Below are 57,671 nucleotides of genomic sequence, written 5' to 3' on the forward strand. Positions count from 1 at the left end.
GGTCTTTTGGCTGTTAAATACTCAAATAACTTTCCTGTTAAAATACCTTCGTTATTTAATACATTCGGAATTAACAATAATAAAACCTGAGATTTTTTTTGATATTCGATTGCTTTATGATGTGGTAAATATCCTAAAAATTTTGTGTTTTTTGATAAATTAAAGCATTGTATATCTTGTTTTACATCATCTACAATATCACCAATAAAATTAATTTGTAAATCGTTTTTAAAACTTGAATCTTGTAAACTAAGCTTTTCTAAAACTTTAAACAATACGGTTGGATTACTTTGTTTAGGCAATAGACCAATGTAAGAAATTGTAAATTTTTTATCTAATCTTATGATATTTTTAGTCACAACTTCATCATCGAAACCATTGGTAATAACCTCTACTCTTTTGGCTGTTTTTAAAAACTCCTTTTTTAAGGTGTCACTAACAGTTAATATACAATCAGCATTTTTTAAAACTGATTTTTCTAATTTTATATTTTTATTTTTTGCAAAAGACAACTGATTAAAATCTTTATTATAATATAAGTTAGACCAAGGATCACGAAAATCTGCAACCCATTTTAGATTGTTTTTTTGATGTAATTTTTGTGCTATTAAATGCATGCTATGTGGCGGACCCGTAGAAATTATTACATCGATTTTATAAGAATCGATAATTTTCTGCAAATATTTAACCGATGGATTCACCCAAAAAACTTTAGGATCTGGAATAAAAAAATTACCTCTTATAAAAGACAAAAAACCGCCTTTACTAACATTAGAAACTCCTTTTTTTTGCTGATTATTTTTTTTCCAAAATAATAAATCTGTAGGTTCCCAAATTGGTTGTTTTAAAACCTTTATATTTTTAGGAATTTCATTTATCAAAGTTTTATCTTCTTTCGGATACTTTGGATTGTCAACTGTATACACTATGGGTTCAATATCAAAATTCTGTAAATATTTTACAAATTTTAACCAACGTTGCACGCCAGAACCACCTGCTGGTGGCCAATAATATGTAATTATTAGAACTTTCAATCGTGTAAATTGTTATACAGGTTCAGTAGCTTTTTAGAAGTTTCTTCCCAACAAAATTCGTTTACAATAAAATTCTTACCGTTTTTACCTAAATTATTTCTAAGCGAAGTGTCTTTATATAATAATTGAATTTTAATTGCGAAATCTGCGCTATTTTTTTGTTCGTGTACTAAACCAGCATTTGCTTTTTCTATCAATTTTTTCTGAGCAATCGCATTGCTAACCAAAAGAGGCTTAGCAAAACTCATGTATTGAAAAATCTTATTTGCATAAGCAACATCATGTTGTAAATTTCTATGCAAAGGCGATATACAAACTGCACTTGCCAAAATATAAGATTGAAAGAGAGAAACATCTTGCCAACCTTCAAAATCTACATATTTTTCTAGATTTAAGTCTTCGACTTGTTTTCTTAGTATTGTATCGGTAGTATTTTTACCCACAATTACCAACTTAATTTCTGGTATAGATTTTTTTAACCCATTTATAGCAGTAATCGCTGTTTGTAACCCCCTTCTAAGGTGCGTATCACCCAAATAAAGAATCACAAAATTGTTTTTGTATTTATCTATAATAGATTTTTTTAATGTATAATTTTCGAAAAAAGATTTTCTAATTGTATTTGGTACAAGTACCAATTTATCTTTGTGTTTTGGTAATCTTTGTGCTAAAGTTTCTAAAAATTCTGGAGATACAGAAATTACCTTATCTGCTTTTGCAATAAACTCTTCTTCTTTAACTTTCCATTTTTTTGGCGATATAATATACTTTCCTGGAAACTTCTGTAAATGAGGATATAGTTTCATCACCTCTGGCATATTATCATGTAAATCTAAAACTACAGGTAATTTTTTGTTTTTGTTAGATTTAAAAACAGCTTCTGCAATTCTTATATCGTGAATATGAATTACTTCAATTTGATTATCTGCAATAAATTTTGATATTTTCCTTTTCATTAGTAAAGTATATAACGGAATCGTATAAGCCAATGCAGATAATTTATACTCTAGTTTATTAGAGTTAAAACGTCTTACTTTTATACCGTTTATTACTTCTGATGTTTTTTGATTTGTATAATTTAAACAAAATAAAAAAACTTCATGCCCGTCGTTTACCAAAGAAATGGCTTCATTTTCTACTCTCGGATCCGGAGGAAAAGAAGCATCGAGAATCATTCCTATTTTCATGCTTCTTTACGTTTCTTCTTCTCGTCATAAAAAAACCATCCGGCAGAAACAACAAATAATAAAGCATAAGAAATCAACGAAAATATTTTACCTTCTTTAATTACTTTTGGTTCAAATTTAAATGAAATATCATGGTTTCCTGCAGGAATCTCCATTCCTCTTAAAACATAATTCACATTGTAATACGGTACTAATTCTCCGTCTAAATATGCATTCCAACCATCTTCATAATAAATTTCAGAAAAAACTGCAAATTGCGGTTTCGTAGAATTTGATTTATATTTTAAATTGGTTACATCGTTACTAATCAATTTAATTATTGCAGTAGAATCTCTCTCAACAAATAAGTTTTCTTTCAGTTTATTAAAATTATCTTCTAAAATTACAGCTGTATTTTTAGTATTTAAAGAATCTAAAGCTTGTATTTCTTCATTTGCATTGCTTACAGAAATTAACTTTTCTACAAACCAAACATTACCGTTTGCTTCTGTATTTTGTTGTGCTTGTACGTTACCTTTATTATCTGGTACAATAAAGTACTTGGTATTTAACATATTTAAAACTTGCATGTTATTTTTTGCAATTTGATAATCAAATAATTCTTGATAACGACCAAGTTTAGCGGCGTGATAACCACCAATAGAATTATGAAAGTATGATGTGCTTCCATCATTCATAGGATCTACAGAAAAATTTGCAACTCTAAAATAAGATGTGTCATTTAAAATTGCTTTATCAGCACTCGAAGCTACAAATGGTTTTTCTATTTTTCTTGAGGATTTAAAATCGTCTGCATTTACATAATTAAGATTTACAGATAACAAATCGAAAAGAATTAAGACTGTTATTGCAATAACCGCAAAAGGTATTTTAATTTTCTTCTTTAAAGTAAACCATAAAATAGCCCCAGAAATTAAAACTAAAATTAAAGATCTAACTGTATCTGAAAATAACATTGCTTTTCTGTCTGCAATTACTGCGTCCAAAAAGCCAGGAACTTCGCTATATTGTTGCGCATCTCTTAAGCCTTCGAACGTTCCGAAAATATGCGCAAAAGCAAAACCAACAATTATTAAGCCTCCAAATACAATAATCGCCTTCTTTAACGCAGCTTGTTTTTCCTTTAATTCTATGGTTTTAGAAAACAATTCTTTTAAACCTAAAACGCCTAAAATTGGTACACATAATTCTGCAATTACTTGTATTGATGAAACTGCTCTAAATTTATTATAAAGTGGTACATAATCGATAAAAAAGTTAGTAATCACCTCAAAATTTCTACCCCAACTTAAAATAATAGAAAAGATTGTTGCAACAACTAACCATTCTTTTATTCTTCCTTTTACTAAAAATAATCCTAAGAAAAACAGAAAAAACACAACAACACCAATATACGCAGGTGCTTCTACAATTGGTTGATCTCCCCAATACGTTAAAACTTGTTTAGAATATTCTTTTGCAGTTTTTTTATCCGTTTTTTCTTCAATAAACTCATAAAAATTAGAATTTTCTCCTAATTCTTCTACAGTTCCACCGCCCATAAAACGCGGTACAAATAAATTAAAAGTTTCTAATTTTGAGTAACTATATTGAGTTATATAAGATTTATCTAAACCTTCTGTGGCCTTTTTTGTAGAACCATCTAAATTAATTGTTAATTCTGATTTTCCTCTTGTACTGTGTTCAGAATATTCTTTCATTGCCATTAATCTTGGTGCGTTTGCTCCTATTCCTAAAACTACAGCTGCAACAATTACTGCTGCTTGTTTTATAAACAATTGCACCTTACGTTCTTTAATCGCATTAATTAATTCTACTAAACCAAGAATTAATAAACAGAAACCCAAATAGTAGGTCATTTGAATATGGTTAGCATAAATTTCTAAAGCCATTGCCAAACCTGTAACTATAAAACCTAGCACAAATTTTCTATTAAAAATCCAAATAACACCCGCTAAAACTAAAGGCATATATGCAATTGCATGGGCTTTTGCATTGTGTCCTGCACCAAATATTATAATTAAATAAGTAGAAAAACCAAAAGATAAAGCACCCAAAATTGCCAATCGCCACTTAACTTTTAAAGCCATCATCAAGACAAAAAAGCTTAAAAAATACAAAAATGTATAATCTGCAGGTCTTGGTAAAAACCTAAGTAATTTATCTACACTTCTTACAATATCATTTGGGTAATAAGCACTTACAGGGTAAGCAGGCATTCCGCTAAAAGAAGCATCCGTCCAATAAGGTTCTTCATTTTTATCTGCTCTATAATCATTAATGTCTTTCACCATTCCTCTAAATTGAGTAATGTCTGATTGATTTAATTTTTGACCTTTTAAAACAGGATGAAAATATATTAAAGAAGCAATTACAAATACAAGAATTGCTACTAAATAAGGAAAAATTTTGTTAAGTTTCAATTTAAAAATTGTTTTAGATTGCTATTTATTTTGAAGCTGTTTTAATTTAATCGATTTCTTCAAAATCTACATATTCACCAACAGACTTTTTACTTTCCTTTTGGCTTCCTGGTTTTTTATCTATAATTGTTTCACCTTCTTTTACCGAAGGCTTTTGTGCTTGTCTATGTTGACCACCAAATTGTTCTTCTGCTTTCTTTTGAATAGTTTCCGCAGCTTTTTTCATTAAAAAAGGCGCAAAAAGTCTTGCTAAGAATTTAAACGCATAATAAAATAAGAAAATAAAAAAGAGTGTTTTAAGTAAACCCATTTATAAATTTAATTTAAAAAATATATCAAAAATAACAATTTGAGTACAATTGAGACGTTATGAATCTATAAAAGTTTCTTAAACCTAAAAAAGTAGTGTTTACCTTTATAAAACAGCTTTTTTGTTCTATGTTTGTGAAGCATGTTAGATTTAAAATGTAAACCCTATTCTTTTTCTATGAATGTAAATAAATTTCAGCTATTTATTGTTGTCTTTTTTAGTTGTATTGCTTCTATTTTTGCGCAATATACAGATGTTATCAATTCTAATAAACCTGGTTTTTCTGAAAGTCCTTATAGTGTTGGTACAGGAGTTTACCAGTTTGAAAGCAATATTTTTTATAGAAATACAAGTATAGAACCTACATTTTCAAGACCAGAATCTTTGGGTTTAGATTTTATGTTTAGAACGAGTTTTCTTTTCGAAAAACTAGAATTAAACACACAATTAACTTACCAAAGAGATAAAGTAGCTTTTAAAAATATTTTTACATCGAGTTATGACGTTTCTGGTTTTAGTAGAATTACCGTTGGGGCAAAATACTTAGTTTATCAACAAGAATACGAAGATAAATCTAAAGAAGTAAGAAGCTGGAAAAGAAGACATGCTTTCGATACAAAAAGACTAATACCTTCTGTTGCCGTTTACCTTGGTATGAACACCGATTTTGTAAACGAAATTCATAAAACGGGTAGTATTACACCAAAAGTAGGAATTCTTTTACAACATAATCTTACACAAGATTTTAATGTAATTACCAATGTTTTTTACGACAATATTGGTTCAGATTTTTCTGAGTTTTCTTACATTATAACAGCTACTCAAAATTTTAGCGACCAATGGTCTGCATTTATAGAAAATCAAACTATATTTCAAGAATACCAAAACAATACCAATTTAGGTTTAGGTTTGGCTTATTTATACAGTAGAAATTTACAGTTCAATACATCTGCAAGATTGCTTTTTGAAGGTCAATCGAAAGGTTATTACGCTAGTTTAGGTGTTTCTTATAGAATTAACAGACATAGAGACTCTTTTATAGAATTAGATGATAATGGCAAAGAAGTTAAAGACACACCAATATCTCGTTATAATAAAAAACAAAATAGTTTTTTTAACAGGTTTTTAAACATCTTTAAAAAGAAAGATAAAAAAAATAGAACAAGACCAACTAGAACTAGAAAAGCAACCTCAAAGAAAAAAAGTGGTGACTTCTTAGGTATCTTCGGAAAGAAAAAAAGGAAAACCACCAAAAAAGAAACTGAAATTGAAAAATTAGAAAGAGAAATAAAAGAGCTAGAAAAGGAAATGAAAAAAGATGAAAAGAAAAAGAACAAAAACGACAACAATTAGACGCTACTTTTTACGATGATTACCTTAAAAAAAATAACTACCAAAAAGGAAATGAAACAGTTTGTAACATTTCCTTTTTCATTATACAAAAACAATAAATATTGGGTACCGCCAATAATTAAAGATGAAGTAGATAATTTTGACCCTAAAAAAAATCCTGTTTTTGAGAATGCGGATGCTCAATTTTTTGTAGCAATTAAAAACGGAAAAATTGTTGGTAGAATAGTCGCAATAATTAATTGGTTTGAAATTGAAAAACAACAAATAAAAAAAATGCGTTTTGGTTGGTTCGATGTAATTGATGACATCGAAGTTACTAAAGTTCTATTAGCAAAAGTTAAAGAAATTGGTTTAGAAAATAATTTAGAATATATAGAAGGTCCTGTAGGATTTAACAACTTAGACAAAACGGGTGTTTTAGTTGATGGTTTTGATCATATTGGCACAATGATTACATGGTACAATCATCCGTATTACAAAGATCATTTAGAAAAACTTGGTTTTATTAAGGAAAAAGAATATTTAGAAAATAAATTTAAATTCGATAAAGTAGATAAGGTTTATTTTGATAGAATTAGCAATATTATTAAAAGGCGTTTTAAGTTAAAAGCATTAGACTTTACAAAAACCAAAGACATAATGCCTTATGTTGATGAAATGTTTGATGTTTTTGATAAATCGTACTCTAAACTTTCTTCTTTTGTTCCTATTTCTGATGCTCAAATTGCTTTTTTTAAGAAAAAATATATTTCTTTTATAAATCCAGAATATATTAAGTTTGTTGTTGATGAAAATGAAAAAGTTATCGCTTTCGCCATCGTTATGCCCTCTTTTTCTGAAGCATTACAAAAAGCAAGAGGTAAATTATTTCCTTTTGGTATATTTCATCTTTTAAAAGCCAGAAAACATGCTAAAGACGTTACTTTCTATTTAATTGGTGTACATCCAGATTATCAAAATAAAGGTGTGCATGCAATTATTTTTGACCAATATGCTAAAACATTTGCACCATTAGGAATAGATAATTGTATTCGAACCCCTGAGTTAGAAGATAATGAAGCAATTAAAAAATTATGGGAAAATTTTGATCCTGTAACTCATAAACGAAGAAGAACTTACAAAAAAAGTATTGTTTAATAATTCTGATAAAATCTAACACATGCAATTATTTTATAATTCAGAAATTTCTACAGAAACAAAACAAATAACTTTCGATAAAATTGAAAGCAAACACATTGTGCGTGTTTTAAGAAAAAAAGAAGGTGATATTCTTAAAATAACAAATGGTAAAGGCTTTTTATTTGATGTAGAAATTATTTTAGCGAGCGATAAAAAATGTTTAGCTTCTGTTACTTCTTATACAGAAAAACAAAAGCCTTGGCAGTACTATTTGCACATTGCAATTGCGCCTACAAAAAATAACGACCGAATAGAATGGTTTCTAGAAAAAGCAACCGAAATTGGTATAGATGAAATTACACCTATTATTTGTTCTAATTCGGAAAGAAGGGTTGTAAAGTTAGAAAGATTTGAAAAAATTATTCAGTCTGCCATGAAACAATCTTTAAAATTTACATTACCAAAATTAAATAAACCCGTAAAATTTAATGATTTTATCAGTCAAAATTTTGATGGCAAAACGTGTATTGCACATTGCGAAGAGCAGGATAAAAATCTATTAAAGTCTGTAATAAACCCCTCTGAAAAGTCAGTTATACTTATAGGTCCCGAAGGAGATTTTTCTTCAGAAGAAATAAAGAAAGCATTAAAAAATAAATTTACACCAATTTCTTTAGGAGACAGTAGATTACGAACAGAAACAGCAGCTTTAGTTGCTGTAAATACTATATCTATTATCAATCAATAAGTTTTTTCTTATATTGCTTTAAAATTTCCTAAAATATTTTATGAAGCAATTTCTAACAATTACGTTTACCTTTTTACTAAGCATAATTTACGCACAAGATGTTGCTATTTTGAAATACAATGGTGGCGGAGATTGGTACTCGAACCCTACAGCAGTACCTAATCTAATTGCTTTTACTAACGCTAACATTAACACCAAAATTTCTAAAAATCCGCAATCTGTTGCGGTTAGTAGCGAAGATATTTTTAATTTCCCTATTCTTTTTATGACAGGTCATGGTAATGTTTTCTTTTCTGAAGATGATGCCGAAAACTTAAGAAATTACTTAATTTCTGGTGGCTTTTTACATATTTCTGATAATTATGGTTTAGACAAATTCATTCGTAAAGAAATGAAAAAAGTTTTTCCAAAATTAGAATTTAAAGAAATACCTAGTACTCATAAAATTTACAATCAGACCTTTAAATTCCCAAACGGAATTCCGAAAATTCATGAGCATGATAAAAAATCTGCGCAAGGTTTTGGTATTTTTTTCGAAGGAAGGCTTGTAGTTTTTTACGATTATGAAACAGATTTAAGCGACGGTTGGGAAGATCAAATAATACACAACAATCCGAAAAGTGTAAGAGAAAAAGCTTTGAAAATGGGCGCCAACATTATCGAGTTTGCGTTTAGCAATTAACCTTTTCTCTCTAAAATTAATCAATAAAAATTTTTAAAAATGAACAATCAAATAGATATCGATGCTATTAAAATAAATTTTGATTCTAGTGGTTTGTGGGTTTTAAACATTGCTATTGGTATTATAATGTTTGGTGTAGCATTGGGTATTTCTATTGATGATTTTAAGCGCTTGCTTAAAAACCCTAAAATACTTTTTGTCGGTGTTTTATCTCAGTTTATATTACTACCGGCTTTTACTTTTTTAATTATATTAATTTTAAAACCACACCCTAGTTTTGCTCTCGGAATGATGATGATTGCTGCTTGCCCTGGCGGAAACGTTTCTAACTTCTTTAGTAAAATGGCTGGCGGAAATGCCGCTTTATCTGTTAGTTTAACTGCTTTTGCAACGCTAATTTGTATTTTTATGACACCTTTTAATCTTCAGTTTTGGGGTAGTTTATATGAACCTACAAATACTATTTTAGAAACTGTTGCTTTAGATTGGGTCGATTTATTAAAATTGGTTTCTTTAATTTTAGGAATTCCGTTATTTTTTGGAATGTTAATCAAACATTACCATTCAGAAATGGCTCAAAAAATAGAAAATGTATTAAAACCTTTATCGATGCTTGTATTTATCGCTTTGATATTTATAGCGTTCTCTCAGAATTTAGAGATATTTTTAAATCATATTCATCATGTTTTATTTTTGGTAATTTTTCATAATATTTTCGCTTATTTTTTAGGATTTTATACTGCTAAAAGTTTTAAATTGAATAAAAAGGATACCAAAACTATTGCTATGGAAACCGGAATTCAAAATGGCGGATTGGGTTTATTATTAATTTTTGGTTTTTTTGACGGTTTAGGCGGAATGGCTCTTTTGGCTGCTTTTTGGGGAATTTGGGACGTGTTTTCTGGAATTCTACTTGCAACTTATTGGGGAAGAAATTCTAAAAAAGAAACTTTAAATACATAATTTATGCTTCAAAAAATTTGGTTTGCACTTGTATGGACATATGTAAAACTTGGGTTATTTTTTTACAGTAAGAAGATTATAGTTAAAGGCACAGAAAACATTCCTAAAAAAGGGGCAGTTCTGTTTGCTGTAAATCATCCTAACGGATTGGTAGATCCTTTATACGTTACCACAACCCACAACAGAAGAAACCATTATTTGGTAAGAGCCGCTACATTTAAAAACCCAATTGTAAAGAAAATTTTAGAATCTTTATACTTAATGCCCATTTATCGAATTCGAGACGGAATTAAACAACTCGCAAACAATCAGCAAATTTTTGATAAATGCCACAGAATTTTCGAAAAAGGAGAAACTTTAATGATTTTTCCGGAAGGAAGTCATGATAAAAAGAGATCCATTAGACCTTTAAGTAAAGGCTTTACTAGAATTGTTTTTGGCGCATTAGAGAAACATAAAGATTTAGATATTATTGTTATTCCAGTTGGCTTAACATATCAACATCCGTCAGATTATCCGGCTAAAATTATTATCAATTATGGCAAACCTATAAAAACAAGAGCTATTTATGATACTAATTTACCTGCAAAAGCTATTAATGTTTTAAAAGCAAATGTAACCGAACAATTACAAAAACTTACTGTTCATATTCCGGATGATGACAATTATGAAACAGTTTTACAAAAACTAAATAATGCACAAGTTGATTTTACTGAAGTAGATAAGGTAAATTCTATGATTCAAAAAGACAGTTTCCCAGAACAAAAAACTCCGAAAAAGAATTATGTGAAATCGCTTTATTATTTAATCTTTTTAAATAGTTTGATTCCTGTTTTTATCTGGAAAAAAGTTTTTAAATTAATTAAAGAAGTAGAGTTTATAGACACTTTTAGATTTAGTATAAATCTTTTAACTTTTACAATCTTTTATTCTTTACAAGCTTTGTTAATAGGTTTGTTTTTTGGGAATGACGTGGCTTTATTTTATATTACATTTTCTGTATTTCTTGTTTTTGTATATACAAAACTAGCGCCAACAAATACAAAAAAGTTTTTAAATCTGTAAAAAGTTGGCTTAAAAGTTTAGCCCTGATTGCAGCAATTGTTTGAGCTCTTTTTTAGAGCAGTTTCGATTATAAATTTTGAAGAATGAAAAAATTGTAATTCGAACAAACTAAAAAAATCGAGTGCGGAAAGCAGGAAATAGCTTCTAATTAATAATTGCGTCTTGAATTACTTGCTGAATTTTGGTTCTCATATTACTTCTTATCAAACCTCTATTATCCATATTTGGGTATACTCTATTTGATAAAAACACATAAACCAAACCGCTTTTTGGATCTGCCCAAGTGTAAGTTCCTGTAAAACCAGAATGCCCAAAACTTTCATCGGAAACACAACCACAAGTTGCCTTAACTTTAGGGTTAAGTTGTGGCTTATCAAACCCTAAACCTCTTCTAACCTTTTCTTTAGAAAAATATCTATGATTAAATTTGTCTACAGTTTCTGATTTTAAATAACGTTTGCCACCATAAAAACCTTTCTGTAAATACATTTGCATTATTTTACCAACATCGTTTGCGTTGGCAAATAAACCTGCATGACCACCAACACCACCCAACATTGCAGCACCCATATCGTGCACATAACCTTGCAGTAATTGATTTCTGTAGTACGTATCAATTTCTGTTGGTACAATTTCATTTCTATGAAACTTTTTTAGGGGTAAATAAGTAGTTCTGTCTGCCCCTAAAGATTGATAAAATTCTTGATCTACCAGTTTCTCTAGAGGTTTATCATATTTTAATTCTAGAGCTTCTTTAAAAATATAATATCCTAAATCGCTGTATTTGTAACCAACTCGCTCTCTTTGGTCTGCTTCTTTTATATATTTGTAAATACTGTCTTTATAATTCTGATTGATAAATAAATTTTCTGCAACTTTAATATTAAAGTTATTAGATTTCTTTTTTCTGTAAAATGTTGGTAAATTTTTATGAGTAATACTGTCTTGCGTTGCTGTATAAAAAGGAATCCAAGCTTTTAATCTACCAAAATGAGATAAGACTTCTTTTACTGTCACTTTCTCTTTATTTGAATTAGAAAAACTAGGCAAAATATCTCTTAAACTTGCCGATAAGGGTATTTTTTCTTCCTCTTCGGCTTTCATAATTAATGGCAATGAAGCTAATATTTTTGTTAACGAAGCTAAATCGTAAATATCAGAATTTTTAACAGGTACTTTCTTATCGTGTGTATGGTAACCGTAACTTTTTTCTAATACTACTTTGCCGTTTCTAGCCACAAATACCTGTAAACCCGGTGCCATTTTTTGGTTAATAATTGTATCAGCCATTTTATCGATAGCTGCCAATTTTATAGAAGACATGCCTGCTGCTTCTGGTATTGTATACTCAAATCTACTTAAATTTGTACTTGCCAAACCAAAACCTTCTTTAAATTCTGTACCTATAGAAACAGGCAATTTACCTTTTGCTGTAATTGCACCAAACAATATTTGTGCAGATATTTCTTGAGAAATTTTACTATTTTGATACGAAACAATTAAGCCTTCGATATTTGCAAAGCTTTTAATTTGTAATAAACTATACGGACTCGCAAAAACATCTAAAACAACCGATTTTTCTCTTGCAATTTCTTGCAACCAAACCAATTCTTTGTTCGTAAACTTATAACTTTTCCAAGGATGCTGGTTAGATTTATGAAACCCAATAATAACATAATTATATGGTTTCAATTTTGTTATCAGTCCGTCTAAGTTTTTATCAGCAATAACATCTACTTTTGTATAATTTTTTAGCATGTCTACGTAAGCAGTATTATCTGCATCTCCTAATTTTACATACGCTATTTTTTGTTTTTCTAAATCTCTAATAGGTAAATTTCCATTTATGTTTTTTAATAAAGTAATCGAGTTTTTAACCAATTCTCTGTGTAACAATTTATCTTCTACTCTATTTAAATCTTGTTCTATATTTTCTACTTCAACAGGCTTGTAGTTGTGCAAACCTGCCCAATATTTAGATTTTAATATTTTTCTTACAGAAAAATTTAATCGTTCTTCTGTTAACGTTTTTGTTTCTAAAGCCTTTTTAATTAAGGCAACAGAACCTGGTACATCTTGCGGTATCAACAACAAATCGTTACCAGCTTGTATTGCTGCCAAATCTATTTGTGCAGAAGTAGCGTAATTAGTAGCTCCTTTCATGTTTAAACCATCTGTAATTATTAACCCCTGAAAGCCTAATTTTTCTTGCAATAAATTTGTGACAACATTTTTAGAAAGTGATGTTGGCAAAGTTGCATTTGGCTCTAAACTTGGTATATTTAAATGCGCAGTCATTACGCTTGCCAAACCAACATCAAATGTTTTTTTGTACGGATACAATTCTATAGAATCTAAACGCGCTGCATCAAAATTTAAAACAGGTAAAGTATGATGAGAATCTGCTGCGGTGTCACCATGACCCGGAAAATGTTTTCCGTTAGCCAAAACACCTTCGCTCTGCATTCCTTGTATAAAAGCAATCGCTTTTGCGGTTACATTTTCTTTACTCTCTCCAAAAGATCTGTTTCCAATAATAGGATTTTCTGGATTTACGTTCACATCAATTACTGGCGCAAAATTTACGTGAATTCCTATTCTTTTTGCGTGTTGCCCTAAATGCTTCCCAAATTTTTTAATTAAAGAATCGTTTCTTATAGCACCCAAAGTCATATTCCACGGAAAACGATAGGTATTTTTTAAACGCATATCTAAACCCCATTCACCATCAAAACCAATTAATAAAGGCACTTTCGCAGAATCTTGATATCTATTATTTAAAATTGCCTGTTTTTCTGGCGTACCTTGCATAAAAATTAAACTACCAACATGGTATTTGGTAATCATCTTGTTTATAAAACGCTCATGCTTTTCATCTAAATTAGAATACGCTTGCACCATAAAAAGTTGTCCAATTTTTTCATCAATAGACATACTATTCATTAAACTATCTACCCAAATTTCTTGTGCAACATAGTCTTTAGTTCTTAACGGATCTAATCTTTGTGCACTTAAACTTAACGTAAAAGCAATTGCTAAAAATGCTAATATATTCTTCTTCATTCTAAATCTTTCAATATTTTTTTTGGGCGTTTTAACAGGCTTTCGCTACTCGCTTTTTTTATTTTTTTCTTAAAAATAAAAAAGAGCTCAAACAAACCGCTCTATCCTTAACGCAACTTTTTTGAGACTAATTTTAATCTTTTAAAACAATAGTTATACCAAAAAGCGTTTGTGCCAACTATCTTTAGCGATAACTTCCCAATTATTCTCAAAATCTTCTTTGGTATTTACCATGTTGTTAAAAACAATTGTTTCTGCAGTAATTTTTTTCTCTTTTGCAAACCTCTGAAAATCAGACAATTTTACTAGATTAATATTTTCGTTATCTTTAAAAGTAACGTTCATCTTGTTCATTAAATCTAATTGCAATTCTTTTTCTAAATCTTGTACAAAACGTACAGAACTATCTATAGAACAACCCGAAACATTGTTAAAACTTTCGTCTACTGCCAAAACTAAAAACTGATTATATTTAATAGTAAAAGAACCTTTTAAATCATCTCCGTGACGTGTCCATTGATTTATAAATTCTTCTGCTTTATCAGAAATAAACTGAATTTCATTTTCTGTAAATTCTCTATCTGCTTGGTAAATCCAAACGCGAGAATTATTTGGTAAATTATTATATGCTGTAAACATTATCTTTATTTTATTTTACAATTGTAATTCGTCAAAAAAAGTAATTCTATCTTAAATTAAACTTTTGTTGCAGCGCTTGTAACTTCTCTGCATCCGTCATTTTCTTTTTTGGCGGATTCATTCTTTCTTTTATTTGTCTTAAAACCTTTTTTGTGTACAACGGAAAGTCTGCGTTTTGCATCCAATTATTATATCCAGGGTTTTCTTTAAAAACTTCTTCTACCGTTCTGCCTTTATATTTACCGAAAGAAAAAATCTCTTGTTTTTTATCATTCATCAAAATAAAACCTGCAAAATCTGCTCTCTCGCCATGTGTCGAAAATTCGCTTAAAGCATCAACAGTGTTTTCTATATCGTCGTATTTATCTAACTGAGCTAACAAAATTTCGTACGTTGCATTTGTATCTGCTTCTGCCCCATGAGCACCTTCTAATTCTCTACCGCAATAAAACTGGTAACCAGCACTTAATGTTCTTTGCTCTTTTTTATGAAAAATAACTTGTACATCAATTGCTTTTCTGTCTTGCATATCAAAATCGATTCCGGCACGCATTAATTCTTCTGCTAAAAGTGGTATATCGAATCTATTAGAATTAAAACCTGCCAAATCGCAACCTTCTATCATAGCATTTACTTCTGTTGCCAATTCTTTAAAAGTTGGTTCGTTTGCAATTTTTTCGTTTGTTATTCCGTGTACATCAATAGAACTTTGCGGAATTTCAACCTCAGGATTTACCAACCACGTTTTACTTTCTTTATTTCCGTTAGGAAAAACTTTTAAAATTGCAATTTCTACAATTCTATCTGTGGCAATATTAACTCCTGTAGTTTCTAAATCGAAAAATACAATTGGCTTTGTTAAGTTTAAATTCATTTTTATATTTTGTAAAAGCAAAAGACTAAAACATATTAATTTAGTTTTTACTTATTTATTCGTTGTTTAATTGATTCTTAAATTCTTCGATTCTTACAGCATCTTTAGCTGGCAAATCTGGTGCTTTAAAATCGTATTTATCTAATTCTTTTTTTAATATTTCTGCTAAAATATATCTAGCAGAAGGTTTATCATCTGCCGGTATTATAAACCAAGGTGCATTTTCTTTTGATGTTCTGTTTAATAAATCTTCGTAACAAAACTGATATTTATCCCACAATTTACGTTCTTTTAAATCTCCTGCAGAAAACTTCCAATTCTTTTCTGGTATGTTTAACCTTCTTAACAATCTGTTTTTCTGTTCTTCTTTTGATAGATTTAAAAAGAATTTAAGAACTATGGTTCCGTTTTTTGCTAAATGACTTTCAAATTCATTAATTCTATCCATTCTATCATGATAAAAAGCATCGTCTAAATCTTCTAAACTTTTTACAGTTGGTATATTTTCTCCGAAAACATATTCTGGATGCACTCTAGTTACCAAAACGTTTTCATAATGTGTTCTATTAAAAACACCTATTTTTCCTTTTGCTGGTAAAGCTATATAATGCCTCCACATAAAGTCGTGTTTAAGCTCTAATTCTGTTGGCACTTTAAAACTATGTACTTCTACACCTCTTGCATTTACATCTTTAAAAACCTCTCTAATTAAGCTGTCTTTACCAGAAGTATCCATACCTTGTAAGCAAATTAGTACACTATATTTACCTTCGGCATACATAGTATCTTGTATTTTACTTATTTTTTTACGCAATTTTTTTAATGATTTTTCCGCGTCTTCTAGAACTTCTTTTGTATTAAAATCTTGTAATTTAATAGCACTAGAAACTCTATATTTTTCTGTTTTCATCTGATAAATATTAATTTTTAAAGATAAAAAAAATCTCTTTTTTATCGTGGTTTTTAAAAGATATTTAACAAAACATTAAAAAAGGTTTCAGAATTAAAAAAAGCTTAACAGAAAAGGAATTTTAAAGTTCTTATCTTTGATAAAATCGTAAAAAAATACTCAAAAATGAAACTTAAAATAACATACTTATTAATTGTAGCTTTTTCTATTTTTTCTTGTAAAAAAGAAGAAACCAAAAAACCAAACGAAAAAACAGTTACATCAACAGAAAAAGTAACAAATAATTCAGAATTAAAAATTACACCAATTTCTCATGCAACTGCAGTATTAACTTTTAATGATGAAGTTATTTATTTAGACCCAACTTTAGGCCAAGAAGCTTTTTCTAGTTACAAAAAACCTACTTATGTTTTAATTACTGATATTCATGGTGATCACATGGATTTAAAAACATTAAACGCTTTAGACTTATCATCAACAAAAATTATTGCACCAAAAGCTGTAGCAGAAAAAATTACAACCATAAATGCTAAAGAAATTATTGTGATGAATAATAGTGAAACTAAAAGTTTTACAAATTTTACAATTGAAGCAATTCCGATGTATAACTTAAGAAAAGAAGCTTTAAAATTTCACTCTAAAGGAAGAGGAAATGGTTATATCTTAACTATTAATAACGAAAGAATTTACTTTTCTGGAGACACAGAAGACATACCAGAAATGCGCAATCTAAAGAATATAGACAAAGCATTTGTTTGTATGAATTTACCTTATACAATGACGGTAGAAAGTGCTGCAGATGCGGTTTTATCTTTTAAACCAAAACAAGTTTACCCGTATCATTATAGAGGTACAGAAGGTTTAAGCGATGTTTCGAAATTTAAAGAAATTGTAAATAAAAACAATAATTCTATCGAAGTTGTGCAGTTAGACTGGTATCCAAATAGAAAATAATTAAAAAATATATTTTATGAAATATTTAAAAAAAATATCATTATTACTAATAGCAACTACAATCTTAACAGCTTGTAGTTCAAACCCCAAAAAAGCAATTGCAGTTATTAGTCCGAAAAGCGGTAGCGATATTTCTGGAACTGTAACTTTTATAGAACAAGATGGCATGGTTACCATGAAAGCAGAAGTTAAAGGCCTTTCTAAAGGAAACCACGCAATTCATATTCATAAAATTGCAGATTGTTCTTCTGATGATGGAAAATCTGCTGGTGGTCATTGGAATCCGACTGAAAAAAATCATGGTAAATGGCTACAAGATCCTTTTCACATTGGTGATATCGGAAATTTAGTTGTTGATGAAATCGGAAAAGGTTCTATTGAAAGAAAAACTGATTTATGGGCAGTAGGCGGAGAAAATGATTTGAAAAATGTTATTGGTCATGCAATTATAATTCATCAAGGTCCCGATGATTTTAGTTCTCAACCTTCTGGCGCAGCAGGTGCAAGAATTGGTTGTGGAGAAATTACTAGAAAGTAATATCTAAAAAAATTAAATGCCAATTATTAAATTAAAAACAGAAATAAAAGCAGACATCAATATAGTTTTTGACCTCGCTAGAAGTATCGATTTACATAAAATTTCTACTCAACAAACAAATGAAGAAGCAATTGCAGGTAAAACCAGTGGTTTAATTGGCTTGAATGAAACTGTTACTTGGCGAGCAAAACATTTTGGAATTTATCAAAACTTAACATCTAAAATTACCGCTTTTAATAAACCAAAATCTTTTACAGACGAAATGGTAAACGGTGCTTTTAAAAGTTTTAAACACGAACATCTCTTCATCAATAAAAATAGGAATACTTTGATGATAGATGTTTTTTGCTATGAATCTCCTTTTGGAGTTTTAGGAAAGTTTGCTGATAAATTATTTCTGAAAAACTATATGACAAAACTTTTAAACGAAAGAAATCTTATAATTAGAGAATTTGCAGAATCAAAAAAATGGAAAGAAGTTTTAAAATAGTATCCATTTAAAAAAAGTTATTTCATAATTCCTTAAAAAACTTACATTTGCAAAATGCGAATAGATATTATTTCAGTTGCCCCAGCCTTATTAGAAAGTCCGTTTAACCACTCTATAGTTAAACGCGCTAAAGAAAAAGGATTGGCAGAAATTATAATTCACGATTTACGCGAATACGGTTTAGGAAACTATAAACAAATAGACGACACTCAATTTGGCGGAGGTGCAGGTATGGTTATGATGATAGAACCCATTGCAAACTGTATTAGAAAACTACAATCTGAGAGGAAATATGATGAAATAATTTATATGACTCCGGATGCCAAAACACTAAACCAAAGTACTGCAAACACACTTTCTTTAAAAGAAAACATCTTAATATTAACAGGTCATTATAAAGGTGTAGACCAAAGAATTAGAGATTTGTTTATAACTAAAGAAATTTCTATTGGAGATTATGTTTTAACAGGAGGTGAATTAGCTGCAGCTGTATTGGTAGATGCTGTGGTTCGTTTAATTCCGGGAGTTATTGGTGATGAGCAATCTGCACTTACAGATTCTTTTCAAGATAATTTATTATCACCACCAGTTTATACAAGGCCTTCAGACTTTGAAGGAAATAAAGTTCCTGATATTTTATTGTCTGGTAATTTTCCAAAAATTGATGATTGGAGAGCTGACAAAGCTTATGAAAGAACGCAAGAAATTAGACCTGATTTACTAGACGAAAATTCTTAAAAAACATTTTAAATTTTATTTAATTGGATACATTACTAAATTACATAAAGCAACACAAAGCAATTTCTTGGGTTTTAGGTTTTCAATTATTTAGAATTTTACTTTTACCATTTATGGGGTTAATGCCTCAAGATGCGTATTATTATTTATACGGACAAAATTTATCTTTATCTTATTTTGACCATCCAGGTATGATTGGATATATTTTAAGAATATTTACAGATATTTTTGGTACATCTATTTTTGCAGTTAAATTTGCAGATTTTTTTATTACCTCATTAACTATTTTAAGTTTTTACAAATTAGCTTCTTATTTTTTATCCAAACAAAAACTAGAGCGAGCTTTTGTTTTATTAGCTTCTACCATTTTTATTTCGATTTTATCTTTTAACTCAACTCCAGATGTACCTTTATTATTATTCTGGTCACTTAGCTTAATTAGTCTTTACAAGGCTATTTTCGAAAGTAAAAAATGGCATTGGATATTCGCTGGTTTAGCAATGGGACTTGCATTTAACAGTAAATACACTGCAATTTTATTGCAATTTGGTTTGTTTGCTTTTTTACTTTTCTCTAATAAATACAGAAAATTGTTACTATCGCCTTGGTTGTGGTTCTCTATAATAATATCTGTAGCAGTTACTTTTCCTGTTTGGTATTGGAATTATCAAAATGAATTTGCCTCGTTTGCTTTTCAATCTTCAGAAAGAACAAGTTCTATTACAGAGTTTAAAGTTTCTCCAAACTATTTCTTTGGTGCAATTGGCCATCAAATGTTTTTATTGTTGCCTGTTTTATTTTTAATTTTTATAACATTTACTATTAAATATGTAAAAAGAGCTGTTACAAAATTTAAAATTCCGCAAGCCAAAACGTTATTTTTATTAGCTTTCTTTATTCCTACTTTTTTAGGTTTCTTTTTGTTAACACCAATATATTGGGTAAAATTAAATTGGATGATGCCATCATACATCACTGGAGTAATTATTGCAGGAATGTTTATCAATAAAAAATTACTAAAAATTCAACTTATATTTTCTATAGTATTTCATTTGTTAGTTAGCTTACAAATTATCTTTTACCTAGTTCCTATTAAAAGTGATGATACTTGGGTTGGATGGAAAGAATTAGCAGCACAAACAGAAAAATTAAAAGAACAATATACAGATGTTTTTGTTTTTTCTAATGATAATTACAAAACCTCGGCGGCCCTAAACTTTTTTATGGATGATAAAGTATACGCTCAAAATATTATTGGTTTACCTGCATTACATTTTGATTATTTAGGCGATAATTTAAACGATTTAAAGGGTAAGAATGCAATTTTTATAGATTCTGACAAACGATTTAAAGATAAAAATAAGTTGGGTAAAATTGATAGTTTACTAATTGCTAATTTTAAAAATGTAACTGAATTAGAACCAATTATCATCAAAATAAACAACAAAGAATCTAGAAAATTCTGGATTTTCTATTGTACTGACTATCAACCTTAAAAATAGTTAGTTTTTAGTTTTAAGAACTAAAAAAAAATACTACTTTTGCAACCGCTAAATTAACCTCTGACGAAAAAATCGTGAATGTTGTTTTACAAAACCAATTAAATTAAAAGATATGGAATCTTTAGTAAAATTTGTACAAGACGAATTTGTAACAAAAAAAGAATTTGCAGAATTTGCAGCAGGTGATACAATCACTGTTTATTATGAAATTAAAGAAGGTGAAAAAGTACGTACTCAGTTTTTTAGAGGTGTAGTTATTCAAAGAAGAGGTGTAGGAGCTTCAGAAACTTTTACTATCAGAAAAATGTCTGGTACTGTAGGTGTAGAAAGAATCTTTCCTGTGAACTTACCTTCTATTCAAAAAATTGAAGTTAATAAAAGAGGTAAAGTTCGTAGAGCTAGAATCTTTTACTTTAGAAGTCTTACTGGTAAAAAAGCTAGAATTACAGAAAAGAGAAGATAATTCTTCAATTTATAAAAATACAAAAAGCACTGTTTTATTACAGTGCTTTTTTTTTGCGTAAAATATATTTAGTGTGAATTTTTCAAAAATAGTTTTGTAAAAATCACACTAAGTCTACTTAAACAAATTGTTAAATTTTGTTTGATTTTTCTTTTAAAAACATATTCACACAAATAGCATTCTTTTATTATCAATAACACACAAAACCGAGGTAATTAATAACAATTAAACAATTAAAATTTCACATTAAATTCATAAATTTGTTCCGCTTTTTTTACGAAATCCATTTCGTTAAAAGTATAATTTCTAAAAAAACAATTAAAAATGAGCAAAATAGCCAAAATTGTATATACAAAAACTGATGAAGCTCCTGCTTTAGCAACACGTTCTTTTTTACCAATAGTAAAAGCATTTACAAAATCTTCTAATATAGAAATTGAAGTAAAAGATATTTCTTTAGCTTCTAGAATTCTTGCTAACTTTTCTGACTACTTATCAGAAGAACAAAGAGTAGAAGATGCCTTAGCATACTTAGGTAATTTGGCAAAAAAGCCAGAAGCTAATATTATTAAATTACCTAATATTAGTGCTTCTGTACCACAGTTAAAAGCTGCAATATCAGAATTACAAGATTTAGGCTATAGCTTACCAGATTATCCAGAAGAAATTACTACAGATGAAGACAAAGCTGTATTAGCTCTTTACAATAAGGTAAAAGGTTCTGCAGTAAACCCGGTTTTAAGAGAAGGAAATTCTGACAGGAGAGCACCAAAAGCTATTAAAAATTATGCACGTAAAAACCCACATTCTATGGGTACTTGGAGTGCAGATTCTAAAACACATGTAGCTACAATGAGCGAAGGAGACTTTGCTCATAACGAAAAATCTGTTACAATAAATAATGCCACAAACGTAACAATTACACATGTTTCAGAAAACGGAACTAAAACCATCTTAAAAGAAAACTTATCTTTAATTGACGGAGAAATTATAGACGCTACTGTAATGAGTAAAAAAGCATTACTTTCTTTCTTAGATAAAGAATTTGCAGACGCTACAGCACAAGGCGTTTTACTTTCTTTACATATGAAAGCGACTATGATGAAGGTTTCTGACCCTATTATTTTTGGGCATGCAGTAAGAACCTATTTTAAAGAATTATTTGAAAAACATGCTACTACTTTTGATGAAATTGGAGTTGATGTAAACAATGGTTTCGGTAACTTATTAAGCAACCTAGATGAAGTATCGGCAGAAAAAAAAGCAGAAATTTTAGCTGATATTGATGCTATTCTTGCAAAAAATGCTGATTTAGCAATGGTGAATTCTGATAAAGGAATTACAAACTTACATGTTCCTTCTGATGTGATTATTGATGCTTCTATGCCAGCAATGATTAGAACATCTGGAAGAATGTGGAACTCTAAAGGAGAATTACAAGATACAAAAGCAGTAATACCAGATAGTTCTTATGCAGGTATCTACTCTGCAACTATCGATTTCTGTAAAAAGAATGGTGCTTTTGATCCTACAACAATGGGTACAGTTCCTAATGTTGGTTTAATGGCTCAAAAAGCAGAAGAATATGGTTCTCATGACAAAACTTTTCAAATGTCTGCAGCTGGTAAAGTTGTAGTTACAGATGCTGACAACAATACTCTTTTAGAGCACAATGTAGAAGAAGGAGATATTTGGAGAATGTGTCAAACTAAAGATTTACCAATTCAAGATTGGGTTAAATTAGCAGTTACTAGAGCCAGAGCTTCTCAAACTCCTGCTGTTTTTTGGTTAGACGAAAATAGAGCACATGATGCAGAAATAATTAAAAAAGTAAATACATATTTACCAAATCATGATACTTCTGGCTTAGATATTAGAATCTTATCGCCTGTAGAAGCTACAGAATTTACTTTAAAAAGAATTGTAAAAGGAGAAGATACAATTTCTGTTTCTGGTAATGTATTAAGAGATTATTTAACAGATTTATTTCCTATTTTAGAGGTTGGTACTTCTGCAAAAATGCTTTCTATCGTTCCGTTAATGAATGGTGGTGGATTGTTTGAAACAGGAGCCGGAGGTTCTGCACCAAAACACGTTCAGCAGTTTATTGAAGAAAACCACTTACGTTGGGATTCTTTAGGAGAATTTTTAGCATTAGCTGTTTCTTTAGAGCATTTAGGTACGGTTAATAACAATTCAAAAGCAATTGTATTATCAGAAACTTTAGATGATGCTACAGATAAATTTTTAGATAATGATAAATCTCCATCAAGAAAAGTTGGCGAATTAGATAACAGAGGTAGTCATTTTTATTTAGCAATGTATTGGGCTGAAGGATTGGCTAATCAAGATAAAGATGCAGAATTAAAAGCTACGTTTACAAAAATTGCAAACGATTTAAAAGAAAACGAAGCTAAAATTGTATCAGAATTAAATGAAATTCAAGGTAGCTCTAATAATATTGGTGGTTATTACCAGCCAACAGATAGTTTAGCAGATGCTGCTATGAGACCAAATACTTTACTAAATTCTATTTTAGCAAGTATTTAATCTTTAAAATTACAAGTATTATAAAATCCGGTGTTTTACACCGGATTTTTTTTACTCTTATACGATTCTTATTCTAAATTTTTAACGTTCTATTAAAATTAAGAATTGTACTTTTGTTTAATTAAATATTACTGCAATTAAACAAAACAAAAAAATGCTACGTAAAAAACAACTATTTGTTTTCTTTCTCTTAATTAGCTTGTCAATCTTAGGACAAGAAAAAATTACACTTAGCGGTACTGTTTATGACAATACCAATAACGAAACCCTAATTGGTGTTTCAATTTTCTTTCCAGAATTAAATGCGGGTACAACTACCAATGAATACGGATTTTATTCAATTACAATTCCCGAAGGAAACCATAAAATTCAAATAAGTTACTTAGGTTACGCTACACTTTTAGAAACCATTAATTTATCAGAAAAAACTACAAAAAACTTTAAACTTCTTGAAGCTACAGAAAGTCTAAACGAAATAGTGATTGAAAGTAATATTGAAAAACTTAATTTAAAAACACCACAAATGAGTGTTAATAAGTTAACTTCTTCAACCATAAAACAAATTCCGGTTGTGTTAGGAGAAGCAGATATTATTAAATCTTTAATTCTTTTACCTGGTGTTACAAGTGCTGGCGAAGGCGCTTCGGGTTTTAATGTAAGAGGTGGTGCAGCAGATCAAAATTTAATTTTATTAGATGAAGCTATTGTTTTTAACTCGTCTCATTTATTTGGTTTTTTCTCTGTTTTTAATCCTGATGTAATTAAAGATGTTAGATTATACAAAGGTGGCATTCCGGCAAAGTACGGAGGAAGACTTTCTTCTGTGCTAGATATTTATCAGAAAGAAGGAAATAGTAAACAATTTAAAGTTACTGGTGGTGTTGGCTTGGTTTCATCGAGATTACTAATCGAAGGACCTTTAGAAAAAGAAAAAAGTTCTTTTCTAATTGGTGGTAGATCTTCTTATGCTCATATTTTTTTACCTCTTTTTGATAATGACAACAAAGCTTATTTTTACGATGTAAACTCTAAAATTAATTATCGTTTTAACGATAAAAACAATTTATTTTTATCTACGTATTTTGGTAAAGATGTCTTTGGTTTAAGTGATAATTTTGTAAATGATTACGGAAACACTGTTGTAAACTTACGATGGAATCATTTATTTACAGACAAATTATTTTCTAACTTATCTTTAATTTATTCTGATTATTTCTACGGATTAATTCTCGATTTTGTTGGTTTCGAGTGGGATTCTGGTATTACAAACTTCAATCTTAAATACGATTTTAACCATTATGTAAGTGAAAAAGTAAAATTAAGTTACGGAATTAATAATATCTACATCAAATTTAATCCAGGAGAAATAATTCCAAACAGAGAAGATTCTGGTATTGTTGCCGAAAAATTAATCGATAAATATGCCAATGAGTTTGCGGCCTATATTGATGCTGAACATAAAATTAGTGATAATTTTAGACTTCAATATGGTGTTAGATTCAGCAATTTTACTCGTTTAGGACAAGATGAACTAAACACATATGCAAATGACCAAGCGGTTGTATACAATTCTGAATTTAAAAAATACGAATCTGCAGAAGCAACTGGCGTAGAAAACTATAAAAGAAGCGATGTACTTGCAAGTTTTAACAATTTAGAACCAAGAGTTTCTATGTCTTATATTTTAGATGATAACACATCAATAAAAGCGAGTTATAACAGAATGGTACAATATCTACATTTGCTTTCTAACACCTCATCTCCTACTCCGCTGGATGTTTGGACGCCAAGTGGAACGTTTGTAAAACCTCAGCAATTAAATCAATATGCTCTTGGTTATTTTAAATCTTTTAATGAAGGAAAATACACATTAGAAACAGAAACTTTTTATAAAGGTATTAGCAATAGAATCGATTATATAAATGGCGCAAATTTAATTGCTAATAACGAAATTGAAACCATTATTTTAAATGGTAAAGCTAGAGCTTACGGCTTAGAAATGTTATTTAAAAAAAATGAAGGAAAATTTCAAGGTTGGCTTTCTTACACTCTTTCTAAATCAGAACAATTAACTGCAGGTAGAACTGCAGAAGAACCGGGAATTAATAACGGAGAATGGTACAGCACGCCATACGACAAAACACATGATTTTTCTATAAATGCTAGCTATAAATTAAATGATAAGTGGAAATTCAATTCAAACTTTGTGTTTCAAACAGGGCAACCAACAAATTATCCGGTTGGTCAATACGAATACCAAGGTTTAAATGTACCAATTTACGATGATAATAGAAGGAATTCAGATAGATTGCCAAACTATCATCGTTTAGATATTTCTGCAACTTTAAATCCAAAGAAAAATATAAACAGAAAATGGCAAGGAGAATGGGTTTTTGGAATTTATAATGTTTATGGAAGACAAAATGCTGCTTCTTTAGCTTTTACACAAAACCAAGAAACTTTTAGAAACGAAGCTGTACAAACTTCAATCTTTGGTTTAGTACCATCAATAACTTACAATTTTAAATTTTAATAAGATGAAAAAAATATTTTTCTATATAACTTTAACTGTCTTACTATTTTCTAATTGTGAAAAAGTTATAGATGTTGATGTACCAACAATTAAACCTAAATTAATAATAGACGCATCTTTTGAAGTTTATTTTGATGAAAGCCCAGTAACCTCAAAAACTATTGTAAAACTTAGAGAATCTGCAAATTATTTCGAAGAAACGATTCCTATAGTTACTAATGCAACTGTTTTTCTTACAAAATTATCAGATAATTCTGTTATTAATTTTTCTGATGTAAATGCTTCTGGAGATTACGAACCGATAAACACTTTTATACCAGAAGATAATACTGAATACGAATTAACCGTAATTTATAATAATGAGGTTTTTAAATCAAAAGCAACAAAGGTTAAATCTACACCTTTTATTAGTGTAGAACAAGGTGATGAAACTTTATTTACAGGTAATGAAACCGAATTAAAGGTTTCTTTTGAAGACGACGGAAATGCCGAAAACTTTTACGTTATAGATTACACAAACAATATATTTTTAACTTTAGATGACCGATTTTTTAACGGAGCAGTCTATAACTTCTCTTCTTTTTACCAAGAGGATGAAATAGAATTGCCTACAACAGTTACCATTAAACTTTCTGGTATTTCTAAAGATTATTATACGTATTTCGAGATTTTAACAAGTCAAGCAGGTGGTAATGATGGTGGTCCTTTTCAAACAGCGCCTACAGCTTTATTAGGTAACATTATTAATACTACAAATGATGCTAATTATCCTTTAGGCTATTTTCATATTTCCGAAACGGATACTTTTGAAATTAGTTTAGTAGAAAAAAACTAAAACTTCAATTAAATCATCATTCAAGAATACAAAAAATCTGTATTTTTGAATGATGACATTTATAAAAACTACAGAACAAGACTCACATTACAATCATCTAGAAAAGATGTCTGTAAAAGAAGTATTAACTAATATTAATAACGAAGATAAAACAGTACCATTAGCTGTAGAAAAATCTTTACCTCAAATAGAAAAATTAACAAATAACATTGTTAATAGTTTAAAAAATGGCGGAAGATTATTTTATATAGGTGCTGGTACTTCTGGTAGATTGGGTGTTGTAGATGCCTCTGAATGCCCACCAACTTTTGGTGTTTCTTATGATTTAGTGGTTGGAATTATTGCGGGCGGAGATGATGCCATTAGAAAAGCAGTAGAATTTGCAGAAGATTCCAAATTACAAGGTTGGCAAGATTTACAAGAGCACAATATCACAAATAAAGATATTGTAGTTGGTATTGCTGCATCTGGTACAACGCCTTATGTAATTTCTGCCTTAGAAAAATGTAACGAAAATAATATTGTAACAGGTTGTATTACTTGTAATAAAAATAGTCCGTTAGCAAAAGTTTCTAAATTTCCGGTAGAAGTTGTAGTAGGTTCTGAGTTTGTTACCGGAAGTTCTAGAATGAAAGCAGGAACTGCACAAAAGTTAGTTTTAAATATGCTGTCTACAACTACTATGATTCAACTTGGAAAAGTAAAGGGGAATAAAATGGTAGATATGCAACTTTCTAATAACAAACTAGTAGAAAGAGGTCAAAAAATGTTAGCATCAGAATTAAATATCGACTTACAAAAAGCAGCTTCATTATTACAGGAATTTGGCAACGTTAGAAATGCAATAAAAAATTATACAAAATGAGTACAGATGTAAATTTATTAGGCAAAGGCTTAAAACATATCGCAATCTTAATATTACTTTTTATTGTTTCTCCTATTGTATTAACAATGGCTTTTAAAGCCTTAAAAAAGTTTGAAGATACTTCGCAAGAATATCTTTCGTATATCTTGATAGTTGTTGCAGTCGTTTTAGTTGTATTTACATTATATTTTGCTTTCAAAACGTTTCAAATATTATTAAAAGCAATATTTAATAATTCTTAACAATGCAGCATTCAGACGGAATAATCATTATTCTTTCGTATCCAGATACGGTTGTAAGACCAGCTTACTGGGAAACTTTAAGTAATTTCTGGCCAAAAATTGGTATTGGCAGTAAACACGCTGTACAAGCTGGTCACGCGGCTTTGTTGTTATTAGAAAAAGGAAATAATACTATACAATATTTCGATTTTGGTAGATATATTACAACCTATGGTAATGGTCGTGTTCGTTCTGCAGAAACAGATCCAGAATTGAAAGTTACAATTAATGCTGAGTTTAAAAATGACAAATTAATAAACTTAGAAGAAATTTTACTTTGGATAGAAAGTAATCCTCAAAAAACGCATGGAGATGGTAGATTAGTTGCTAGTATTCATGAAGATATCAACTTTAATAAAGCACAAACCTTTATTAAAAACCTAATTGATTCAAAAGAAATTCCTTATGGTGCTTTTTTAAAAAACGGCACAAATTGCGCAAGGTTTGTAACCGATACTATAATAGCTTCTACAAATAACAATAAGATTGGTAAAAAATTAAAAAAATCTAATTTACTTACTCCAAGCCCTATAGGCAATGTTATTAAAGCAACTACAAGCAATACAATTTATTGTATTTATAACCAAAAAGTTAAGTCTTACTTAAATAGATCTATTCTAAAAGAATATAAAGCATCTTTTTTTAAAAAATTTAATGGCGAACCTAATTTAAAAGGAACGGAAAAACCCAATTTAGACGTATTTAATTTAATAAACGGAACTTGGTTGGGCGGAATTGGAAGCGGTGCTTGGTTTAAAATTGAAGAGAAAATTGACAATCAAACCTATAAAATTGCAAGATATGATGCTTTAGGAAACAAAGATTTTGAAAGTTATTTTTGGTTAAATGATCCCGAATTTAATTACTTAAAAAAGTACATTTTTATACATCCAACCAATTGTAAAGAAGTTTATATTCAGCAAAATAACTCTAAATTTACTTTTACTCAAATCATTTCTAAAGCAAATTAAGTAATTTTTAACTCAATCAATATTTTTGTTACTCTATTTAAGTTTTTAGGTACACTATTACATTTTAAAAAATTAGATTTGTTATATCAAACAACAAATCATGAAATTAAAACTACTATTCTCTTTTGCTTTTGCGTTATTAATTGGAACAATTAATTATGCTCAACAAAAATCTAACAACGATATAAAAAAACTAATATCATCTTACAAAGATGATATTCGTGGGCCTTACTACAGAATAAAATGGTATTGTAAAGACGGTTCTGTTAGAGATGCTAAAGATCCATGTCCAGATTCTATTGGCGGTGGTATTCAGCATGCATCTTTTAAACAATCCGTATTAGACCTAAGAAAAACAAATCATGTATTTTTCGGAGAAATTTTAGCCAGCTTAAACAATCAAGATTTTTTAGATTCAGAAAATAATTATAGCAGATTAAAGCAATATCAATTAGGTAAATATCTTGCAAGTATAGATGATGGTTGGATTCTAAAAAAAGGACAATACTACAGAGGTTCTGTACAATCTGAAGATGAAGAAGCTTGGGGAAAACAGTTTTTTGAAACTATTTTGAAAGACGATAGTTTTGTTAACAATAATTATTATTTGTTAAGACAAGCTTTAAAAGACATACCTCACAATGGCGATTCTAACATTGCACAACAAATGCGTAGCGAATCTAAAGTTTTAGCAGACGAAATATCAGAATTTATGGATGTCAGAATAAAAATTCATGGTAATCCAGAGAAATCAGATATTTATTTAGTGCAGAACTTTATCAAAAAAAATGCTTCTAAAATTAATACAAAACAGAAGAAAATTTTTGACAAACTTCTACAAACAATGCAAGAGTTTTACGCAGCTTTAAATTATAAAACTATTGCAAGTGAAGTTTCTAAAATTAAAGATAAAAATAATGTTTTAAGTAGTTTAAATGATTTTATAAATGAAGATAAATCTAATTTAAGCGCTAAAGATATTGTTATAAAAATCACAGAAAACTTAGACTTTTTAAGATATAATATCACTTTATTTAATAGTAGTAAAGACCGTTTGATACTTTTAGATTTAACCAATCAATTAGAAAAAATTTTATTGATAGAAACTCAAAAATGGCAACCAGAAACTTTAGAAGAAACAATCTTAAAAACACAAACTTTAACTTGTGCATCTTATGCAACTGGTTTGGTAGAAGCTTGGGAGTTCGATTTGATAAAACCAATATACGCAACAACACTTTTAAATGATAAGATAACGCAAAAAGAATTAAATACTTTGGTTACTTGTGCGAGAAGAATTGTAGAATGGAGCACTTCTTTAGTAAAAGCAAACTACCAAGAAACTGTAAATATTTATGCCGATTTTGAACCTTTTGCTTATGGTTTTATAGACGATAGAATTCGTAATTCGATTACATTAAACTTAGGCGAAACAGTAAGTAAACTAAATAGTTTTGCTGCTAATATTTCTAATGTTAACAATAATGTTATGAATATAAGCAACCAAGGTTCTATTAGGGGTTTAAATCCTGGTTATGCATTTGGTAAGTTAATTGTTGTTGATGGTAATCCAGAAAATATTGAAGTAAACACAAACAATATTTATATTTTTCAAAAACCACCTTCAGATTTAAAACCTGTTGCTGGTATTATGACCGTTTCTGAAGGAAACTTAGTTTCCCACGTGCAATTATTAGCAAGAAACCTAGGAATACCTAATGCCGCTTTGTCTAATGATAATTTAAAATCATTAGAAAAATATGCAGATAAAAATGTTTTTTACGCTGTTTCAAATAAAGGTAATGTTATTTTAAAATTAGAAAATGACATGACGGATGAAGAACAAAAGCTGTTCGACAAAAAAGAAAGAACTAAAAATATGATTGAGGTACCAACCGATAAATTAAGGCTAGATGTATCTAAAATTATAAATATGAAAGATGTAAAAGCATCTGATTCTGGTATATTATGCGGACCAAAAGCTGCCAATTTAGGAGAACTAAAAAATCTATTTCCAGATAAAGTAGTTGAAGGTATTATTATTCCTTTTGGTATTTTTAAATCTCATATGAATAAAGAAATGCCATCAAAAAATAAAACTTACTGGCAGTTTTTAAATGAGACTTTTAATAAAGCAGCACAATTAAAAAAAGAAAACGTTGCTGAAGATGCAATCGAAAAATTTGTAATAGCATCTTTAAAAGAATTGCATACAGCTATTTTAAATATAGATTTAGACGCTTCATTCATAGAAGATTTAAAAAGCAATTTTTCATCAGTTTTTGGCGATAATTTAGGCAACGTTCCGGTTTTTTTAAGAAGTGATACCAATATGGAAGATTTAAAAGAATTTACAGGAGCTGGTTTAAACCTAACTTTGTTTAACATTCTAAAGGAAGAAAAAATAATAAATGGTATAAAGCAAGTTTGGGCATCGGCTTATTCTGAAAGGAGTTTTAAATGGCGCCAAAAGTACCTATTAAACCCAGAAAATGTATATCCATCAATATTAATTATACCAAGTGTAGACGTAGATTACTCTGGTGTAATGATTACAAAAGGGATAAACGAAGGATCTGAAAATGATTTAACAGTTGCATTTAGTAGAGGCGCTGGTGGCGCCGTAGACGGGCAATCTGCAGAAACCAGATTAATTACAGAAAAAAGCAGCTTTTTATTAAGCCCTGCAAGACAACCAGATTATATTAGACTTCCTGCAACCGGAAGTACCAAAAAATATTATACAACCTTTAACAAGCCTATATTAAACTATAATAATGTTAACGAAATAAGAGAATTAGCATCAGAAATAAGACAAAAAATAGATAAACAAAATAAAGAAAACCACGCTTATGATGTTGAATTTGGTTTTAAAGACAACAAACTTTGGCTATTTCAAATAAGACCATTTGTAGAAAATAAACAAGCTAAAAGTTCTGATTATTTAAACGCTATTTCACCTAAAGTAGATATTAACAAAGAAATTAAACTAAAAGAAAAAATATAATGATTAAAGGAAAACACTTATTAATAGCCGTTTTGGTTTTAGCTTCATTTGGCTTTATTAAATACCCAATTGATGGTTATGAAAGAACAGGAATTGCTAGATTGTACCAACTTAGAAAATTTCAACTAGATAGTGTTAGGTATACAAGAATACCTGCCGGAGCTTATAAAAATTTAGCAGACATAAAACTAAACTTAACGAAAAGAAAAAAAGATAGTGTAAACGATTTATTAATTTCTGATAAAGATTTTGAAAGAAAATTAAAGAGAATTATTCCTTCTGGCGCTTACTCTATGACTGCTTTAGACATGAGTAATCCCGATAATTTAAAATATGCAGAACATAGAGAAAATGTGGGGTATCAACCCGGAAGTGTAGGGAAAATTGCTGTTTTATTAGCCGTATTTGATCAATTACAAAAACTGTGTCCAGATTCTTTTGACGACAGAGCAAACTACCTAAAAAATATAAAAGTTACTGCGAGATATTGGGGTACCGGAGATCATCATACAATACCAATTTATGATATCAAAAATGATAAATTAACAAAAAGACGCGTAATTGCTAGTGATGAATTTTCTCTTTACGAATGGTTAGATCACATGGTTTCTGTAAGTAATAACGGTGCCGCAAGTGTAATGTATAGAGAGGCAATGTTAATGGCTGCATTTGGTCAAGATTATTTCTTTTTAGATGCAGAAAAAGCAGAAAATTACTTTAAAGAAACACCAAGAGATTCTTTAACAAACTTAGCGCATACAGTAGTAAACCAACCTTTAAGAAAATTAGGAATTACAGAAGATGAATGGAAATTAGGCGGAATGTTTACAAGACCTGCTGGTAAATACGTTGGTCGTAAAGGTGGAAGTATTGGTACACCTAAAGGTTTAATGAAATTTTTATTACAATTAGAGCAAGGTAACGTTGTCGATGAAGCCTCTAGTTTAGAAATGAAAAGACTTTTATATTTAACCGATAGAAGAATTAGGTACGCAAAATCACCGCGATTAGATAGTGCTGCTGTTTATTTTAAGTCTGGTAGTTATTATAAATGCGATAGAGAAAAAAATCCGGATTGTAAAAGTTATGCAGGTAATGTTTTTAATTATATGAACTCTGTTATTATTGTTGAACATCCAAACGGAATAAAGTACATTGTTTGTTTGATGTCTAATGTTTTAAACAAAAATTCTGCCGGTGCCCATATGTATCTTGCTAGTAAAATTGATGATATTATTGATGAAGCTAATCCTAAAATAAAACCAGTTATAAAAGAGGAAGAATATAAAAGTGATGCAGATGAAGAAGATAATTAATGATTATTAGATATAAATAGATGATATGCTTTGGTGGCAAAAGCTTTTGCATCTGCATTTCTAAATTGTTTTAAAGGAAGTAATACAGAAATTAAATTCTTGTTGTTAGATATTTGAACATATTTAATAACAAGAATTTTTAATTTAAAATTTCCCATTCTAATAATTCTTCTAAGAGCCTTTCTTTCGTTTAATTGATTTAAATTTATAATGGTAGATTTATAATTAGCATCATCAACTACATAATACTCTATAATTGGCAAAACCATGGTTTTAATTTTGCTTTGTAAAATATTATCTAAAAACTCTAAAGAATTAATTTTTGCTTCTTTTATTTCACTCTGAATTCCGATATACGTCATCTTTATATCTTCGGGATTATACACCAGACTTAGAAGATTAAATATTGCCTTTAAATTATTATCTAAAAGTATTTCTAATTCTGTAATTAAATGATTTCTAACAACATTTAATTCGGCCATTTCTACTCCTGATAAATTAGCTTCTGTAGCTGCCAAATTTTGAATAGATACTATAATTTCTAATGTATTTTTATAATAACTACTTTCTCTTAAAATTTGGTTTTTTATAATTCTAGAACTTACCGTTAAGTTTTTATTTTTCTTTAAAATTTTAACCAAAGAATTAGATGTATACAACCTAGTTACAGCATTTCTACTTCTTAACAAACGCAGTAATATTTTTACAGATTTTTCATTATTAAAAGATTCTACAACTCTTGGTAAATGTTTTTTAATAGATGGTTTCAAAACCCCTTTTTTATCTAATTTAAAAAGATAGTCTATTATTTTTGGCCCATAATTTTTAAGCGCCTTTACAGCTCTTTTACGATATTTCTTTTTTAATAAGAGATTTAATAAATCATCAATAAAAATTTCATCAGAAGTTATACCCGCAGCAATTGTAGCAAACTTAGCAACATACGAGTTACTATCTTTTAAATGCTTACTAATTAAATGATAATTATTTGTCATTCTTGCATAAGCAATACTCATTAACAAACCAGCTAAAACCTCTTGTCTATCTGATAAATTACCATTTTTAAGAGCTACTACTTTTTCTTCTAATCTGCCCAAAACATTATATTTTAAACCAAGTTTGGCATTGTTATAGCTTTGTTTTGCTAAAGAATGTAATGCTCCGTTAGCAATATACTCATTAGAGTGATTTAAGTATTTATTAAAAAATGAAGCATCAGAAATTGGCGAATGTGCTAAAATATAATCCAAAGCAATATATACTAGTAAATCATCTTTTTCGAATACTAAAACTTCTACTTTATCTAAAATATTTACACTATCAAAAGCATCTAAATACTCTATAGCTTTAGTTTTAATTTTATTTGAAGGATGCTCTAGAAGCCTAATTATTGCTTGATTAAAATTGGTTTGTTTATAATCTTTTAACCGATCTAAAGCACTTAAAATAGCCTCTTCATTTCCGCTAGAGAGAATCTGTTTAACATCTGCAATTGTGTTAGTTCTTTTTTTACTTTTTACAGTTTCTAACGTAAGCGTTTTCTGAATATTTTCTTTAAAAGACGTAAAATATGCTTCTCTTAATTTGTAAATAAACAATATCCAAACAAACGTAAAAAATAAGATAATTACCGTTATATATGTTGTGTCTAAGTTTAATCTTTTAATCAGAAAAATTAATAAGAACCCTGCAAAACCAGTTGCTATACTATCAATTACTACATCAATATATGACTTTGCCTGATTTTTAACTTGAATTGGAATTGGCATTATAGACAACTCTATTGCTGCTTTGTTAACAGATTGTTTTGCACTACCATCGATACCTTTAATGATGATTAAAACCCATAATTCTGGAAAAGTTAAAAATAATAAACTTCCAAACGCAATAGTTAATGGTAAAATTAACAAAGTAGTAGAAACACCTAATCTGGTTAATACTTTGTTGGTTAAAAACAATTGAATTACCAATGCAATTACATTAAATGTAGAGAACCAAAATCCAAAAAAGGCAGCTAAGTCATCAGAATCTGGTAATGCTTTTTGAGCAAAATCACTAAATTGAAAATCAACCAATTTTGCAACAACTACTCCAATACCTGTAATTAAAGCTATGTATGTTAAGTGTTTAGAGTTCTTAATTAATTTTAAAGAAGAACTTTCTAAGTTTTCTTGATTTGCAATTACTTGTTTTCTTTTAAAGGTATTAAGAAATTTAATTTTTAAATTATATACTTTCTTTAAAATAGGAATACAAACTAAAATTAAAGCTGCAGCCATAAAAATAGCGACTTCATTTCCAAAACTAGTTGCAATAATACTTGTTAAATATCCGCCAAATATACCTCCAGAAATAGCACCTGCACCTATAAAACCAAAGTTTCTTTTTGCTTCTCTTGCATTAAAAACCATGTTTGCAAATAACCAAAACTGAGAAGTAGCAACTACTGCAAATAAAGAAATAAATGTGTAGTAGAAGTATAACAGCCAATTACTAATAACAGTAAACTTTATAATAAAACCTAAAGCAATAAAGGCAATACTAAAAACTATTAAAGAGATTACGGTTACTTTTACCAAAGAAAAATATCGAATGGCCCTATTGTAAAAATAAGAAGTTAAAACCGCAATACTTGCTACTAAAAGATAACCAAGTGGTAAATTATCTGCACCTAATTTAGATACAAAAAGTGCATTTACTGTTGGCTTAACTATTAGTAAAGTTGTTATTATTATAAATATATATAAGAACATAAAAAAAGAGATGCTTATTTCATCATCTCTTAATCCAAATGTTTTTGTAATAATTTTTTTCACGATTTAATTGTCTTCAAACAGATTATAAAGAACGTGATTTTTTTAATACTTTTTCTAACGGTCTTACTAAATTTCTTATTATTTGTTCACCATAATCATTGTCTATCAAGGCTACAATAATGTATTTTCTTTCTGGCCCCCAAACTAAAGCAGAATCTGAGTGATAATTTCTCCAAGAACCAGATTTTCTATAAACTGTAGCCTTTGGTGCAATTTTGTCTAAAGTATTCACAAATTTGTGATGCAACTTCGGATCTTTCATAATTTCTAACATCTCAGCAGATCGTTCTGTACTTATTAAATTACCCAATGCCAATTGATAATAAAAGCTACATACTTGTCTTGTAGTTGCCGCATGACTTAGTCCTTTTAAAGGATCTGGATTTCTTTTACCAGAAGCAGCATACCTCTTACCTACCCATAAACCTCCACCAACATTCTCATCATATAATTTATTTTTTGGCGCTCTTAACACCTCTTCAATTTTCTTGTAACCAAGTCTATCTATCATTCTAGTTGAAGCCTGATTGTTAGATTTACTAATCATTAAACGTAAATCTTTTTTAATTTCATCGGTATATTCTAATTCATCATTTTCTATAGCATCCATAGCGGCTAAAAGAATCGCAATTTTTGGTAAACTTGCGGCATACATCATAAAATTATCATTCATCCCTGCATATCTATAATTTGTAGAATCACTTAAATCTACAATACCAATAGACATTTGCTTACCAGCAATTAATCGTTTCCATTTTTTATTGGAGTTAATCTCATTAACTAAGATTGTTTTTAACCCTGGATCTTCTATTTGAGCAATAGGATCTATCTCTGCAACATGGCTTATCGGTAAGCTCTGTCCGTAAACAACAGTAGATAATAAGATTGTAAGTGTTAATAAATGATTCTTAATTTTCTGTAAATACATATTTTAATTATTTTATTAATAACTACACACATAATACAATATATATACCATCTTACAAGTAATAGATGTTAATGTTATCTAAAAACACAAAACTAACGTTTAACTGTACTAGGATTAAAACCAAAATCTGCAACAGGTAATTCGATTCCTAATTGATAAATAAGATAACCAATACTCGCATAATGATGTGTAGTATGACTCTGTGCTTGCATTAGGGCTGCTGCAACCGTATAGCTTGCGGTTTCATTTCCTAAACCTACATTGTCACAAACTTTAACGCTTTTATTAAAATCATCTTTACTAATTTGATGTAATCTTTTGATTACAGTCTCAAAGTATTGTATTCCAACTTCAATTTCATTTTCTGCGCATTCATTTCGTTCTCTAACCGATAAATCTATATAACCACCATCTAAGCCATTAAATATACACGAATAAACATCTAAAATATGCCTCATATGGCAACCTATACTTGAGTGATAAGGTCCTACGGATTTATTTCTGTATTGCTCATTAGAAATATTTTTTAATAATTGTACTCCTCTTTGTAAATTCTGCTCGATGGCTTCAATCATAAATATTTTCTGTTAACAGTCGTAAAAAGTTTTTCTAATTTACAAGATATTTTCGGATTTATAAAATTCGTAATCAATTAAAAAACAAACAATTAAATAAATTATTTTATACAAAACAGACATTTTGTAATCGTATATATAAATTTTTGGCACACTCTTTGAAAATAATCTAACCAAATGCGGATGTCGAAAAGCAATTAGAGTAGACAAAACCCTTAAAACCATATATTATGAAAAAAGGTATACTTATTTTATTAGGATTGTTCATGATGGTTTCTACTGTTGAAGCCAAAAACGGCAACTATTTACCAAACAACATTAGGGTTAATTACTCTTACAATGAAGCTGTAAACTTTACAGAAAGAGGAATTGATTTTTTTATTTTTACAAACGGAGATTTCGATTTTGATACAAATTATAATAATACATATTACGATTATAATGGTGTTAGAACAAGAACTGTAGGCGTTACGATTAAAAGAGATTTTAGAGGACGAATTAGACGTGTAGGTAATGTTTTTATTAATTATGATTATAGAGGAAACGTATCTAGAGTTGGTAATGTCTTTATGAGATATTATAGAAACAGACTTACCAATGTTGGTAATTTAACTGTAAAATACAACAGATACGGAGAACCGATTTTTTACGGTGAGGTTAAAGACAATTATTATTTTGATAACGGTGTTCGAATTAATTTAAATATTGGAAGCATTTATAATTATAATGATGCATATTTTTTTAAGAGAGACTTTAGAAGAAACTTTACAAAGTTTAGAGAAGATAGTAGATATTATTACTATAGATCTAACAGAAATAGTAAAGGAAAAAAAAACAATATTATAAGACGAAGAAAGCCAGTAACTAAAAAAGCGATAAACGCTAATAGACGTCATATAACTTATAGAAAAGCAAATACTACTAGAAATACTAACACTTCTAGAAATGAAAATACAAGAACAACTAGAAATACAAAACCTAACAGAAACAATTCTATAACAACTCGTAGAAATAATACAGTTGATACAAGAAGAAAGGTTGTAACTAAAAAAGGTAATTCTAAAAGAACTGTTAAAGAAATAAAAAAAGTAGTTACTAAAAAACCAGTTGTAAGAAAAAGAACAACTAAAAACAATAAGGAAAAAAAAGGAACTTCTAGAAGAAGAAATAATTAAAACAGGTATTTATACCTATTTACAAAAACAGAGATTATTTTACATTTGTAAAATCAATTTATAATTTCAAAAATGCTTAATGATTAATGAATTGTGATAGGAGAAGTAGAAGTTAAAAGTCCCATTTTTTATATAAAAAATGGGACTTTTTAATTGTATTTATTATTATAATATCGATAGTTAATTCCTAAAAACCAAACCCACTATCAAAACAAGTTCCTGGTACCGGTTCGTCTATGCAAGTTTGCCCTCCATTACCATCACTATAACATCTTTTTCTAGTCTCACAATCACTTTCTTCTTCACACGAGTAAAAAGATATGACTACCAGTAATATTATTAATTTAAAGACATATTTTTTCATAGCTTATTAACGAATTAGCTTTTTATATTTAATACGTTTTGGCATTAAATCTCCTCCTAAACGTTTCTTCTTATTCTCTTCATAATCAGAGAATGATCCTTCGAAGAAATACACTTCACTATTACCTTCAAAAGCTAAAATGTGCGTACAAATTCTATCTAAAAACCATCTATCGTGACTAATAACAACCGCACAACCTGCAAAGTTTTCTAAACCTTCTTCTAAGGCTCTTAAAGTATTTACATCTAAATCGTTTGTTGGCTCATCTAAAAGTAAAACATTTCCTTCTTCTTTTAAAGTCATGGCCAAATGTAACCTATTTCTTTCTCCACCAGAAAGAGTCGAAACTTTTTTGTTTTGCTCACTTCCAGAGAAATTAAAACGACTTAAATAAGCACGAGAATTAACTTGCTTACCACCCATCATAACTAAATCTTGTCCGTCAGAAAAATTCTCCCAAATTGTTTTATCAGGATTAATATCTGAGTGCGCTTGATCTACATATGCAATTTTAGCTGTTTCACCAACTTTAAAACTACCGTTATCTGGGTTTTCTTCTCCCATAATCATTTTAAAGATTGTTGTTTTACCAGCACCATTTGGCCCAATGATACCAACAATACCCGCTTGTGGAAGGTTAAACTCTAGGTTTTCATATAAAATTTTATCATCAAATGCTTTAGAAACCCCAGTAGCTTCAATAACATTGGTTCCTAATCTTGGTCCGTTTGGTATAAAGATCTCAAGTTTTTCATCAACTTGTTTTTGATCTTGACTCATTAACTTATCATAGTTTTTCAAACGAGCTTTTTGCTTTGTTTGTCTACCTTTAGCGCCTTGCTTTACCCATTCTAACTCTCGTTCTAATGTTTTTTGACGTTTAGAAGCTGTTTTACTTTCTTGTGCCATTCTATTAGATTTTTGATCTAACCAAGAAGAATAATTTCCTTTCCAAGGTATTCCTTCTCCTCTATCTAATTCTAAAATCCAACCAGCAACATTATCTAAGAAATATCTATCGTGAGTAACAGCAATAACGGTTCCTTTATATTGTGCTAAATGATGTTCTAACCAATGTACCGATTCTGCATCTAAATGGTTTGTTGGCTCATCTAATAATAAAATTTCTGGTTCTTGTAATAAGAGTCTACATAGAGCAACTCTTCTTTTTTCACCTCCAGAAAGTACTCCTATTTTCTTATCAGAATCTGGAGTTCTTAATGCATCCATTGCTATTTCTAACTTGGTATCTAATTCCCACGCATTAGCTGCATCAATTTTATCTTGTAATTCTGCTTGTTGCGCCATTAACTTTTCCATCTTATCGGCATCAGAATATACTTCTTCTAAGCCAAACATGTCGTTAATTTTGTTATACTCATCTAAAATGGCAACTGTTTCTGCAACACCTTCTTTTACAACTTCTAAAACTGTTTTTTCTGGATCTAATTGTGGCTCTTGCTCTAAATAACCCACTTTATAACCTGGTGAAAAAGTAACATCACCTTGAAAATTCTTTTCTACACCTGCAATAATTTTTAACAAAGTAGATTTACCCGAACCGTTTAAACCAAGAATACCAATTTTGGCTCCATAGAAAAAACTTAAATATATATCTTTTAAAACTTGCTTTCCTGTAGATTGATAGGTTTTAGAAACCTTATTCATCGAAAAGATAACTTTCTTATCGTCGCTCATTTTTATTATTTTATAAATTTATTTTTGAAAAATTGCTACTAAAATTAGTAGACTTAAAAACTATACTCTTCCTTTTAGGGCGTTAAAAACCCAAGCAATCGCAAAAAAACCGGCACCAACTGCAGCAAAACCCCAACCTGCAACATCATCATATCTAAAAGCACCCAATGCTATTAAACCCAAACCTACAAGTATCATTATAAATGTTGCCCACGCAAGCACTGTATTCTTATTCATTCCCATAATTTGTAAATAGTTATTTCTGGCGCAAATATCGTTAATTTATTCTGTTTCTAAAACTTGTTGAAAAGTATAGCTTAAGATAACTTAGATTTGCAGAAAGTATTTAATATCTTCTACCACCCATTCCTGGACCATTTCTTCTTCCCATCATACTCTGTGAACCATTATTATTTTGGTTTTTTGGTGCTTTTGGTAGTAATTCTCTTTTTTGTGCCTTTTGATATTTAGTCCATTTTTTAAATTGTTTTTTATTTAAAAAACTTTTTAATTCTTCGTTTAAAACCTTTTCATGCACATCTATGCTATCTCTTATTGGTCTTATTGTTTCTCTAACTTGTTTACCTACTTTCTCTGCCAAATCTCTATTAGAATACAATTGTTTTCCTAAAGAGTTTATAGTAAGTTCTAATTGTTGAAGTTTTGCAGAATTTAAAAAAGATATTTTTTTAATTTTATCGTTATACTGTCTAAGAACTTTTATTGTTTTATTCTTAGTTTCATCATCTTTCACTTTTATTTTAGGAGGTACTTCAGCAAAATTATAGTAAAAAATATTTGCAGAATTTTTTGCGTTGTATTTAGGAAATTCTCTCTCTTGCTGCGCAAAAGAAAAATATGCTGTAAATAATGCTAAAAATAATATTGCTTTCTTCATGTTTTTTAATTTAATAGCAAAAATATAAAAAGAATTATAATTTTGCGGCTAATCTACTACCTTGATTTATGGCTCTTTTAGCGTCTAATTCTGATGCAAAATCTGCACCACCAATTACGTGTACTTTTTTATTTGCATCCAATAAAGGTTGATACAATTCTTTAAACGGAGTTTGACCCGCACAAACTACAATATTATCTACTTCTAAAACCTTGTTTTCGTTATTTTGCGTGTAATGTAAACCTACGTCATCTATTTTAGTGTAAGCTACTTCACCTATAAATTGTACTTTTTTCTTTTTAAGTGTAGATCTATGAATCCAGCCCGTAGTTTTCCCTAAATTATGACCAAATTTACCTTTACTTCTCTTAAACATAAAAATTTCTCTTGGTGAAGGATGATATTCTGCCTTAACACCCTCTATACCAGAACGTGCTTCTAAGGTTTTATCTATTCCCCATTCTTTTAACCAAGCATCAATATTTTGAGATGTTGCTTCTCCTTCATGAGATAAGTATTCTGATACATCAAAACCGATTCCTCCTGCTCCTATAACCGCAACTCTATTTCCTACAGGCTTTTTATGTTTTAAAACATCTAAATAACTTAATACTTTTTTATGGTCTGCGCCATCTATTTTTAGCTCTCTAGGTTTGATTCCCGTTGCTAAAACAATTTCATCATAATTAGAAGTTTTTAAATCTTCTAAAGAAACTTCGGTATTTAATTTTAAAGTAACATTATGCAATTCAATTTGTTTTTTAAAGTAACGTAAAGTTTCATAAAACTCTTCTTTACCTGGTATTTGCTTAGCAACATTAAATTGACCTCCAATTTCATTTGCAGCATCAAATAAAGTTACATCATGCCCTCTTTGTGCTGCGACAGTTGCTGCAGCTAAACCTGCAGGTCCTGCACCAACAACAACAACTTTTTTAGCAACGTCTACTGGTGTGTAATTTAATTCAGTTTCATGACAAGCTCTCGGATTTACCAAACAACTTGCTACTTTCTGCTGAAAAACATGATCTAAACACGCCTGATTACAACCAATACATGTATTAATTTCATCATCTTTTTCTGCTTTCGCCTTATTTACCCATTCTGGATCTGCTAAAAATGGTCTCGCCATAGAAATCATATCTGCATCTCCTTCTGCAAGTACTTTTTCTGCAGTTTCTGGCATATTAATTCGGTTAGAAGTAATTAGCGGAATCGATAATTCTTCTTTCATTTTCTTAGTTACCCAAGTAAACGCAGCTCTAGGCACTGAAGTAGCAATTGTAGGAATTCTAGCTTCGTGCCAACCAATACCAGTATTAATAATTGTTGCACCAGCTTTTTCTATTTCTTTACCCAATTGTACAACTTCTTCCCATGTAGAACCATTTTCTACCAAATCTAACATCGAAAGTCTATAAATTATAATAAAATTTTCGCCAACAGCTTCTCTTGTTTGCTTAACCAATTCTATTGGTAGGCGCATTCTGTTTTTATAATCTCCACCCCAAGAATCTGTTCTTTTATTGGTTCTTTTTGCTATAAACTGATTGATTAAATAACCTTCTGAACCCATTATTTCTACACCATCATAACCAGCTATTTTAGATAGTTTAGCAGAATTTACAAAATCTCTAATTGTTCTTTTAATACCAGATTGCGTTAACTTAAATGGTGTAAAAGGTGTTATTGGCGATTTAATTTTAGACGGCGCTACATTAAAAGGATGATAACCATAACGCCCAGCATGCAAAATTTGCATACAAATTTTACCTCCTTCTTTGTGTACAGCCTCTGTTATTTTCTTATGATGTTTGGCATGTTTTTTTGTAGACATTCTAGAAGAAAACGGTCCTGTCCAGCCTTGTATGTTCGGCGAAATTCCACCGGTAACAATTAATCCAACTCCACCTTTTGCTCTTTCTGCATAATAAGCAGCTATTCTTTCTAAACCATTTTTTTCTTCTTCTAAACCTGTGTGCATAGAACCCATTAAAATTCTATTTTTTAACGTTGTAAAACCTAAATCTAAGGGTTCAAAAATGTGCTTATATTTCATAATTGTCTTTTTAAATTTACTATGCATGCATAATACTTTGCAAGATATGTTTATTTTTTCAACTTAAAAAGTAAAAGAGCTAAATACAAATTTAAATGAACTAAAAGTAACCTTACCTTCTAAGTAGCTTTGTAGAAATAATAAAACTTAAAGATATGAAACTTAATAATAAAGTAATAATAGTTACAGGTGCATCTAGTGGAATTGGAAAAGCAACTGCAATTAAACTTGCCAAAAACGGGGCTTCTGTAGTATTGACCTCTAGGAGTGAAGACAAATTAGAAGAAATAAAAGAATCCATAGAAAATAATGATGGTAAAGCTCTTGTAATAACTTGCGACGTTACCAATAAGGACGACTTTTCGAAATTAGTAGAAAAAACAATTCAAGAATTTGGTACCGTAAATGCAATTATTAACAATGCAGGGTTAATGCCTTTATCTTATATAGAGAAGTTAAAAACTGATGAATGGGAAACAATGGTAGATGTAAATATTAAAGGTGTTTTAAACGGAATTGCTGCCGTTTTACCTACGTTAATAGAAAATAAAGGAGGTAATATTATCAATATTTCTTCTACCGCAGCGTATAATTACTTTCCTGGTGGGGCCGTTTATTGTGCTACTAAATCTGCAGTAAAAATGTTTTCTGAAGGTTTAAGAAAAGAAATTACACCTAAATACGGAATTAATGTAACATCTATTGAACCTGGTTCTGTAAACACAGATCTTTTAAGTACAATTACTGATGAAGATATTAAAGAAGAATTAAAAGAGATGAAAGAGATGACAAGTTTAGAAGCAGAAGATATTGCCGATGCCATTTTTTACACATTAACCCAACCAGAAAGGGTAAACGTAAACGACGTTCATATTTTACCAAGTGAACAAAAATAATCATTAATTAAAAAAAACACTCGTCATGAGCAAAGAACATATAATCACAATAAATCCCGCAACAGAAGAAAAGTTAGATGAATATACTTATTTAACAGATAAAGAATTAAAAAATAATATCGAAGCATGTAATACTGCTTTTTTAGATTGGAAACTAAAACCAGTTAAAGAAAGAGCTAAAGTTATCGAAGCAATTGGTAAAGAATTGACCAAGAATAAAACAGAATTAGCCAAACTTATGACTAACGAAATGGGGAAAATCATTAGTCAAAGTGAACACGAAATTGATTTATGTACAGGTATTTGTAACTATACGGCCAAAAACGGACCAGAAAATTTAGCTACTGAAAAAAGAACTTTAAGTAATGGTAATGATGGTTTAGTTGCCTACTCACCAATAGGAATTGTGTACGGCATTCAACCATGGAATTACCCATCTTATCAAGTAATTAGATATGCTATCGTTAATCTAATGGCTGGTAATGGTGTGTTACTAAAACATGCATCTAACGTTACAGGAACAGGTCAATTTTTAGAGAAAATTTTTGTTGATGCAGGTTTACCTAAAGGATTATTTCAAGCCTTAAAAATATCCCACGATCAATCGGATACAATTATAAAAAACAAACATGTTAGAGGTGTTACTTTAACAGGTAGTTCTGATGCTGGTAGAAACATCGGAGAAAAAGCAACTGCAGAGTTAAAAAAAGTTGTTTTAGAACTTGGTAGTAATGATGCTTATCTAGTATTAGAAGATGCCGATTTAGAAATAGCAATTGAAGAATGTGTGAAAGGTAGAATTTATAATAACGGAGAAACTTGTATCGCTGCAAAAAGATTTATTGTTGTAGAGAAAGTATATGAAGACTTTAAAAAGGGATTTGTTAAAGCAATGAAAAACGTTAAAGTTGGTAACCCATTAGAAGATGGAGTAGATATGGGACCCATTGCGAGAAAAGATTTAAGAGAAACTTTACACGAACAAGTAGAAAAAAGTGTTAAAAATGGTGCCGAAATTCTATGTGGTGGTAAAATACCAGATGGTAAAGGATATTTTTATCCGGTTACAGTTTTAGGTAATGTAAAACCTGGGCAACCAGCATACAGTGACGAACTATTTGGACCAGTAGCTTCTTTAATTAAAGTTAAAGATGAGCAAGAAGCTATAAAGGTTGCTAATGATAGTAGATTTGGTTTAGGTGGCGGAATTTTTACAAAAAACATCGAAAAGGCAAAAGAAATAGCAACCAACCATTTTGATACTGGTATGGTATTTATCAATACTTTTGGTATAGCAGATCCTGCAATGCCATTTGGTGGCGTTAAAGATTCTGGTTTTGGTAGAGAACACGGTGGTTTTGGTATCAAAGAATTTGTAAACATTAAATCTATTGTTTTAGGATAACAGATTTCACATCATAAAAAAACCCTATTCTTAACTGAATAGGGTTTTTCTTTTTAACACATTTTAAAATTGCATAGGAATATCTATAATTAATAATTTACTGTCTTTATTTGCTTTAATTTTCACCAAATCAGTTTCATAAATACCTACAGCATCTCTTTTATTTAAAATAACATCTTCTATTTCTAGTGCACCATCTATTAAGAAAAAATAAGCTCCATTTTTTAAACGATATTCGATGTTAAAATCTTTATCTAAATCTATCATAGACAAATATCCTTGCTGGTTTATTGGCAAAGAACCATCAACTAATTTATCTTTTGGTGAAACCAATGTTTGAAATTGATTCTTTCTACCTGATTTTTCAAAATACTTTTGATTATAATAGGGTGTTACATTTTCTTTCTCTGGAATTATCCAAAGTTGAAGAAAATTAACTTCTTCGGATGAACTATCATTAAATTCTGAATGCGTTACACCAGTTCCGGCACTCATAACCTGTACTTCACCAACTTCTATTGCTCGCTTATTTTGCATGCTATCTTTGTGAGATAAAGAACCAGAAATTGGTATAGAAATTATTTCCATATTTTTATGAGGATGGGTGCCAAACCCCATTTTTGGTTGTACAACATCGTCATTTAAAACTCTTAAAGCACCAAAATTCATTCTTTCTAAATTTTGATAGCTTGCAAAGCTAAAAGTATGGTATGAATTTAACCATCCATGATTCGCAAAACCTCTTGTTTCTGATTTGTGAATTATTTTTTTCATCTCTAAACCTGTATAATTTCTTCTAATTTATGTGTTGATGCGTTAGTGATTGCAACGGCATCCTTTTTGCTTTTTCGGCAAAAAGATATAGTGGAAAGCACGCCCCTTTTCGGGGAACGCCCTAATACAAATAGCCCATTTTACCTTGCTGATAATCTCTCATTGCTTCTAAAATTTCTGTTTGAGTATTCATAACATAAGGTCCGTATTGCGTTATTTTCTCTTTAATTGGATTGCCAGAAAGAATTAACAAATTGCTTTCTTTTTTAGCTGAAAAATTAATTAAAGAACCGTCTTGATTAAATGTTATCATTTGGTTTTTACCTTTGGATAACTCTTCTGAATTATTAACCAAAATCTCGCCATCTAATAGGTAAATTAAAGATTGATGCATTTTTGGTATTTCGATTTCTATAAAGCCATTTTCTTTAGCATTTACAGTATAAACATTTACTTCTGTTTGTGTTTGTACTAAACCAAAAGTTTCTTCTAAATTACCCGCTACAATATTAATTGCTACTTTTTTATCTTTTGATGTAATTTGTGGTATTTGCTCTTTTTCTAAATGTTGATAATTAGGAGTTATCATTTTAGATTTAGCTGGCAAGTTTAACCATAATTGAATTCCTTCTAAATCGCCACCTCTTTTAACAAATTCTTTAGTTGGTGCTTCCGCATGAATAATACCACGACCGGCAGTTGTCCATTGCACACCTCCAGCTTTCACAATCATTTCGTTACCCAAAGAATCTCTGTGCAATTGTTCTCCTTTAAATAATAATGTTATCGGTTCAAAACCTCTGTGAGGATGCGGACCTAAATCAAAAGGATTATTGAATTCTGAAATAGCATAAGGACCATAATGATGTAATAATAAAAAAGGGTCTACATTCTCTAAACCATTTGATGGTAAAGGTTGGCGAAGTTTTATGGGCCCCATATTAACCAATGGACTTTCTACTACTTTTTGAATAGTTTTATATTTTTTCATACTTTATAAATCCTTGTTAATATATTTCCCAAGGAAAATATATTTTTAAATTTTTTTTATCTTATTTTATCTAAAAGATTGCTTAATGTTAATGCTTCTTCTTCTGATAACTTGTCTAAAAAAGATACGTTTTTAAAATCGTCTATTTTAGATAATAAATGTAAACCTTGTTGTGTTATTTGCACATAAACAACTCTTCTATCATGTTCACAACGTTCTCTTTCTATTAAGTTTTTATCACACAACTTATCCATTAATCGAGTTGCATTTGGTGCTCTTTCTATCATTCTATCTTTGACAACCTGCACCTTAATTTTAGCTTTTGCACCTCTTAATATTCTTAAAATGTTGTATTGTTGCGGCGAGATTCCGTGAGGTTTAAAAAAATCGTTTTCTCTACTACTTAACCAATTAGAAGTATATTTAATATTTATTAAAGCTTTTACTTTATTACTTGTAAACTTAGAATTGATATCTTTCGAAATGTCTCCCATCTGCTACTGTTTTTTATTTTCAAGTTAAAGTTTTAAGCTCTTAACTTTAAATCTTGCATTATCTTATTAAATTCTTCTGTAGTTGGTGTTAAATACACTTTTTCATTTACAATTAACGTAGGAAATTTAGCTACACCATTGTATAATTCTTTACTGTGTTCTCTTGCTTCTACATCTTTAGAAATATCTTTATATGTATAAGGCACCTCTGTAGAATTTAAAAAATTTTTAAATGCTACAGTATATGCATGACCTTGTTTACCGTATAATACGATGCTTAATTTATTGCTCATTAACTAATTTTTCGAAGGTGTTTACTTGTTCTTTTAATGCTATTAGAAGATCTTCTCCTGTAATTTTACCTTCTTTAAAATTATCGTAAAAACTTGGTAAAGAAAAGGTAACAATATTACTAGCACCATGTCTAGAAAATCTTTGCTCACCAGCACTTAAAACAAATTGACCGCCCATTCCGCCTGGTGAAGTTGCCATTAATAATAATGGTTTATCTCTAAATACTTTTACGTTTATTCTAGAGCTCCAATCGAAAATATTTTTAAAAGCGGCAGCATAAGAGCCATTATGTTCTGCTAAAGAAACTATGAATCCGTCATAACTATCTAAGCTAGTTGTAAAGTTTTTAATATCTTCTGGAAAACCGTTTTTCTCTTCATCTTCGCTATAAACGGGTACTTTAAAAGCAGCAAAATCTATCACTTCAAAAGCTAAGTTTTCTAAATTTTCTGCTGCAAAAGTAGCTAACTGTTTGTTTATCGATGTAGAACTTGTGCTTCCTGCAAATGCTAATATTTTTTTCATACTAATTTTTTAAATAATTTTTGATTCTATTCTAGTTTCTCCTTTTACCATTTTTGCTACCGGACATTTTCCTGCAATTACAAGTAATCTCTTTCTTTGTTCTTCTGTAATTTCTTTCTCAAAAGAGATTTCTTCCGTTAAAAATTTCTCATTATTTTCTACTAATTGAGTAACTTCTACGTCTATCTCGCCTACATCCCATCCTTTCCTTTCAGAATACATTCTTAAAGTCATGGCTACACAACCACCAATTGCAGTTAATAAATATTCTACTGGCGTTGGTCCGTTATCATCTCCTCCATCGGCAACAGGTTCATCTAAAGTTAAAAAATGATTTCTAGCTTTTGCTTCTGCTAAATAATTTTTATTTGATAAAGTAACTTTAGAGTTTGTCATGATGTATTTTTTTTGAAGTGATGTATGAAGTAATCAAAAGAATCATTGCAACTAAAGCACCAATTTGCTCACCATCGCTAATCATTACATGGGCAAAAAACGCTAAAATAAATGCAAAGAAAAAACTGGCATATGCCCATTCTTTAATTACGCTTTTGGTAAAAAACCAAATTGCAATTAACCCCAAAATCTTAGCAATAGCATACGGATAAATAATGTAAGTTGGATATCCAAAATTGGTAAACATTTGAGCTACTTCTTCATGATTAAAAAAGTACATGCCCGCAGAAAAAAACATCAATAGTGTTAACAATCCTGTGGAAATATAATATATAATTTTTACTGATTTCATTCTTTAGTGAATTAATTAGAGTACAAATTTACAAAATAAAAATTTATTTACCAAGGAAAATAAATACATGGAAGTATTTACTAGTTGTAAAAAAAGTAAATTACAATATTGTGCTCTTTATTTTTTTAAGAAGTTTTATTAAAAATATAGAAGAGACAATAACTAAAGATGTTAAAATAATTGCTTGTGTATAATCACCATAAATCCAAAAGCCAGTTGCAAACAAACAACTATAAATTAACACACAACTAAGCAACATTGCTAAAATTGCATTAGGTAAACTCCAATTTTTTTCTGTTGAACCAAAACTTATGCCTTCTGTTTTTGCTTTGGCAATAACCGAGCGCCAACCTGCACCACTTGGCAAAATATTTTTATAGAATAATCGAAGAGTTTCATCTTTTTCTGGTGGAGTTAAAAAGGTAACTGCCAACCAAATTATTGTTGTTACTAATACTACAAATGGAAATTGAAACCAAATAGGAAAAATTCCATCTTCTACTCCGAATAAAATAGTTTTTAAAGATGTAAAATTTAACAATATCGAAATTATTCCAGATGAAAACATTGCAGAAATTTCACTCCAAGCATTTATTCTCCACCAAAACCATCTCAAAATAAATATTAAACCAGTACCTGCCCCAAACATGATAATAATATCAAATACTTGTTTCACATTTGTTAAAGTTAAAGCTAACAAACCACTTATAATCATCATTAATATTGTACTTATTCTACCAACATTTACCAATTGTTTTTCAGTGGCTTCTTTCTTTATAAAACGTTTATAAAAATCATTTACAACATAAGAAGAGCCCCAATTTAAATGTGTAGATATTGTACTCATATACGCTGCAATTAAAGATGCTAAAACGATTCCTAAAATACCTTTTGGTAAAAAGTTTAACATTGCAGGATACGCTAAATCATTCCCTAATTTATCTGCAGGAATATTAGGAAACGCACTTTGCAAACTTGCAATATCTGGATATATTACCAAAGATGCCAAAGCAACTAAAATCCAAGGCCAAGGTCTTAGGGCATAATGTACAAAATTGAAAAAAAACGTGGCACCTATTGCGTGGTTTTCGTCTTTTGCGGCTAACATTCTTTGTGCGATATAACCTCCACCTCCTGGTTCTGCTCCAGGATACCAAGAACTCCACCATTGTAATGCTAACGGAATAATTAAAATTGTAATTACTGTATTTATATCATTAAAATCTGGCAACATATTTGTTTTTGTAGCCACTAATTTATTATCAAATAACCTTTCTAAACCACCAACTTCTGGTAAATTTACAGCATAATAAGCGGCAGCTAACGCCCCAAACATTGCAATTATAAAAAGTAAAAAATCGGTATAAACAACACCTCTAAAACCACCAAAAGCAGAAAATATTACTGTAACAGATCCTGCGTACAGAACAACTTCCCAAGGTTGAATACCTAACATTATTCCGCCAATTTTAATAGCTGCTAATGTTACTACAGACATTACCAAAATATTAAAAATAACACCCAAATAAATAGACCTAAAACCTCTTAAAAAACTTGCAGCCTTACCGCTATATCTTAATTCGTAAAACTCTAAATCTGTAGTTACTCCAGATTTTCGCCAAAGTTTGGCATAAACAAAAACCGTAAGTAAACCTGTAATTAAAAACGTCCACCAAACCCAATTACCTGCCACACCATCTCCTCTAACAATATCTGTAACTAGTAATGGTGTGTCTGCAGCAAATGTAGTTGCAACCATAGAAAAACCAAGCAACCACCAAGGCATTGATCTGCCAGAAAGAAAAAATTCTGAAGAACTTTTTCCTGATTTTTTAGATACTACAAAACCAATTAACAAAATAACTGAAAAGAAAAGAACGATTATAAAATAATCTAATGCAGATAGTGCTATCATTTATTTAATTTATTTTTTAATAAAATAATTTATTCAAAAATAGGTAAATAAATTTTATGCCAGTTTTGTCAAAAGATGTAATACAAGATAACTAGAAATACTAGTTCATTTTGATAGAATCAATCTTTTTTTGTAGTTCTTTAATCTTTTTAAAATCTAATTCTTTTTTTGAAATAAGCTTAATAGAATCTAAAATAGATTTATTTTTTTCTAGAATTGTTTGTTCTTTTTCAAAGTAAATATTTCCGTTTTCACTTGCTCTCCAAGCTTCGTTTAATTGAATGTAGACATCTTCATTCCAAGTACTTGGTTTTTTTGCATCAATCCAAATAACATCTCTATATTCACTATCTATTAATGCTAAATCTGGGGTTGCAGAACCATCAAACTGTGCATTTTCTTTTTTTATCGCAGAAATTGTACTTAGAAAAAACATTCTCTTTTTACCCGCAATATTTTTAATGTAAGGTCTAAATTCTACTGGCTTATTTGCAGACCAGTCATATTCTTTTCTAGATTCTATTACTTTTAAAGGCATTGCAGAAACACCTGCATAACCTTGTTTTTTAGAAGCATGATCGTAATAATATAATTTATCGGTTCCATCCGCAGGAATAAAAACACTAAATGTTAAACTTGTTCTTTCGTCTCCAACAGGTTCTAGACCAAACCAATGATACAAACCGCTAAAAGCACCAGTTTTTGTATCAGAAAAATCGAAATCTGTTACAAACGGCTGCTGATTTTGGTCGTCTGGCAAGTCCGGAATTTTAACTGCCGTCTTCATATTCCATGGCAAAGGATCTCTAAAACCTCCTAAAAACTTTAAGCTTTCTGCTTGTAAACGAGATACTTTTTCTGATAACGTATTTTGCTTTGTTAAGTATTCGTAATTCTTCATTTCATCTGGCGAAATATAAATTCCTTTACCAATTGTAATTCTTTCTAAATAATCATTAAAATCATGTTCTCCGCTTTCAACAACCATTACACCTCCAAAAGTTGGATACGGAAAAAAGAAACCTTTCCACTTAATTAAACTTACTACTTGTACCCATGCGCCTTTATCATTTTTCATATAATAAGTATCGCTTGGTTCGTAATTAAATAACATCCACGGATTTAATCTTTGCACAACAGCATTGTAAGTATTTCTACTAAATTTTAAAGATTCACCAATAGAAAAAGTTACAGGAATTCTATTTTCTGATGAAAAACGAGGAAAAGGAGTTGTACTAGATACTGAAAAAACCTCTTCTGTGTTGTCTTTAATTCCTTGCCAAACATATTTTTCGGTTGGCTGAATTGCCATTGTCCATTGATTATGACCATCGACTCTTACCAAATGCGGTAAAGAAACATCTTTGGTTTCTCCTACGGATTCATTTGCCATAGAAAAAATGTTTCTTAAGGGCTGAATTCTTTCATTTTGAGTTAATGGTAACTCAACAATTTCGATTCTTTGCAAGCTATTAAAAACATTATACGTTTTCATATAATCGTAGAATTTCAAGTTCCAACCTACATAATAAACAACTGCGAAGAAAATCGTTAAAAAAACTAGAATACCAATTCTTTTGCCTGTACTTGCAGATTTTCTAAACGTTCTTAGACTAAAAAACAAGATTATAAAACATAATAATATGATAAAAATAAACTTTCTAACAAATAATAATGCTGGTTGATAATCATCTCTTAAAAAGAACAACAAACCAAGAGTTATGATACTTAAAAACACAACTGTTTTTTTTTGTCTTGGGCCTTTATTCCAGTAATTCTTAATCATTTTTTAAATTTTAATTTTATACAAAACTACTTTAGATACTTATAATAAACCTTTGTCTTTTAAACGTTCTCTAGCACTTTTCTCTTCTACCTTGTTTTCTTTAATTTCTTCTTGTGCTTTTTTAATGGCAACAGGTTCTTCTGTTTTTAAATCTTTAACAAAATCTTTTCCTTTTTCTAAAACATCATTAAAGGTATCGCCTAAATTTTCTGATTGTTCTTCTATAATTGTAGAAGACTTAAAAATAAAACCAGCAATATAAGTACCTAATAATGTACCAAAAATCATCGAAGTAAATAATGAAACAGTAGTAATATCTATCGGAATTATAAAGCGTGCTACAAGAACTAAAACTAAGAAAAACGAACTTATATACACAAGTCTTAATAAAAAGTTTTGCTGATAAATAAAACCTTTTTTATTTGTAGCCTCCATTTGCAACTCTTTAGAATTCATTATTTTATTAAAGAAACTATATAGTTTATTTCCTTGAGATTCTCGCCAGTACAAAATAATACCAAATAGTATCGATGCTATAAAAATTATAAGTTCTAGTGTCATATAGTTTATGTTATATTGTTAGTTTAAAAATTATTTAAAATCGTTTCTATTACCCAATCTTGGGTAGAGTTTTCTAATGTTTTAAATGTGCTATAAAATTGTTCTTTGTCATACCAATAAAGAAATAAAATATCTTTAGGCGAAATATTCACCAACAAATACCAAATTAAATCTTGGTGATTTGGTTTTAACGAAGAATGCGGTTTGTGTAAAGCTACAAATAAGTCTTTAGCTAAAATATCTTTAGCTTTTATGGTTTTAGAAACTTGCTTTTTTTGTAAAAACAATTCTAATCCCATTACTTTTTTTCTAGCAGAAATATCAATTTTATTTAAATAACTCTTAAAAAGAATGTCGTTTTGTAAAATATCTTTAACCGGATGAGTTGGAGATATTAAATACTTAGAAAGCGTATATTTCTTAATTCTATCGTATTTCTTTTGATGTAACTCTTCTTCTAAATCTGCCTCAATAACATCATAACTTAAAAGCCTATCTATTAACTCATCATGAGAAATATGATACATTAAGACATCTTGTACCGTATCGTTTATTGCTTGGTTGTAAGTTTCTTTTTCTTGAAAGATTAAAATTGGTTTTACAAAATCTTTCAATACAAAAATTCCGCCAAATGCTTTTGTGTAAAACGAATCTGTAGTATAATTAATTTCTTCTAAAATTAAATTTCTTTCACGTAAGTCTCCGTATTTTTTAGCAGATGCTAATAGCTGTTTATGAATATTTTCGTCTATAAAATTATTGTCTAAATTAAAAGTATGAATTAATTTTAATTGGTTCTCTTTAGCTTTATTTAAATTATTTGTTAGATGAAATTTTATTACAATATCTTTATATTTTAAGACATCTAAAGGTTCGTAAAAAACATCTATTTTTTGATCAAAATCTAAACATATTGCAGCATCTCTAGTAATATCTTTTATAAAATCGGCATGTTTTTTAAAAACAATCTTCATTAGTTCTTTATCAAAAGAATGAAAAGGATTATAAATTGGCAAATCTTTTTGCAAAGGTGTAATAATAATAGCATGGGTATTTGCCTCGCCATTATTTAAATAAAATTGTTCATTCTTTTCTTCGGCAATCTCTGGACTCCAACCCAAACCATCAATAGAAAAAGAGGTTAACGCTGTTTTAGAAAAACCTAATTTTTCTAAACATTTATTATAGCGTTCTACTAACTTACCGTTAACAGAAATTAGTTCGTTTCTATATAATTTTGCGTCTTTTAGTTTTTGCATTTTAATTTAACAAATTATGAATTTGTGCATATTGTAACAATACAATTGTTCTTGTATCTTCTATTTTACCATTATTTAGCATATCAATAGCTTCTGTAAAAGGTATTTCTAAAACTTCTATATCTTCATTTTCTGATGCTAAGCCGCCACCTTCACTAACTTTCATATCATCAGAATATTCTGCCACAAAAAAGTGCATTTTCTCTGTTAAAACTCCCGGAGACGAATACCCTTCATAAACTTTTTTAACAGACTTTAATCGAATACCAACCTCTTCTTCGGTTTCTCGTATAATACATTGCTCTGGATTATCTTGATCTAATAATCCTGCGGGAATTTCAACTAAAAACCCATCATCATTGTCATGTACAAACGTAGGAAATCGAAATTGTTTGATTAAAATTACTGTTTGTTTTTGGATGTTGTACAATAAAATTCCGGCACCATGACCACGCTCATAAACCTCTCTCATTGGTTTTACCCAAGTTCCATCAGATTTTTGATAATCAAAATTAAATTTAAAAAGCGTATAATAATTATCTGATAATACAGTTTTTTCAATATTTTTTACTCTTGAACTACTCATTTCCAAAAGATTTTCTTGCTTCTAAATCTATGTTTAATTGATTTACACGAGCATCAACTTTTCGTTTAAAATCAGTATCTGCAATCGTTGCAACATTGTCTAAATATCTTACAACTTCTTGCCTTCTAATTTCAGAAAAATCTAAACCTTTCATATTAGTTTTCATCAATTCTTGCAACATACCAAACTTGGTTTCGTAATTCTTTTTGAAATAAATTTCTGGATTTTCGAACCAATCTTCTTCCAAATCAAAATCTGTTAATCGTAAAGAAATTGCAGATTGAATGTTTCTGACATCTCTAGACGAGAAAAATGGAAATATTTGCTGAATTTCTTTATACAAACTTGCAAAAAACAAATGCTGATTTGTACTATGCTTTTGCACAGCTTTATCATAAGCTTCTAAAACTCTTTCTTCGGATGGTTTCTCTACAGAACTAAGAATCTCGCCCATATTTTTGGTAAGTCCTTGATCTTTTAAATATTGATAATTTTCTGGATTTTGCATATTCACAAAATCTGGAATTGTTTTTTCAAATTTTTTCCACCAGATATAGTCTTGATCTAAAAAGTCATTTTCTGTTCGTGCACCATCTATTTTAAACCTACCTTGTACTCTAGAAATTACCGCTTTGTCTAACATTTCTGGTAAATTGGTAAAAAGTCCGATAGAGGAATTCCCGTAATTTACAGCATAAGCACCTTCTGTATAACGCAAGAAAACACCAATTACTTCTTTAACACCAGCAGAAACACCTTGTGCAGTTCTTTCTTGCAAGTTATTTTCGGCATCATCAATGGGTGCAAAAATTAATTTAGTTGGGTCTTGCATAGGCTTCATCCATTCTACCATTTTTTCGGCAGAACCACCTTGAAATGTACTTATTAAAGTATCTGGCATTGGATGAAATAAAAACGGAATATCTAAATTGTCTGCATGCTCTTTTAATCGGGTTGCAATGGCAGCAATCAACATACTTTTACCCGTTCCCGGAATTCCATAACCCATAAAAACTGGCATAAAACCACCCAATTCTTGAAACGGGTTTTTCTTTGCATCAAAATCGTAACTCAACATTCTTTCTGTTAATCTACGTGCAAAATGCTTTGCATCTTTATTACCAACAATTTGCTCGAATTTTATTTTATTAAACTCAACACTTTTTGCGGTTCCAGAAAATACGTTTTCCCAACCAGAAACTGCAAAATCTGTATTTTCTAATTTATAAGTTCTGTCTACAATTGTTTCTGTATACTCTAAAGTACTTTTTCTTAACTGAATTTCGTCTATTAACGCTTCAAAAAACACAACCGTAAAATCGATGACGTCTTTATCTGTTTTTACAATTTCTGGATGCCCTAGATATTTATCAAAATAAAACAAAGCACATGCAACACCTTTTAATGGTGATAAAAATGAAACTTCTGGAATACCAGCAAATTTCTGTTTCATTACCGATAAATCGTCTGAGGCATTTGGTTTTAAATCGTGTATAACTTTGTAAGCTGTT

At 29.6% G+C, this 57,671-nt stretch carries 51 protein-coding genes (2 of these 51 cut by a window edge); 23 read left to right on the forward strand and 28 right to left on the reverse strand.

Going from position 1 to position 57,671, the window contains the following annotated elements:
• The 4 genes in view from ACYPV9_RS08940 to ACYPV9_RS08955 are tightly spaced (at most 46 nt apart) and all read right to left on the reverse strand, a layout consistent with a single transcriptional unit that may run on beyond the window.
• Nucleotides 1-1,034, reverse strand: partial view of a glycosyltransferase family 4 protein gene (locus tag ACYPV9_RS08940; RefSeq protein ID WP_459743111.1) — the 5' portion only. The gene continues 232 nt to the left of window position 1, outside the view; the window shows 1,034 of its 1,266 coding nt (coding positions 1-1,034); its start codon is at nt 1,032-1,034; its stop codon lies beyond the left edge, outside the window.
• On the reverse strand, nt 1,031-2,221 hold the full coding sequence (locus tag ACYPV9_RS08945; protein WP_459743113.1) for a glycosyltransferase family 4 protein: 1,191 nt from the start codon (nt 2,219-2,221) through the stop codon (nt 1,031-1,033). Before ACYPV9_RS08945 ends, ACYPV9_RS08940 begins: the two co-directional genes overlap by 4 nt.
• Nucleotides 2,218-4,644, reverse strand: a complete 2,427-nt coding sequence (locus ACYPV9_RS08950) for a YfhO family protein (protein WP_459743115.1) — start codon at nt 4,642-4,644, stop codon at nt 2,218-2,220. Before ACYPV9_RS08950 ends, ACYPV9_RS08945 begins: the two co-directional genes overlap by 4 nt.
• A 46-nt stretch (nt 4,645-4,690) precedes the next feature.
• Nucleotides 4,691-4,954 carry a DUF4834 family protein gene (locus ACYPV9_RS08955; RefSeq protein WP_299065380.1) on the reverse strand — a complete coding sequence of 88 codons (264 nt, stop codon included), beginning with the start codon at nt 4,952-4,954 and terminating at the stop codon, nt 4,691-4,693.
• A 177-nt stretch (nt 4,955-5,131) separates the two neighbouring features.
• Here ACYPV9_RS08955 and ACYPV9_RS08960 point away from each other — a divergent pair, with 177 nt between their 5' ends.
• From ACYPV9_RS08960 to ACYPV9_RS08985, 6 genes are read left to right on the forward strand one after another with little or no spacing between them, the layout of a single operon-like run.
• A complete protein-coding gene (locus ACYPV9_RS08960) occupies nt 5,132-6,307 on the forward strand; it encodes a transporter (protein WP_459743118.1) in 1,176 nt (391 codons plus the stop codon).
• Nucleotides 6,308-6,322: 15 nt separating this feature from the next.
• Complete coding sequence (locus ACYPV9_RS08965; RefSeq protein ID WP_459743120.1) at nt 6,323-7,444, forward strand: GTP cyclohydrolase; 1,122 nt, start codon at nt 6,323-6,325, stop codon at nt 7,442-7,444.
• A 22-nt stretch (nt 7,445-7,466) separates the two neighbouring features.
• Nucleotides 7,467-8,174, forward strand: coding sequence for a 16S rRNA (uracil(1498)-N(3))-methyltransferase (locus tag ACYPV9_RS08970; protein ID WP_299065373.1), 708 nt, complete (start codon nt 7,467-7,469; stop codon nt 8,172-8,174).
• A gap of 40 nt (nt 8,175-8,214) precedes the next feature.
• Nucleotides 8,215-8,856: a DUF4159 domain-containing protein gene (locus tag ACYPV9_RS08975; RefSeq protein WP_459743122.1), complete on the forward strand. Its 642-nt coding sequence runs from the start codon at nt 8,215-8,217 to the stop codon at nt 8,854-8,856.
• Nucleotides 8,857-8,895: 39 nt separating this feature from the next.
• Entirely contained in the window at nt 8,896-9,819 is a 924-nt protein-coding gene (locus ACYPV9_RS08980; RefSeq protein WP_459743124.1) for a bile acid:sodium symporter family protein, read from the forward strand.
• 3 nt (nt 9,820-9,822) lie between these two features.
• Nucleotides 9,823-10,884, forward strand: coding sequence for a 1-acyl-sn-glycerol-3-phosphate acyltransferase (locus ACYPV9_RS08985; RefSeq protein ID WP_459743126.1), 1,062 nt, complete (start codon nt 9,823-9,825; stop codon nt 10,882-10,884).
• Between the two features lie 144 nt (nt 10,885-11,028).
• On the opposite strand, the gene ACYPV9_RS08990 is transcribed toward ACYPV9_RS08985, so the two are convergent.
• The 4 genes from ACYPV9_RS08990 to ACYPV9_RS09005 all read right to left on the reverse strand — a co-directional run bounded on the left by ACYPV9_RS08990 (nt 11,029) and on the right by ACYPV9_RS09005 (nt 16,370).
• A complete protein-coding gene (locus tag ACYPV9_RS08990) occupies nt 11,029-13,947 on the reverse strand; it encodes a glycoside hydrolase family 3 N-terminal domain-containing protein (protein WP_459743128.1) in 2,919 nt (972 codons plus the stop codon).
• A gap of 153 nt (nt 13,948-14,100) precedes the next feature.
• Nucleotides 14,101-14,586: an ABC transporter ATPase gene (locus ACYPV9_RS08995; protein WP_299065364.1), complete on the reverse strand. Its 486-nt coding sequence runs from the start codon at nt 14,584-14,586 to the stop codon at nt 14,101-14,103.
• A gap of 46 nt (nt 14,587-14,632) precedes the next feature.
• A complete protein-coding gene (locus ACYPV9_RS09000; RefSeq protein WP_299065362.1) occupies nt 14,633-15,460 on the reverse strand; it encodes a 3'-5' exonuclease in 828 nt (275 codons plus the stop codon).
• Nucleotides 15,461-15,515: 55 nt separating this feature from the next.
• Nucleotides 15,516-16,370 carry a PPK2 family polyphosphate kinase gene (locus ACYPV9_RS09005; protein ID WP_299065360.1) on the reverse strand — a complete coding sequence of 285 codons (855 nt, stop codon included), beginning with the start codon at nt 16,368-16,370 and terminating at the stop codon, nt 15,516-15,518.
• A gap of 165 nt (nt 16,371-16,535) precedes the next feature.
• Here ACYPV9_RS09005 and ACYPV9_RS09010 point away from each other — a divergent pair, with 165 nt between their 5' ends.
• From ACYPV9_RS09010 to ACYPV9_RS09075, 14 genes are all read left to right on the forward strand, one after another.
• Nucleotides 16,536-17,324 (forward strand): MBL fold metallo-hydrolase, encoded by a 789-nt coding sequence (locus tag ACYPV9_RS09010; protein ID WP_459743131.1) that lies wholly within the window; start codon nt 16,536-16,538, stop codon nt 17,322-17,324.
• Nucleotides 17,325-17,340: 16 nt separating this feature from the next.
• Nucleotides 17,341-17,862, forward strand: a complete 522-nt coding sequence (locus tag ACYPV9_RS09015) for a superoxide dismutase family protein (RefSeq protein WP_459743133.1) — start codon at nt 17,341-17,343, stop codon at nt 17,860-17,862.
• Between the two features lie 16 nt (nt 17,863-17,878).
• Nucleotides 17,879-18,352, forward strand: a complete 474-nt coding sequence (locus tag ACYPV9_RS09020) for an SRPBCC family protein (RefSeq protein ID WP_459743135.1) — start codon at nt 17,879-17,881, stop codon at nt 18,350-18,352.
• A 54-nt stretch (nt 18,353-18,406) separates the two neighbouring features.
• Complete coding sequence (gene trmD, locus ACYPV9_RS09025) at nt 18,407-19,090, forward strand: tRNA (guanosine(37)-N1)-methyltransferase TrmD (protein ID WP_299065353.1); 684 nt, start codon at nt 18,407-18,409, stop codon at nt 19,088-19,090.
• Nucleotides 19,091-19,113: 23 nt separating this feature from the next.
• A complete protein-coding gene (locus ACYPV9_RS09030; RefSeq protein WP_459743137.1) occupies nt 19,114-20,586 on the forward strand; it encodes a glycosyltransferase family 39 protein in 1,473 nt (490 codons plus the stop codon).
• 118 nt (nt 20,587-20,704) lie between these two features.
• Nucleotides 20,705-21,055, forward strand: a complete 351-nt coding sequence (gene rplS, locus ACYPV9_RS09035) for a 50S ribosomal protein L19 (RefSeq protein WP_077808769.1) — start codon at nt 20,705-20,707, stop codon at nt 21,053-21,055.
• A gap of 324 nt (nt 21,056-21,379) precedes the next feature.
• The gene (locus tag ACYPV9_RS09040) at nt 21,380-23,605 is read left to right on the forward strand and encodes an NADP-dependent isocitrate dehydrogenase (RefSeq protein WP_459743139.1); all 2,226 of its coding nucleotides are present in this window, start codon (nt 21,380-21,382) and stop codon (nt 23,603-23,605) included.
• Between the two features lie 154 nt (nt 23,606-23,759).
• The gene (locus tag ACYPV9_RS09045; protein WP_459743141.1) at nt 23,760-26,138 is read left to right on the forward strand and encodes a TonB-dependent receptor; all 2,379 of its coding nucleotides are present in this window, start codon (nt 23,760-23,762) and stop codon (nt 26,136-26,138) included.
• 4 nt (nt 26,139-26,142) lie between these two features.
• A complete protein-coding gene (locus ACYPV9_RS09050; protein ID WP_299065344.1) occupies nt 26,143-26,973 on the forward strand; it encodes a DUF4249 family protein in 831 nt (276 codons plus the stop codon).
• Between the two features lie 52 nt (nt 26,974-27,025).
• On the forward strand, nt 27,026-27,838 hold the full coding sequence (murQ, locus tag ACYPV9_RS09055) for an N-acetylmuramic acid 6-phosphate etherase (protein ID WP_459743431.1): 813 nt from the start codon (nt 27,026-27,028) through the stop codon (nt 27,836-27,838).
• Complete coding sequence (locus tag ACYPV9_RS09060; protein ID WP_459743143.1) at nt 27,835-28,080, forward strand: DUF6095 family protein; 246 nt, start codon at nt 27,835-27,837, stop codon at nt 28,078-28,080. Before murQ ends, ACYPV9_RS09060 begins: the two co-directional genes overlap by 4 nt.
• A 2-nt stretch (nt 28,081-28,082) precedes the next feature.
• Nucleotides 28,083-29,090, forward strand: coding sequence for a DUF6695 family protein (locus ACYPV9_RS09065; protein WP_459743145.1), 1,008 nt, complete (start codon nt 28,083-28,085; stop codon nt 29,088-29,090).
• Between the two features lie 100 nt (nt 29,091-29,190).
• Nucleotides 29,191-32,097 (forward strand): PEP/pyruvate-binding domain-containing protein, encoded by a 2,907-nt coding sequence (locus tag ACYPV9_RS09070; RefSeq protein ID WP_459743147.1) that lies wholly within the window; start codon nt 29,191-29,193, stop codon nt 32,095-32,097.
• Nucleotides 32,097-33,413 carry a serine hydrolase gene (locus ACYPV9_RS09075; protein ID WP_459743149.1) on the forward strand — a complete coding sequence of 439 codons (1,317 nt, stop codon included), beginning with the start codon at nt 32,097-32,099 and terminating at the stop codon, nt 33,411-33,413. The genes ACYPV9_RS09070 and ACYPV9_RS09075 overlap by 1 nt, the downstream gene beginning before the upstream one ends.
• On the opposite strand, the gene ACYPV9_RS09080 is transcribed toward ACYPV9_RS09075, so the two are convergent.
• The 3 genes from ACYPV9_RS09080 to ACYPV9_RS09090 form a co-directional block, all read right to left on the reverse strand.
• Entirely contained in the window at nt 33,410-36,229 is a 2,820-nt protein-coding gene (locus ACYPV9_RS09080) for an NTP/NDP exchange transporter (protein ID WP_459743151.1), read from the reverse strand. The genes ACYPV9_RS09075 and ACYPV9_RS09080 overlap by 4 nt on opposite strands.
• A gap of 22 nt (nt 36,230-36,251) precedes the next feature.
• Nucleotides 36,252-37,157 (reverse strand): serine hydrolase, encoded by a 906-nt coding sequence (locus ACYPV9_RS09085; RefSeq protein WP_299065332.1) that lies wholly within the window; start codon nt 37,155-37,157, stop codon nt 36,252-36,254.
• Between the two features lie 92 nt (nt 37,158-37,249).
• Complete coding sequence (locus ACYPV9_RS09090; protein ID WP_299065330.1) at nt 37,250-37,732, reverse strand: DinB family protein; 483 nt, start codon at nt 37,730-37,732, stop codon at nt 37,250-37,252.
• Between the two features lie 230 nt (nt 37,733-37,962).
• Here ACYPV9_RS09090 and ACYPV9_RS09095 point away from each other — a divergent pair, with 230 nt between their 5' ends.
• Nucleotides 37,963-38,907 carry a hypothetical protein gene (locus ACYPV9_RS09095; protein WP_459743154.1) on the forward strand — a complete coding sequence of 315 codons (945 nt, stop codon included), beginning with the start codon at nt 37,963-37,965 and terminating at the stop codon, nt 38,905-38,907.
• A 370-nt stretch (nt 38,908-39,277) separates the two neighbouring features.
• Here ACYPV9_RS09095 and ettA read toward each other — a convergent pair whose 3' ends face one another.
• From ettA to ACYPV9_RS09115, 4 genes are all read right to left on the reverse strand, one after another.
• Nucleotides 39,278-40,969: an energy-dependent translational throttle protein EttA gene (ettA, locus tag ACYPV9_RS09100; RefSeq protein WP_079738383.1), complete on the reverse strand. Its 1,692-nt coding sequence runs from the start codon at nt 40,967-40,969 to the stop codon at nt 39,278-39,280.
• Between the two features lie 60 nt (nt 40,970-41,029).
• On the reverse strand, nt 41,030-41,212 hold the full coding sequence (locus ACYPV9_RS09105) for a CAL67264 family membrane protein (protein WP_299065325.1): 183 nt from the start codon (nt 41,210-41,212) through the stop codon (nt 41,030-41,032).
• A gap of 103 nt (nt 41,213-41,315) precedes the next feature.
• On the reverse strand, nt 41,316-41,867 hold the full coding sequence (locus ACYPV9_RS09110) for a hypothetical protein (protein WP_299065323.1): 552 nt from the start codon (nt 41,865-41,867) through the stop codon (nt 41,316-41,318).
• A 34-nt stretch (nt 41,868-41,901) separates the two neighbouring features.
• On the reverse strand, nt 41,902-43,926 hold the full coding sequence (locus ACYPV9_RS09115; RefSeq protein ID WP_459743157.1) for an oxidoreductase: 2,025 nt from the start codon (nt 43,924-43,926) through the stop codon (nt 41,902-41,904).
• Nucleotides 43,927-44,081: 155 nt separating this feature from the next.
• Between ACYPV9_RS09115 and ACYPV9_RS09120 the strand changes: the two genes are divergently transcribed.
• Nucleotides 44,082-44,822: an SDR family oxidoreductase gene (locus tag ACYPV9_RS09120; protein WP_459743159.1), complete on the forward strand. Its 741-nt coding sequence runs from the start codon at nt 44,082-44,084 to the stop codon at nt 44,820-44,822.
• A 25-nt stretch (nt 44,823-44,847) separates the two neighbouring features.
• Nucleotides 44,848-46,227 carry an NAD-dependent succinate-semialdehyde dehydrogenase gene (locus ACYPV9_RS09125; RefSeq protein WP_459743161.1) on the forward strand — a complete coding sequence of 460 codons (1,380 nt, stop codon included), beginning with the start codon at nt 44,848-44,850 and terminating at the stop codon, nt 46,225-46,227.
• 63 nt (nt 46,228-46,290) lie between these two features.
• On the opposite strand, the gene ACYPV9_RS09130 is transcribed toward ACYPV9_RS09125, so the two are convergent.
• The 13 genes from ACYPV9_RS09130 to ACYPV9_RS09190 all read right to left on the reverse strand — a co-directional run.
• Entirely contained in the window at nt 46,291-47,001 is a 711-nt protein-coding gene (locus tag ACYPV9_RS09130) for a pirin family protein (RefSeq protein ID WP_459743163.1), read from the reverse strand.
• A gap of 121 nt (nt 47,002-47,122) precedes the next feature.
• The gene (locus tag ACYPV9_RS09135; protein WP_459743165.1) at nt 47,123-47,992 is read right to left on the reverse strand and encodes a pirin family protein; all 870 of its coding nucleotides are present in this window, start codon (nt 47,990-47,992) and stop codon (nt 47,123-47,125) included.
• A 56-nt stretch (nt 47,993-48,048) separates the two neighbouring features.
• Nucleotides 48,049-48,486, reverse strand: a complete 438-nt coding sequence (locus ACYPV9_RS09140) for a MarR family winged helix-turn-helix transcriptional regulator (protein WP_459743167.1) — start codon at nt 48,484-48,486, stop codon at nt 48,049-48,051.
• Nucleotides 48,487-48,518: 32 nt separating this feature from the next.
• Complete coding sequence (locus ACYPV9_RS09145; RefSeq protein ID WP_459743169.1) at nt 48,519-48,779, reverse strand: glutaredoxin family protein; 261 nt, start codon at nt 48,777-48,779, stop codon at nt 48,519-48,521.
• Complete coding sequence (locus tag ACYPV9_RS09150; protein ID WP_459743171.1) at nt 48,769-49,305, reverse strand: NADPH-dependent FMN reductase; 537 nt, start codon at nt 49,303-49,305, stop codon at nt 48,769-48,771. Before ACYPV9_RS09150 ends, ACYPV9_RS09145 begins: the two co-directional genes overlap by 11 nt.
• A gap of 9 nt (nt 49,306-49,314) precedes the next feature.
• Nucleotides 49,315-49,701 carry an OsmC family protein gene (locus tag ACYPV9_RS09155; protein ID WP_299065307.1) on the reverse strand — a complete coding sequence of 129 codons (387 nt, stop codon included), beginning with the start codon at nt 49,699-49,701 and terminating at the stop codon, nt 49,315-49,317.
• Complete coding sequence (locus ACYPV9_RS09160; RefSeq protein WP_459743173.1) at nt 49,688-50,053, reverse strand: DoxX family protein; 366 nt, start codon at nt 50,051-50,053, stop codon at nt 49,688-49,690. The genes ACYPV9_RS09155 and ACYPV9_RS09160 overlap by 14 nt, the downstream gene beginning before the upstream one ends.
• 100 nt (nt 50,054-50,153) lie before the next feature.
• The gene (locus ACYPV9_RS09165; RefSeq protein WP_299065304.1) at nt 50,154-51,968 is read right to left on the reverse strand and encodes a sodium:solute symporter family protein; all 1,815 of its coding nucleotides are present in this window, start codon (nt 51,966-51,968) and stop codon (nt 50,154-50,156) included.
• A gap of 100 nt (nt 51,969-52,068) precedes the next feature.
• Complete coding sequence (locus ACYPV9_RS09170; RefSeq protein ID WP_299065302.1) at nt 52,069-53,754, reverse strand: hypothetical protein; 1,686 nt, start codon at nt 53,752-53,754, stop codon at nt 52,069-52,071.
• A gap of 39 nt (nt 53,755-53,793) precedes the next feature.
• Entirely contained in the window at nt 53,794-54,315 is a 522-nt protein-coding gene (locus tag ACYPV9_RS09175; protein ID WP_459743176.1) for a hypothetical protein, read from the reverse strand.
• Nucleotides 54,316-54,338: 23 nt separating this feature from the next.
• Nucleotides 54,339-55,574, reverse strand: a complete 1,236-nt coding sequence (locus ACYPV9_RS09180; protein ID WP_459743178.1) for a DUF6638 family protein — start codon at nt 55,572-55,574, stop codon at nt 54,339-54,341.
• 1 nt (nt 55,575) lies between these two features.
• Nucleotides 55,576-56,160 (reverse strand): NUDIX domain-containing protein, encoded by a 585-nt coding sequence (locus ACYPV9_RS09185; protein WP_299065296.1) that lies wholly within the window; start codon nt 56,158-56,160, stop codon nt 55,576-55,578.
• On the reverse strand, nt 56,153-57,671 hold the 3' portion of the coding sequence (locus ACYPV9_RS09190) for an AAA family ATPase (protein WP_459743180.1). The gene runs 440 nt beyond the window's last position; the window shows 1,519 of its 1,959 coding nt (coding positions 441-1,959); its start codon lies beyond the right edge, outside the window — the gene reads right to left on this strand; the stop codon is at nt 56,153-56,155. The genes ACYPV9_RS09185 and ACYPV9_RS09190 overlap by 8 nt, the downstream gene beginning before the upstream one ends.

The organism is Polaribacter sp. OB-PA-B3 (assembly GCF_054589375.1).

Excerpts from the sequence above, each read along its gene's own strand:
- ACYPV9_RS08945 (WP_459743113.1), bottom strand. The coding sequence starts at position 2,221 with ATGAAAATAGGAATGATTCTCGATGCTTCTTTTCCTCCGGATCCGAGA.
- ACYPV9_RS08955 (WP_299065380.1), bottom strand. The coding sequence starts at position 4,954 with ATGGGTTTACTTAAAACACTCTTTTTTATTTTCTTATTTTATTATGCG.
- ACYPV9_RS08960 (WP_459743118.1), top strand. The coding sequence starts at position 5,132 with ATGAATGTAAATAAATTTCAGCTATTTATTGTTGTCTTTTTTAGTTGT.
- ACYPV9_RS08965 (WP_459743120.1), top strand. The coding sequence starts at position 6,323 with ATGATTACCTTAAAAAAAATAACTACCAAAAAGGAAATGAAACAGTTT.
- ACYPV9_RS08970 (WP_299065373.1), top strand. The coding sequence starts at position 7,467 with ATGCAATTATTTTATAATTCAGAAATTTCTACAGAAACAAAACAAATA.
- ACYPV9_RS08975 (WP_459743122.1), top strand. The coding sequence starts at position 8,215 with ATGAAGCAATTTCTAACAATTACGTTTACCTTTTTACTAAGCATAATT.
- ACYPV9_RS08980 (WP_459743124.1), top strand. The coding sequence starts at position 8,896 with ATGAACAATCAAATAGATATCGATGCTATTAAAATAAATTTTGATTCT.
- ACYPV9_RS08985 (WP_459743126.1), top strand. The coding sequence starts at position 9,823 with ATGCTTCAAAAAATTTGGTTTGCACTTGTATGGACATATGTAAAACTT.
- ACYPV9_RS08990 (WP_459743128.1), bottom strand. The coding sequence starts at position 13,947 with ATGAAGAAGAATATATTAGCATTTTTAGCAATTGCTTTTACGTTAAGT.
- ACYPV9_RS08995 (WP_299065364.1), bottom strand. The coding sequence starts at position 14,586 with ATGTTTACAGCATATAATAATTTACCAAATAATTCTCGCGTTTGGATT.
- ACYPV9_RS09000 (WP_299065362.1), bottom strand. The coding sequence starts at position 15,460 with ATGAATTTAAACTTAACAAAGCCAATTGTATTTTTCGATTTAGAAACT.
- ACYPV9_RS09005 (WP_299065360.1), bottom strand. The coding sequence starts at position 16,370 with ATGAAAACAGAAAAATATAGAGTTTCTAGTGCTATTAAATTACAAGAT.
- ACYPV9_RS09010 (WP_459743131.1), top strand. The coding sequence starts at position 16,536 with ATGAAACTTAAAATAACATACTTATTAATTGTAGCTTTTTCTATTTTT.
- ACYPV9_RS09015 (WP_459743133.1), top strand. The coding sequence starts at position 17,341 with ATGAAATATTTAAAAAAAATATCATTATTACTAATAGCAACTACAATC.
- ACYPV9_RS09020 (WP_459743135.1), top strand. The coding sequence starts at position 17,879 with ATGCCAATTATTAAATTAAAAACAGAAATAAAAGCAGACATCAATATA.
- trmD (WP_299065353.1), top strand. The coding sequence starts at position 18,407 with ATGCGAATAGATATTATTTCAGTTGCCCCAGCCTTATTAGAAAGTCCG.
- rplS (WP_077808769.1), top strand. The coding sequence starts at position 20,705 with ATGGAATCTTTAGTAAAATTTGTACAAGACGAATTTGTAACAAAAAAA.
- ACYPV9_RS09040 (WP_459743139.1), top strand. The coding sequence starts at position 21,380 with ATGAGCAAAATAGCCAAAATTGTATATACAAAAACTGATGAAGCTCCT.
- ACYPV9_RS09045 (WP_459743141.1), top strand. The coding sequence starts at position 23,760 with ATGCTACGTAAAAAACAACTATTTGTTTTCTTTCTCTTAATTAGCTTG.
- ACYPV9_RS09050 (WP_299065344.1), top strand. The coding sequence starts at position 26,143 with ATGAAAAAAATATTTTTCTATATAACTTTAACTGTCTTACTATTTTCT.
- murQ (WP_459743431.1), top strand. The coding sequence starts at position 27,026 with ATGACATTTATAAAAACTACAGAACAAGACTCACATTACAATCATCTA.
- ACYPV9_RS09060 (WP_459743143.1), top strand. The coding sequence starts at position 27,835 with ATGAGTACAGATGTAAATTTATTAGGCAAAGGCTTAAAACATATCGCA.
- ACYPV9_RS09065 (WP_459743145.1), top strand. The coding sequence starts at position 28,083 with ATGCAGCATTCAGACGGAATAATCATTATTCTTTCGTATCCAGATACG.
- ACYPV9_RS09070 (WP_459743147.1), top strand. The coding sequence starts at position 29,191 with ATGAAATTAAAACTACTATTCTCTTTTGCTTTTGCGTTATTAATTGGA.
- ACYPV9_RS09075 (WP_459743149.1), top strand. The coding sequence starts at position 32,097 with ATGATTAAAGGAAAACACTTATTAATAGCCGTTTTGGTTTTAGCTTCA.
- ACYPV9_RS09085 (WP_299065332.1), bottom strand. The coding sequence starts at position 37,157 with ATGTATTTACAGAAAATTAAGAATCATTTATTAACACTTACAATCTTA.
- ACYPV9_RS09090 (WP_299065330.1), bottom strand. The coding sequence starts at position 37,732 with ATGATTGAAGCCATCGAGCAGAATTTACAAAGAGGAGTACAATTATTA.
- ACYPV9_RS09095 (WP_459743154.1), top strand. The coding sequence starts at position 37,963 with ATGAAAAAAGGTATACTTATTTTATTAGGATTGTTCATGATGGTTTCT.
- ettA (WP_079738383.1), bottom strand. The coding sequence starts at position 40,969 with ATGAGCGACGATAAGAAAGTTATCTTTTCGATGAATAAGGTTTCTAAA.
- ACYPV9_RS09105 (WP_299065325.1), bottom strand. The coding sequence starts at position 41,212 with ATGGGAATGAATAAGAATACAGTGCTTGCGTGGGCAACATTTATAATG.
- ACYPV9_RS09110 (WP_299065323.1), bottom strand. The coding sequence starts at position 41,867 with ATGAAGAAAGCAATATTATTTTTAGCATTATTTACAGCATATTTTTCT.
- ACYPV9_RS09115 (WP_459743157.1), bottom strand. The coding sequence starts at position 43,926 with ATGAAATATAAGCACATTTTTGAACCCTTAGATTTAGGTTTTACAACG.
- ACYPV9_RS09120 (WP_459743159.1), top strand. The coding sequence starts at position 44,082 with ATGAAACTTAATAATAAAGTAATAATAGTTACAGGTGCATCTAGTGGA.
- ACYPV9_RS09125 (WP_459743161.1), top strand. The coding sequence starts at position 44,848 with ATGAGCAAAGAACATATAATCACAATAAATCCCGCAACAGAAGAAAAG.
- ACYPV9_RS09130 (WP_459743163.1), bottom strand. The coding sequence starts at position 47,001 with ATGAAAAAAATAATTCACAAATCAGAAACAAGAGGTTTTGCGAATCAT.
- ACYPV9_RS09135 (WP_459743165.1), bottom strand. The coding sequence starts at position 47,992 with ATGAAAAAATATAAAACTATTCAAAAAGTAGTAGAAAGTCCATTGGTT.
- ACYPV9_RS09140 (WP_459743167.1), bottom strand. The coding sequence starts at position 48,486 with ATGGGAGACATTTCGAAAGATATCAATTCTAAGTTTACAAGTAATAAA.
- ACYPV9_RS09145 (WP_459743169.1), bottom strand. The coding sequence starts at position 48,779 with ATGAGCAATAAATTAAGCATCGTATTATACGGTAAACAAGGTCATGCA.
- ACYPV9_RS09150 (WP_459743171.1), bottom strand. The coding sequence starts at position 49,305 with ATGAAAAAAATATTAGCATTTGCAGGAAGCACAAGTTCTACATCGATA.
- ACYPV9_RS09155 (WP_299065307.1), bottom strand. The coding sequence starts at position 49,701 with ATGACAAACTCTAAAGTTACTTTATCAAATAAAAATTATTTAGCAGAA.
- ACYPV9_RS09160 (WP_459743173.1), bottom strand. The coding sequence starts at position 50,053 with ATGAAATCAGTAAAAATTATATATTATATTTCCACAGGATTGTTAACA.
- ACYPV9_RS09165 (WP_299065304.1), bottom strand. The coding sequence starts at position 51,968 with ATGATAGCACTATCTGCATTAGATTATTTTATAATCGTTCTTTTCTTT.
- ACYPV9_RS09170 (WP_299065302.1), bottom strand. The coding sequence starts at position 53,754 with ATGATTAAGAATTACTGGAATAAAGGCCCAAGACAAAAAAAAACAGTT.
- ACYPV9_RS09175 (WP_459743176.1), bottom strand. The coding sequence starts at position 54,315 with ATGACACTAGAACTTATAATTTTTATAGCATCGATACTATTTGGTATT.
- ACYPV9_RS09180 (WP_459743178.1), bottom strand. The coding sequence starts at position 55,574 with ATGCAAAAACTAAAAGACGCAAAATTATATAGAAACGAACTAATTTCT.
- ACYPV9_RS09185 (WP_299065296.1), bottom strand. The coding sequence starts at position 56,160 with ATGAGTAGTTCAAGAGTAAAAAATATTGAAAAAACTGTATTATCAGAT.